We start from the raw sequence: 57,671 nt of genomic DNA, 5'->3' as shown, positions 1-57,671 counted from the left end.
AGTTTTACCGTGCGGTCGCGGTGGGCGGACTCGGGTGACACGACCTCCACGACGAGCGCGACATCCTCGGGGGCGTACCAGGTGCGGTCGGGGTCGTAGGGCAGGTCGGTCAGCAGGAGGTCAGGCTCGGGGCGGTTGCGGGCGTCGAGGCGAATGGTCATCTCCCGCTCGACCTCGAACCCGGCCGGTGCCTGTGCCATGAGCGTTGTGGCCAGGGTGGTGACGAGGCGGCCATGCCAGGACCGCTGGGGCGACATCATGAAGACGAGGGCTCCGTCGATGAGCTCGGTATGGCGCGGCGCCTCGGGGAGGCGGTCGAGATCCTCCGCGAACCAGCCTTCCGCGCGCGGCGGGCGCATCCAGTCGGGCAGTGCGGTCATGGCTTCACGGTAGCGGCCCTCGGCCTTCGGCGTGCGTTGCCGTGGCTGCGCTCCAGGCAGGCCGTCTCCGAGCGGCGCGGGAGAAGGGCGCGAGTGTGTCCGCGTCGGCCCGGGGTGGTCCGGTCAGGCTCGGGCGGGTCCAGGGTGACCCTGACGTCGTGTCATGGGCCGGTCCGGGTTGGTTCGGGGGCGATCCCCGATGGTTCGGCGGCGGGGTGCCGGCAGGGTGGGTGGCGGGGTCGGGGAGGCCGGCCCGGAGGTACCGGAACCGGGGGAACGCAGGTATGAACTCGAAGGTGAACCGCACCCGTTGGTCGACGATCGCCGCCACCGGCGCGCTGCTCGTGGCACTCACCGCGGGGGCGGCCGCGCCGGCCCTGGCGGCCGAGCCCACCGGAGCGGGCGCGGTGGCTGCCGCGACCGCGGACGGGCAGGGGGCACGGGTGAAGCTGCCGCCGCTGGACCGGGCGGCGATCCGGCGGGCGGTGCCCGCGCTGCCGAACGCCGATCTGACCGGCGCGCTGCTGCGGTTGAGCGGCAGCGCCGGGCAGTACAGCACGAGTTGGGGCGAGGGGGACCTGGCGACCGGCCGACCGGTCGACGTCGACGGGCGGTTCCGGATCGGCAGCATCTCCAAGGTGTTCACGGCGACCGTGGTGCTCCAACTGGCCGCCGAGCACCGCCTCGACCTGGACGCCCCCGTGCAGGGCTACCTGCCGGGCGTGCTGCCCGCCGGCCTGGCGCCGGTCACGGTGGGGCAGTTGCTGAACCACACCAGCGGCCTGCCGAACGGCACCGGGGACGGCTGGGGCGACGGCTCCAACGCCTGGTTCGCCGAGCACCGGTTCCAGAGCCTCACCCCGCAGCAGGTGGTCGGCTCGATGGCGGGCCAGTCGATGAGCTTCGAGCCGGGCACCGCGCAGCAGTACAACGGCATGAACACCTTCGTGGCGGGCCTGCTGATCGAGAAGGTCACCGGCCACAGCTACGCGCACGAGGTGCGCAGCCGGATCATCCGCCCGCTGGGCCTGCGGGACACCGACGTCCCCGCCGCGGACGATCCGCTGCTCGCCCGCCCGTCCGCCCGGGCCTACCTGAGCGTGCCGGACGGCAGCGGCGGCACCCGGCGGGTGGACGTCACCGAGCAGAGCCCGTTCCCGTGGGCGGAGGGCGGGCTGATCTCCAGCGCGCCGGACCTGGACCGCTTCGTGACGGCGCTGTTCCGGGGCCGGCTGCTGCCCGCCGCGCAGCAGAAGCTGCTGTTCACCGTCCCGGACGTGCCCAACCGCAGCAGCAGCCACTGCGCGGCCGGTCCCGACGCGGGGCGGGCCTGCATGAGCATGGGGCTGGAGCACACCGTGCTCAACGGCGTCGACCTGTGGGGCAAGACCGGCACCCGCCCCGGCTGGACCAGCGGGGTGTTCGCCACCCGCGACCTGGCCCGCACGATCGTGTACTCGTTCAACCCCACCGATGTCGGCGGCGCGGACATGAAGTACGTGCTGGGGCTCGCCAACGCCGTCCTCCCGCCCGCGGCGCCCTGACACCCGCCGGGTCACCCTGGCACCCGCCGGGTCACCGGGTCGCCAGGCGCCCCGTCAGCCGAGCAGCAGCACGATCCCGCCGTCGCCGTCCGCCCGGACGGTGACGGCGGTCAGGTCGGCGACGTGGGCGGTCGGCCGGTGGGCCGCGGCCCGCGGGCCGACGCCCACCACGCGCATGCCGGCCGCGCGGCCGGCCGCCACCCCGGCCTCGGAGTCCTCGAAGACGATGCAGTCGGCCGGGTCGACGCCGAGTTCGGCGGCGGCCTTGAGGAAGCCCTCGGGGTCGGGCTTGCTGGCGCCGACCGACTCGGCGGTGACCAGCAGTGCGGGCAGCGGCAGCCCGGCCGCGCCCATCCGGACCCGGGCGAGTGCCTCGTCGGCGGAGGTGACCAGGGCGTGCGGGAGACCGGCCAGGGCGGCCAGGAAGGACTCCGCGCCGGGGACCGGGATCACGCCGTCGACGTCGGCGGTCTCCTCGGCGAGCATCTGCCGGTTCTCCGCCAGGTTGGTCTCCATCGGGCGGTCGGGCAGCAGGATGGCCATGCTGAGGTGGCCCTGGCGGCCGTGCACCACCTTCATCGCGGCGTCCCCGTCCAGACCGTGCCGGGCGGCCCAGCGGCGCCAGCAGCGTTCGACCACCGCGTCGGAGTTGACCAGGGTGCCGTCCATGTCGAGCAGCAGCGCCCGGGCGGGCAGCGTCGTGGGGTTGCCCGTGGTGGCGGTCGGGGCCGTGGCCGGCGGGGTGGTGGCGGACATCCGGGTACCTCCTGGGAGCTGGTTTGTTCCCCCAGAATACAAACTCATCGCCCCAACAGGTGCGCGTTGACCGCCCGGGCCGCCTCCGCCAGCTCCGGCAGCTCGACGACCTCGACCCCGGCGGCGGTGAGCAGCGCCGTGCCCTGGCAGGCCGTCACGAACAGGTCCGGCTCGCGCCAGGCCACCACCACCCGCGGGACCCCGGCCGCGATGATCCGCTGCGCGCAGGTCAGCGGCCGGGAGGCGCGCTGCCCGCAGGGCTCCAGCGAGCTGTACACGGTCGCACCGCGCAGGCGCGGGTCGCCGGCCGGCAGCTTGGCGAGCGCGGCCTCCTCGGCGTGGTCGTTCGGGTCGCCCTCCCGGCTCCAGCCCTCGCTGAGCAGCTCGCCGTCGGCGCCGACGATCACCGCGCCGACCGAGAACGCGGTCGTGGACGGCGGGCAGTTGCGGGACAGTTCGACGGCGCGCGTCAGCCACTGCAGCTCGCTGGTCACGGGGTGGACTCCTTCGGGGCGTACCTGAGCAGGACGACGTCCCCCACCGTACGTGCCTCCAGCAGCCGCATCCGCCGCCCGGGTCCGCCCGGGAAGTCGGCGGTGCCGAGGAAGCGCGGCGCGTCCGCCTGGCCGACCAGCAGCGGGGCGAGCGCCAGCTGGAGCTCGTCGGCCAGCCCCTCGGCCAGGAACTGGGTGTGCACGCTGCCGCCGCCCTCGACCATCAGCCGCTCGACGCCGCGCGCGCCGAGGTCGTCCAGCACGGCTCCCAGCCCGACCTGCGGGCCCGCCGCCACCACGTCCGCCAGTCCCGCCAGCGCGGCCCGCAGCCGGGGCGCGGCGGCATCGGTGGTGTACGCGACCTTGGCGCCGCCGGTGTGCCAGAAGTTCAGCCCGGCCGACAGGTCGCCGCTCGCGCTCAGGGTGACTTTCAGCGGGTACGGGGGCCGCCCGGCCGCCTCCCGGGCCGCCCGGCGGTCCGCGGAGTTGACCAGCAGCCGGGGGTTGTCGCGGCGCAGGGTGTTGCCGCCGACCAGGATCGCGTCGCAGCCGGCCCGCAGCCGGTCGACCCGGTCGAAGTCCTCGGCGTTGGAGAGCAGCAGCCGCTCGGGGCCGGCGTCGTCGAGGCGGCCGTCGACCGAGACGGCGGCGCTCAGCAGGACGTACGGGCGTGCGGCGGCGGGCATGGACCGGTCCGATCTGTCGGTGCGGGCTGGCGGTTCACCCCCACGCTACGACTCGCGCCCCGCGCTACGGCCCGCGCCCCGCGCCACCGCTCGCGGTGAGCTGTTCGCCGAACCACCGGCCGTTGTATCTCCGCCGTTCGCCCGCCGCCACCACCCTGGTCCGGTCCTCGCATCCCCCGTCCGTCGAAGGGCCATCAGGTGTCCCGTCCCAGCTCGCTCGGTCTCGCCGCGGCAGCACTCGTGCTCGCCGCCGTACCCGCGCTCGCCGCTCCCGCCACCGCGGCGAGCTACGGCACCCCCACCATCTCCCTGTCGGCGGCCTACCTGTCCGGCGCCGTGGGAGCCACCGGCGACCCGACGGTCACCGTGACGGTCGCGCAGAGCGGCGCGGACGCCTCCGCGCTCACCGTCGCCGCCTCGGCCACCAGCAAGTCCTCGGTGGCGAAGACCACCGACGTGTCGGTGACCGGCACGACCGGCACCCGCACCCTGACGGTCGCCGCGCGCGGGGTCGGCTACACCGACCTGACGGTCAAGGTCACCGGTCTCGGCGGCAAGACGGCCACCAAGACGCTGCACTACGCGGCCTCGGCCGCCGTCCAGCACTCGGCGGACGCCCGCTACCTGACCGGCTCCAGCGACGCCTCGGCGGCGGTGGACGCGGGCGGCGGCTACATCGTGGTCGCCGACGACGAGTCCAACGTGCTGCGGCTGTACGACCGCAACGCCTCCGGCGCGCCGGTGCGCACCTGGGACTTCTCCTCGGCGCTCGGCGTCTCCAAGGAGATCGACATCGAGGCGGCCACCCGGGTCGGCAACACGATCTACTGGCTGGGTTCGCTGGGCAACAACAAGGACGGCGAGATCAAGGCCGACCGGGCCACCCTGTTCACCACCACGGTGACCGGCTCCGGCGCCGCCACCCAGCTGGCGCTCGGCGGCTCGTACAAGGGGCTGCGGGCCGACCTGATCGCCTGGGACAAGGCCAACGGCAACCGGTACGGCTTCGCGGCCGGCTCCGCCGCGGGCGAGATCCCCAAGGAGATCGACGGCTTCAACGTGGAGGGCCTGGAGTTCGCGCCGGGCTCCACCACCACCGCGTACGTGGGTTTCCGGGCGCCGCTGGTGCCGCCGGCGAACGGCGGCAAGGCGCTGCTGGTGCCCGTCACCAACCTCGACAAGCTGGCCGGCGGCTCGGTGCACGCCACCTTCGGCACCCCGGTCACGCTGGACCTCGGCGGCCTGTCGGTCCGTGACATCCGCAAGAACGCGGCCGGCCAGTACCTGATCGTGGCGGGCTCCTGGGCCGCCGACGACAACTCCGACCCGTACGCGCTCTACCGCTGGACCGGGCAGCCCTCGGACGCCCCGGTCAAGGTGCTCGACCTGCCGACCAGCGACGCGGGCGGCTGGGAGGCCGTGGTCGACGTCCCGGACCTGTCGGTGCCCGGCGCGCGCGCCCAGCTGATCACCGACGACGGCTCGGCGGACCTCTACAACGACGGCACCGAGGCCAAGGACCTGACCCACCCGGAGTGGAAGAAGTCCCGCACCACCTGGTTCACCATCGGCTGACGCCCCGCGGCCGACCCCGGCGCGCCCCGGCGCGCCCGCTGCCGCCCCCGCCGGATCAGACCGGCCGGGGCGGCAGCGGCATGGGCAGCGCGGGCAGCCCGTCCAGGCTGGTGCCGACGTACGGCTTGCCCTCGCAGTAGGCGCGGAACTCCTCGTCGCTCTTGCGGCCGAAGTGCTGGGCGTGCAGCTCCCGGTCGCTGCGGTAGTCCAGGTACGGGACGGCGAACCCGCAGGAGTCGCTCACCCGTTCCGCGGTGACCAGGACCACCGCGCGCAGGCCCGCGCCGTCCGCCTCCGGGCGGAAGCGCCCGAGCAGCCCGGCGAACCGCGGGTCGTCCCGGAACACCGGCTCGCCGCGCCCGTGGACCCGCAGCACGGTCGGCGGGCCCTCGAAGGCGCACCACATCAGGGTGATCCGGCCGTTCTCCCGCAGGTGCGCCAGGGTCTCGGCGGTACTGCCGCCGAAGTCCAGGTAGGCCAGGGTGAGTTCGTCCAGCACCACGAGGGTGCCGGACCGCCCCTTGGGGGAGAGGTTGACGTGCCCGTCGGCGGCGAGCGGGGCAGTGGCGGTGAAGAAGACCGGCTGACTCTCGATGAACTTCCGCAGGCGGTCGTCGATGTGTTCGTAGGTCTTTCCCATGGCTGCGATTGTCCGCGCGCCCGGACCGCCCGGTCGAGCGCCGATCCCGCCGTCCCAAGGGGCGGGACGGTGTGTCGCCGCTAGTTTGCCGCGCGTTCGCCGACGGTACGTCCAACCCTGGCGCACTCCGGTAGTCTCGCGCCGCCCGTCGGAGCACCGCACCGGAGCACTCTCCGGGCGGCAGGCGCGACGCGCGCCTTACCTGTTGTTAACCACCTCCGTACCCGGCGGTAGCAAGCCGTGCCTACGGTCGGAGTTCTGCTCCGGGCCCGGCCCGTCCCCCACCGGGCCGGGCCCGGTACCGTCGCGGTGTGGAGACCTTTCGGGTGATGCGCCAGGACGACAACGGCAACCGGTACCTGGTGGCGGGCGGGCTGACCCGGGCGGCCGCCGAGCAGCTCGCCGCCGAGTTCGAGGCCCGCGGCCACAAGCAGCTGTACTGGGTGGAGCGCGAGTCCGCATAGGGTCGTGGGCCATGGAGACGCGGATCGTGGTCGGTGGGGCCCTCATCCACCGGGGCCGGGTACTGGCGGCGCGGCGCAGCGCCCCGCCCGAGGTGGCGGGCTACTGGGAGTTCCCGGGCGGCAAGGCCGAGCCCGGCGAGAGCCAGGAGCAGGCGCTGGAGCGCGAGCTGCTGGAGGAACTGGGCATCCGGGCGCGGGCGCTGCGGCAGCTGCCGGGCCGCTGGCCGATCCGGGCCGGCCTGGAGCTGCGGATCTGGGCGGCCGAACTGGTCGACGGCGAGCCGCGCCCGCTGGAGGACCACTCGGAGCTGCGCTGGCTCGGCCCCGACGAGCTGGAGGACGTCGACTGGCTGGAGCACGACCGCGAGGTCCTGCCGCACGTCGCCGCCCTGCTGGGCGGTCCGGCGCGGTGAGCGCCGCCGGGCGTTGGTCCAGGCAGGTCACGCCGTAAAGACGACCCGTATGCCGGGGTAGGCCCGGCTCCAGTGGGGTATGTCACTGTTCGGCAGCATTCGTCACGATCGGTGAGCCCGGCCCGGTGGGCCCGGACCGGACGCCGCGCGGCGGCTGCCCGCACCCCGGCGTCCCGCCGTGGTGCGCCGCCCGGAAGCCGGAGGCCCCGTAGGTGGTGAGCACGGGAAGCGGCGAGGGAGAGCGGCGGGCCCGGGGACTCCCCGGGCGGGGCTCGCGCCGCGCCTCCCGGCCCGGCCTGCGCGGTGGCCGTCTTTCCGGTGGCCGCCTCCCCGGTGGCGCGGCCGCCCGGGCCCGCCTGCGCGGACCCGCCCGGCCACCCGGCGCCGCCGCGGAGCCCGAGCCGGCCGAGCAGCCCGCGCGCGAACCCGTCGCGCCCGCGGCCGTCTCCGGACGCGGGCGCCCCACCCTGGCCTACCCGGGCACGCCCCCCGCCAACACCGCCGCCCCGCGCGAGGGCGCCCCGGCCCGGCTGCCCGCCGAGCGCGACGGCGGCAGCCTGTTCGACGTGGTGAAGGTCGCCATCGCGATCCTGGACACCGGCGGGCGGGTGGTGCTCTGGAGCCCCGCCGCCGAGGAGATGCTCGGCTGGCCCAGCGAGGTGCTGGTGGGCCGGCTGATCGACGAGCTGATGGGCGACCCGGAGCTGGTCGCCCAGGCCCGCGCCGCCATCGCGGAGACCCTGCGCCTCGGCCGCTGGCACGGCTTCACCGAGCTCGCCGACCGGGACGGCGCCCAGGTCCCGGTGGAGGCCCGGATCTCGCTGCTGGTCGACGGCGACGGCACGCCGTTCCTCCAGGTCGCCCTCGCCGACGCGGCCACCCTGCGGGCCGTCGAGCGCGACCTCGCGGTCCGCGACGCCCTGTTCGAACAGTCCCCGCTCGGCATCGCGATCCTCGACACCGACCTGCGCTACACCGCCGTCAACCAGACCCTGGCCGAGATGAACGGCGTCCTCGCCGAGGACCACGTCGGACGCACCACCGGCGAGACCCTGCCCGAGCGGGCCGCCGACGAGATCACCGCGATCCAGCGCCAGGTGCTGGCCACCGGCGAACCCGTGATCGACGTCACCCTCGCCTCACCGCTGACCGCCCGCTCCGGCTTCCGTTCGATCTCCTACAGCCGGATGACCGACCGCTCCGGCCGGGTGCTCGGCATCTCCGGCACCGTGATGGACGTGACCGAGCGCTACCGGGCGGTCGCCAAGGTCGAGCACGCCCGCCGCCGCCTCTCGCTGCTCAACGAGTTCGGCTCCCGGGTCGGGGACCTGCTCGACGCCTCCCGGATCGCCCAGGAACTGGCCGGCGCGGTGGTGCCCCGGCTGGCCGACTACGCCGGCGTGATCCTGCTCCAGGCGGTCGCCCACGGGGACGACCTGCCCCGGCACGGCCACGACCGCCGCACCTCGCTGCTCCAGCTCGGGGTGGCCTCCGTCCAGGACGGCCCCGAGGTCGAGGCGATGCTGCGCCGCGGCGCCCGGATCACCTTCTCCGAGGACTCCGCGTTCGGACGGGTGCTGCGCAGCGGCGTGCCGGAGCTGCTCTCCGGCAGCGACGAGCTGAGCGACCTCAGCTACCCGGGCGACCCCAAGGTGCAGGCCGCCCACGAGCTCGGGGTGCACTCCCGGCTGGTGGTACCGCTGCGCGCCCGCGGCATCGTGATCGGACTGCTGGTGGTCAGCCGCGCCGGGTACCGCGAGGGCTTCGACCGGGACGACCTGGCCTTCACCGTCGAGCTCGCCGACCGGGCCGGCTCCTCGCTCGACAACGCCCGGCTGTACGCCCGCGAACGCACCGCCGCGCTCACCCTGCAGCGCACCCTGCTGCCCCAGCAGGTGCCCCAGCCCACCGGCGTCGAGGTGGCCTACCGCTACGTCCCCGGCAGCAGCGGCACCGAGGTCGGCGGCGACTGGTTCGACGTCATCCCGCTGCCGGGCGACCGCACCGCGCTGGTGGTCGGCGACGTGATGGGCCACGGCTTGCGGGCCGCCGCCACGATGGGCCGGCTGCGCACCGCGGTGCGCACCCTGGCCGGGCTGGACCTCCCGCCGGACGTCCTGCTGCGGCACGTCCACGAACTCGCCGACGACCTCGCCCAGGGCCCGGACGAGGCGCTCCTGGCGACCTGCGTCTACGCCGTCTTCGACCCCGCCACCGGCCGCCTGGTGGCCACCAAGGCGGGCCACATCCCGCCGGTGCTGATCGTCCCGAAGGACGACGGCACCGAGGCGCCGGCCCGCAGCGGCGGCCCGCTGCCCGGCGGGGTCGGCCAGGTGCTGGACCTGCCCTCCGGCGCGCCGCTGGGGGTGGGCGGGGTCCCGTTCGAGTCGATCGAGGTGGAGATCCCCGAGGGGAGCCTGCTGGCGATGTGCACCGACGGCCTGGTGGAGTCCCGCGACAAGGACCTCGACGTCGGCCTCGGCCGGCTGCTCAGCGTCCTCGAACAGCCGTACGCCTCGATCCAGCAGGCCTGCGAGGCGGTGCTGGACACCATGGAGCAGGGCCGCGAGCCGGACGACGTGGCGCTGCTGCTGGCCCGGCTCGGCCGCGGACAGGCCGGCGTCCCCACCGCCGGCTGGACGCTGCCCGCCGAGCCCACCGCCGTCTCCCGGGCCCGCCGGCTGGTCCGCGGCGCGCTCGCCGAATGGAGCGTCGAGCACCTCACCGACACCGCCGAGCTGCTGGTCAGCGAGCTGGTCACCAACTCCGTCCGGTACGCCAGCGCCCCGATCGGGGTCCGGCTGACCCTCGGCGAGACGCTCCTCGTGGAAATCTCCGACCCGCTGCCCGACCCGCCCCGCGAGCGGCACGCCGCCGAGGCCGACGAGGGCGGCCGCGGCCTCGAACTGGTCCGCCGGCTCGCCCTGCACTGGGGCGCCCGCTCCGAGGGCATGGGCAAGGCGGTCTGGTTCGAACTCCCGCTGGTCGAACACCCGGACGAGCCTTACCACTTTGACCCGGACACCGGGGTTCAACTGCCCGATTCGATGTTGTGATGTCAGGGACGTGTGCGCCCGTGCCCGGATGATGAATACTCGGACTTCGAATATTCGGTCTTCTCGACATCCGGATGGGCACGGGTTGGAGGGGTCGGTCCGTTGAACAGTCTTCCGGCGCGGAACGCCACGAGTGGCAGCGGTCATGCCGCCGTGCCCGGGCAGCCGGGCGCCCCGATCGGGGCACGGCGCCCGGTCCCCGCACCCGCGCCCGCAGGCTGGGGCCACGGCCCGGCCGGATCGATCTACGACTACATCCGGGTCGCCACCTTCGCGATCGGCCCCGACGGCCGGATCAGCCAGTGGAGCGACCGCGCCGCGGAGTTCTTCGGCGTCCCCGCCACCGACGCGGTCGGCGCCGACCCGATCACCACCTTCGTCCCGCGCGAGCTCTGGCAGCGCGGCCGGGCCCGGCTGGAGCGGATCCTCGGCGGCGAGGAGTGGGTCGGCACCGCCCCCTACCGCGACACCGCCGGCGGCGAGGGCCTCGCCGAGCTGTACGTGATGCCCGCCAGCACCGGCTGCGACGCCCCCGGCGCCACCTGCCTGGCCGTCGACCTCGGCCGGCTGCGCACCGTCGAGACCGAGCTCGCCGCCTCCGAGGCCGTCTTCGGGCAGACGCCCACCGGCTTCTTCCTGTTCGACCCGCAGCTCACCCTGCAGCGCGTCAACGACGCCTTCGCCGCCGCCGTCGGCCTCGCCCCGCCCGCCCTCCAGGGCCTCGGCCCGGCCGACCTCTTCCCGGCCGGCGACGCCGAACGCCTCACCGCCGCCCTGCGCAAGGTCCTCGCCAGCGGCGCCCCCATCCTCGACCTGCGCTTCAGCGGCTCCGTCCCGGTCGCCCGCTCCGTCACCGACGGCCGCGAGCACACCCGCCGCGACGAGAACCGCGCCTGGTCGATCTCGCTCTACCGGCTCAACAGCGCCGCCGGCCACCCCATGGGCGTGGCCGGCCAGGTCCAGGACGTCACCAGCCGGCACATCGCCGAACGCGAGGCCGCCGGCGTCCGCCGCAACCTCGCCCTCCTCAACGAGGCCAGCAGCCACATCGGCTCCACCCTCGACCTGGAGACCACCGCCAACGAACTGCTCGACGTGATCGTCCCGCAGTTCTGCGACGTCGCCAACGTCGACCTGTACACCGCCCTGCTCACCGGCGACGCCGGCCCGCTCACCGGCCGCCCCGGCGTCCTCGACGGCTGCGGCGAACTGCGCCGGGTCGCCGTCCGCAGCAGCGTCGGCAACGCCTCCTCGGTCTTCGGCAACCAGGGCGGCACCGTCCAGGTCGCCGAGGCCGGCGGCACCCTCTGCTACCCGCCCCGCTCCCCGCACGCCCGCGCCCTGCGCACCGGCCGCTCCACCGTGCCCCAGCCCGGCCCCGACCCGCTGCTGCGCTCCACGCTGGTCGTCCCGCTGGTCGCCCGCAACCAGGTCCTCGGCCTGGTCCAGCTCTCCCGCGCGATCGGCAGCGAACCCTTCGACGCCCGCGACGTCGCCATCGCCGAGGAACTGGTCGCCCGCGCCGCCGTCTGCGTCGACAACGCCCGCCTCTACCGCCGCGAGCACGAACGCGCCCTGATCCTCCAGCGCAGCCTGCTGCCCCCCGGCAAGCCCGCCGCCAGCGGCCTGGAGATCGCCCGCCGCTACCTGCCCAGCAACAACAACACCGAGGTCGGCGGCGACTGGTTCGACGTCATCCCGCTGCCCGGCAGCCGCACCGCCCTGGTCATCGGCGACGTGATGGGCCGCGGCCTGCGCGCCGCCGTCGCCATGGGCCAGCTGCGCACCGCCGTCCGCACCCTCGCCATGCTCGACCTCGACCCCGCCGAGGTGCTCTCCGCCCTCGACGAGATCGCCCGCGGCCTCGGCGACGACACCCAGCTCGGCGAGGAGATCTCCGAGGTCTACCTCGCCACCTGCGTGTACGCCGTCTACGACGCGGTCAAGCAGCGCTGCGTCTTCGCCAACGCCGGCCACCTGCCGCCCGCTCTGCTCAGCCCCGGCGAGCCGGCCCGGATGCTCGAGGTCCCGCCCGGCCTGCCGCTCGGCGTCGGCGGCGAACCCTTCGAGGAGGTCGAGGTCACCCTCACCGAGGGCGCCATCCTCGGCCTCTACACCGACGGCCTGGTCGAGTCCCGCAAGCACCAGCTCGACGAGGGACTGCGGGCCTTCCGCGAGGCGCTCCAGAACGGCTCCCGCGCGCTCGAGCAGCTCTGCGACGAGGTCCTCGACGAGCTCAACCCGCACCACGGGGAGGACGACATCGCCCTGCTGATGGCCAAGGTCGTCCCGCTCGCCGAGGACTCGGTCGGCGACTGGAAGCTGCCGCCCCACCTCACCTCCGTCGCCAAGGCCCGCGAACTCGCCTGCGGCTGGCTGCTCACCCGCGGCCTCGACGAGCTCGTCGACACCACCGAGCTGCTGGTCAGCGAACTGGTCACCAACGCGCTGCGGCACGGCCGCGGCGACATCAGGCTGCGGCTGCTCAAGGACCGCACCATGGTCTGCGAGGTCTGGGACGACGGCTACGCCCAGCCCCGCCAGCGCCGCGCCCAGGAGACCGACGAGGGCGGCCGCGGCCTCCAGCTGGTCAGCCTCCTCGCCGAACGCTGGGGCAGCCGCCGCACCCCCAAGGGCAAGATCGTCTGGTTCGAACTGGCCCTCTGAGGCCCCCGTCCGGGGGGTTCCGTGGGGGCGCTGGGGCACCGGGGCACCCGACAGGGGCGCGGGGAACTGCGCGAGGGCGGAAGACAGCGACGTGCAGGTGAACGCCGACGGCACCTGGCAGGCACGAGGCCTTCCGTCCCGCGCAGTTCCGCCCCCAGCCTTCGGCCGGGGGTGCCCCCAGCGCCCCTGAGGGGCGCTCCCCGGGTGTGGGGTTCGGCCGGGTGGGTGGTTCGTGGGGGAGTGTCCGTCGTGGCGGCGGGGTGGGCCGCGGGGGGTGGCCTTCAGTGGTGATCCACCTGTGTGTTCGGACGGAGGAACGCATGCGCGCCACCCAGCTCGCCGCGGCAGCCCTCGCGGCCCTGCTCGCCACGACGGCAGCAGGCTGCTCGGACGACCCCGCGCCCGCCCCCGGCGCCGCCGACCTGGGCGGCACCGACCGCTCGACGGTCCGCGACGGCGGCACGCTCCGCTGGGCCGTGGACGCCGTCCCGGCCACCCTCAACGTCCACCAGCCGGAGGCCACCGCCGACTCCGCGCTGCTGGCCGGGGCCCTGCTGCCCAGCCTGTTCCGGCTGGACACCCGGGCCCGTCCCGTCGCCGACCCCGACTACCTGGCCGGCGCCGAGTCCACCCCGCCCGGCCAGAGCCCGCAGACGGTGACCTACCGGCTGAACCCGAACGCCGCCTGGAGCGACGGCACCCCGCTGTCCGCCGCCGACTTCACCGCCCAGTGGAAGGCGCTCTCCGGCGCCGACCCGGCGTACCTCACCGACCACCCGGGCGGCTACGCCCAGATCGACTCGGTCACCCAGGGCGCGGACCCGCACGAGGTCCGGGTGGTGCTGAAGCAGCCGTACGCGGCCTGGCGGGAGCTGTTCAGCCCGCTCTACCCGGCCGCCGTGACCGGCACCGCGCAGGCCTTCAACCAGCCGCTGGCGGACACCTTCCGCACTTCGGCGGGACCGTTCACGGTCACCTCGTACGACAAGGCCGCCGGCAAGGTGGTGCTGGCCCGCAACCCGCACTGGTGGGGCGACCCGGTCAAGGCGGACGAGCTGGACTTCGTCGCCGTCCCGGCCGCCGACCGGCTGGACGCGCTGGACCAGGACAAGCTGGACATCGCCGCGCTGACCTCCTCGGTCGACCGCGCCGTCCCGGCGGACAGCGCCGGCGCCGCCCCGCCGGACGCGGCCGCCGCTGCGGAGGCCTCCGCGCAGGCGCTGAAGCGGGCCGAGGCACTGCCCGGCCTGACCCTGCACCGGGCCGCCGCTCCGGCCTTCACCCAGCTGACGCTGAACTCCACCCGCGGCCCGCTGACCGACCCGGTGGTCCGCCGGGCGGTCGCCCGCGCGGTCGACCGGCAGAAGACCGCCACCGCCGCGCTCGGCCCGCTCGGTGTGAAGGCCGCGGCGCTCGGCAACCACCTGCTGATGAACGACCAGGACGGCTACCGGGACAACAGCGCCGCCCTCGGCACCACCCCGGCCGCCGAACTGCTGGACCAGGCGGGCTGGCCGCTGAACGGCGCCACCCGCAGCAAGGACGGCAAGGAGCTGAGCCTCACCCTGCTGCTCCCGGACGGCCCCGCCACCGCCCGCCGCACGGCGGACGAGCTGGCGTCCGAGCTCACCGCGGCCGGGATCGCGGTCAAGCCGCAGCCGGTCGCCCCCGACACCTTCGTGTCGCAGCACCTGGCCACCGGCGACTTCGACCTGGCGCTGTTCTCCTGGCCGTCCACCGGTTACCCGGGCGACGAGCGGGCGCTGTACGCCAAGCCCAGGCCGGGCGCGGACGGCGTGCCGGTGGTGGGCCTGAACTACGCGCGCACCGGCAGCGAGGAGATCGACCAGCTCTTCGACAAGGCCGCCGGCGAACTGGACCCGGGCGTCCAGCGCGACCTGGTGCAGGAGGCCGACGCCCGGATCTGGCAGCTCGCCCACTCGGTGCCGCTCTACCAGCGGCCCGACCTGGTGGCGGTCCGCAACACGGTGGCGGGCGCCGGCGCGTACGGCTTCGGCGCGCCGCGCTTCCAGGACGTCGGCTTCCTCAAGGGCTGACCGGGGGCCGCCCGGGCGCGGCCGGTCTCACCGCCCGGCCGGTCTCACGGGCCGACCGGGGTGACCTCCATCAGCCCGATCCGGCCGGCCACGATCTCGATCCGGGCCAGCTCCGGCATCGCCCGCCGGGCCCGGTCCAGGGCGGTTCGGGCCTCGTCGGGGCGGCCGAGGGCGGCCAGCGCGGCGGCGGTCGAGCACTCGGCGTTGGCCTGCCAGAAGGCGTCGGTGGCGAGCTTGGCGGCGGTCCGGGCGTGGGCGAGCGCGGCGTCGCGGTCGCCCTCCAGCAGGGCCTGGTCGGCGCGGGTGCCCAGGTAGCGGGTCAGCAGCGGGACCGCGGCGTGCGCCAGGCCGAGCGACTCGGCGAGCCGGGGCAGGTACTCGGGCGGCGGCAGTTCGCCGGTCTCCGCGGCGCCGACCAGCGCGGCGGCCCGCAGGTGGTGGGCGAGGGCGGACATCCTGGGGTGCGTGGCCAGCGCCGCCGCCTGGTAGGCCGCGGCGGCGGCCTCCTGGTACCGGCCCTCGCCGAGCGTGACCTGGGCCCGCAGCTGGGCCGAGGCGAGGCGCGGCGTGCCGTCGGCCGGTGCCCGGTCGAGCGCGGCGCGGGCCTCGCCGAGCCGGCCCAGGCGCAGCGCCCGGCCGCCCGCCAGCTCGTCCGGGCCGGTCGCGAGGGCCTCCAGCGCGCCGGGGCGCAGCGGCATCAGGAACAGGATCCAGCCGGCCGTCAGCGGGATCCTGGCGAGCAGGGTCAGCGACAGTGCGGGCAGCGTCAGCAGGCCGAAGCCGAGCGCCCGGGGGAAGCCGGAGGTGGCGATGATCAGCAGGCCGGCGCTGGTGAGCGGGACCGCGACGGAGACCAGGGTGGCCAGCCACAGCCGTACCCGCAGCCGGGGCCCGGCCACCACGGTGCTGTCGGCCGACAGGAACGGGACGGGGATCCGGCGCACCGTGAGCGCCATCCCGCCGACCCGCACGGTGGTGACCCGGGCGCCGAAGCCGAGGGCGAGAGCGGTCGGGGCCACGCCGCCGGCGCGGCCGAGCAGCAGCTGGAAGGCGAGGACGAACTGCAGGCCGAGCAGGACGCCGAGCCCGGCGCCGAGGCCGTCCAGCAGCGGGTCGGGTCCGCCGGAGCCGCCGTCCTGCCGGGTCAGCAGGGTGACGCCGACCGCCGCGCCGATCACCAGGTAGAAGGGCCAGCGGAAGCCGGACCGGGTGTTTCCGGGTCTCCCGGTACGGGGTGATTTCTTCATCCCGCCAGGTTGGGGCAGCGGATCAAGGGGTGGAAGAGCGGTGATCCAGTTGTGATCTTGACCCCCTCGGGGCCCTCCGTTTCGGCCCCGGTGGGTGGTTCCCCGTACGATAGGAACAAGCCGTGGCATGTCGTGCCCGGCAGGTGGACCGGTAGTAGCAGGCGGTACGGCGGCAGCGATCAACAGGGGTCGTCAGGTCGCAGGGTCGCAGCCGGGGCGCCGTAACCCACGATTTCGGGAGAGTTCGCTCCGCATGCCCACGCGCAATGACATCCGCAACGTTGCCATCGTCGCCCACGTCGACCACGGCAAGACCACGCTGGTCGACGCCATGCTGAAGCAGGCCGGCGCCTTCGCCGCCCACCAGCACCTCGACGACCGGATGATGGACTCGAACGACCTGGAGCGCGAGAAGGGCATCACGATTCTCGCGAAGAACACGGCCGTCAAGTACCACCCCAAGGAGGGTGGCGCCCCGATCACGATCAACATCATCGACACCCCCGGCCACGCCGACTTCGGTGGCGAGGTCGAGCGCGGTCTGTCGATGGTCGACGCCGTCGTGCTGCTGGTCGACGCGTCCGAGGGTCCGCTGCCGCAGACCCGCTTCGTGCTCCGCAAGGCGCTGACCGCCAAGCTCCCGGTCATCCTCTGCATCAACAAGACCGACCGTCCGGACGCCCGGATCGCCGAGGTCATCAACGAGACCTACGACCTCTTCCTGGACCTCGACGCCACCGAGGACCAGATCGAGTTCCCGATCGTCTACGCCTGTGCGCGTGACGGCGTCGCCTCGATGACCAAGCCGGAGGACGGCACCGTCCCGGCCGACAGCGACTCCCTCGAGCCGTTCTTCTCGACCATCCTGGAGCACGTCCCGGCCCCGTCGTACGACGAGGACGCGCCGCTGCAGGCCCACGTCACCAACCTGGACGCGGACAACTTCCTCGGCCGCATCGCGCTCTGCCGCGTCGAGCAGGGCGAGCTGCGCAAGGGCCAGCAGGTCGCGTGGATCAAGCGGGACGGCTCGATCCAGCAGGTCAAGATCACCGAGCTGCTGATGACCGAGGCGCTCACCCGCAAGCCGGCCGAGGTGGCCGGCCCCGGCGACATCTGCGCCGTCGCGGGCATCCCGGACATCATGATCGGCGAGACCCTGGCCGACCTGGAGAACCCGGTCGCGCTGCCGCTGATCACGGTCGACGAGCCGGCCATCTCGATGGTCATCGGCACCAACACCTCGCCGCTGGTCGGCAAGGGCGGCAAGGGCCACAAGGTCACCGCCCGCATGGTCAAGGACCGCCTGGACCGCGAGCTGATCGGTAACGTCTCGCTGCGCGTGCTGCCGACCGACCGCCCGGACGCCTGGGAGGTCCAGGGCCGTGGCGAGCTGGCGCTGGCCATCCTGGTCGAGACCATGCGCCGGGAGCTGTTCGAGCTGACCGTCGGCAAGCCGCAGGTGGTCACCAAGCTCGTCAACGGCAAGGTGCACGAGCCGGTCGAGCGGATGACCATCGACAGCCCCGAGGAGTACCTCGGCGCCATCACCCAGCTGATGGCGACCCGCAAGGGCCGCATGGAGACCATGACCAACCACGGCTCCGGCTGGGTGCGCATGGAGTTCATCGTCCCCTCGCGCGGTCTGATCGGCTTCCGGACCCAGTTCCTCACCGACACTCGCGGCACCGGCATCGCGCACTCCATCTTCGAGGGCCACGAGCCGTGGTTCGGCGAGCTGCGGATGCGCAACAACGGCTCCCTGGTGGCCGACCGCGCGGGCGTCGTGACGCCGTTCGCGATGATGGGCATCCAGGAGCGCGGCACCCTGTTCGTGGAGCCCACCACCGAGGTGTACGAGGGCATGATCGTCGGCGAGAACTCGCGCCAGGACGACATGGACATCAACATCACCAAGGAGAAGAAGCTCACCAACATGCGTGCGGCGTCCTCGGACACCACCGAGAACCTGGTGCCGCCGCGCAAGCTCTCGCTGGAGCAGTCCCTGGAGTTCTGCCGCGAGGACGAGTGCATCGAGGTGACCCCGGAGACCGTGCGTATCCGCAAGGTCGTCCTGGACCAGAAGGAGCGCGGCCGCACGGCCTCGCGCGCCAAGAAGAACTGACGCGGTAGCGGCGCCGGCCGGCCCTCCGCCCTTCGGGGCGGGGTGGCCGGCGGCGCCTTTCTTACGCTCCGTGGTCGACGCGCGTAGGCGCTACCCGGAAGATGACCATTCAGTAGTTCGTTAATCGGACGTGACAGACCGTCGTTCATGACAACTGTCCGTTTCGACCCTGTCTGTGTATGTCCTGAATGTCCGTTTCTCAAAACCAACTCGCCACCCATGTGACCAAATTGAGATCCCTAGTGGTCATGTTCGTATCCGTGTGTGACCGATAGTGGGTTCAGTCGAGCTCGGGTCAAGGGTTACGCGCAGGGGTGCGCGCCGAACCTCGGGCGAGGAAAGCACCGTTCGGCACGTGGCAGTGATGCCGGCCGACCCCCGCGGTGCGCTCTCGTTTGAAACACGGATTCAGGAGGCACACCCATGCGCGGTGCCAGCCAGGCCAAGTGGGTCGTCGCAGCAGTCGCGGTCGCCCTCGCAGCGACCGCTTGCGGCAGCAACGGTTCGTCCAGCTCGAGCGGCGACGCCAACGCGGCCGCTTCGTTCAGCTACCAGAGCACCGAGCCGCAGCACCCGCTGCAGCCGGCCAACGCCATGGAGGTCGGTGGCGGCCGCATCGTCAAGAACCTCTTCCGCGGCCTGGTCGACTACGACCCCACGGACGGCAAGCTGCGCAACCAGGTCGCCGACAAGATCGAGACCACCGACGCCCAGCACTACACCGTCACGCTGAAGTCCGGCTGGACCTTCCACGACGGCACCCCGGTGACCGCGGCCTCCTTCGTGGACGCCTGGAACTGGTCGGCCAACACCAAGAACGACCAGATCAACAGCAACTGGTTCTCGGACATCGCCGGCTACGCCGACGTCCACCCGGAGAAGGGCGACCCGACCTCGGACAAGATGTCCGGCCTGAAGGTCGTGGACGACACCCACTTCACCATCGACCTGACCGCCCCGGTCTCGTACTTCCAGTACAAGCTGGGCTACACGGCCTTCTCGCCGCTGCCCAAGGTCTTCTTCACCGACCCGGCCAAGTACGGCGAGTCCCCGATCGGCAACGGCCCCTACAAGTTCGTCTCGTGGGAGCACAACAAGGCCGTCACCGTCGCCGCCTACGACAAGTACGCGGGCCTGGACAAGCCGAAGAACGGCGGCATCGTCTTCAAGAACTACACCCAGGCCGACGCCGCCTACAAGGACCTGGTCTCGGACAACCTGGACGTGCTGGACCAGGTCGACCCGACCGACCTGGCCTCGTACAAGAACGACCTGGGCGACCGCGCCGTCGACCAGCCGATGGGTGGCATCACCTCCATCGCGTTCGCCATGTACCAGGACAGCTGGAAGGGCGTCGACAAGGCCAAGGTCCGCCAGGGCCTGTCGATGGCGATCGACCGCGACACCATCACCAAGACGGTGCTGCAGGGCTCGCGCGCCTCGGCCGACAGCTGGGTCGCCCCCGGCGTCGCCGGCTACAAGAAGGGCGCCTGCGGCGACGCGTGCGTCTTCAACGCCGCCAAGGCCAAGCAGCTGATCACCGAGGGTGGCGGCGTCCCGAACAACAAGATCACCATCCTGTACAACGCCGATGGCGGCCACAAGGAGTGGGTCGACGCGGTCTGCAACTCGATCCGCCAGTCCACCGGCGTCGAGTGCCTCGGCGACCCGAAGCCGGACTTCAAGTCCGCCCGTGACCTGATCGACGGCCACAAGGTCGACAGCGTCATGCGCTCCGCCTGGCAGCAGGACTACCCGCTGAACGCCAACTTCCTGCGCGACATCTACGGCACCGGCGCCTCGGCGAACGACTCGCTGTACTCGAGCCCCGAGTTCGACAAGCTCGCCAAGGAGGCCGACGCGGCCGCCAGCATCGACAAGACCACCGAGCTGTACCAGCAGGCCGAGGCCGTCCTGGCCAAGGACATGCCGTCCATCCCGCTCTGGTACTACAAGACCAACTCGGGCTGGTCCAACAAGGTGCAGAACGTCAAGTTCGACTCCTTCGGCGACCCGGTCTTCACCCAGGTCGAGGTCAAGAAGTAATCAGCCGGCACTGATCGGCCCGCCGGGGCTGCGAGCGGCGCAGCCCCGGCACTCAGTAGCAGGCGTACGGGCCGGTGGCCGGCGCCCTCCCCACAAGGGAGGGACCGGCACCGGCCGCTTCCACGCCGACCACGCAATGGAGGCATGATGGGGCGCTTTGTCGCGAGGCGACTGCTCCAGATGATCCCGGTGTTCCTGGGAACCACCGCGCTCATCTTCTTTATGGTGCACATCCTCCCTGGTGACCAGGTGCGGGCACTGTGGGGAGACAAGCAGCCGGACCCGGCGCAGCTCGCGTCCCTGAAGCACAAGTACGGCCTGGACCTGCCGCTCTGGCAGCAGTACACGCAGTACATGGGCAACCTGTTCCAGGGCAAGTTCGGCGAGACCATGTCCGGCCGTCAGGTCAGCGACCTGATCGGTGACGCGATGCCGGTCACCGTCCGGCTCGCCCTGATGGCGTTCGCCATCGAGCTGGTGTTCGGCGTGGGTATCGGCCTGCTGGCCGGCCTCAAGCGCGGCAAGTTCGCCGACAAGGGCACCCTGGTCTTCACCCTGCTGCTGATCTCGATCCCGGTCCCGGTGCTCGCGTACGTGTTCCAGAACCTGTTCGCGACCAACCTCGGCTGGGTCAAGCCCACCGTCCACGACTCCAACAACTTCGGCGAACTGCTGCTCCCCGCCGTGGTGCTGGGTTCGCTGTCGCTCGCGTACGTGGCCCGGCTGAGCCGGACCTCCATCGTGGAGAACATCAAGGCCGACTACATCCGCACCGCGGTGGCCAAGGGCCTGCCGCGCCGCCGGGTGGTCGGCGTGCACCTGCTGCGCAACTCGATGATCCCGGTGGTCACCTTCCTGGGCACCGACCTGGGCGCGCTGATGGGCGGTGCGATCGTCACCGAGGGCATCTTCAACGTGAAGGGCGTCGGCAACGAGCTGTTCCGCGCGATCAACCAGAAGGAAGGCGCGGAGGTGGTCGGCTTCGTGGTCGTCCTGGTCCTCGTCTACCTGGCCGCCAGCCTGATTGTCGACCTGCTCTACGCGGTCCTGGACCCGAGGATCCGGTATGCCTGACGTGATTGAGACGAAGTCCGCCGAGGTCCCCGCGCAGCGCGCGGGAGAAGCGGTGGCGCCCAAGCAGGAGAAGGCCCGCAGCCTCGGCCGGGACGCCTGGGAGGACCTCCGCACCCGCCCGATCTTCCTGATCTCGGCCGCGCTGATCCTGCTGCTGATCGTGATCAGCATCGTCCCCGGCCTGTTCACCTCGGTGGACCCCCGCGCCGGCGACCTGCGCAACCACTACCTGACCGCACCGAACTACAGCCACCTGTTCCAGGCCGACTGGTTCGGCTACGACGGCCAGGGCCGTTCGATCTACGCCCGGGTGGTCTACGGCGCCCGCGCCTCGATCACGGTGGGCATCTGCGTGACCGTCGCCGTGACCGTCTCCGGCGGTGTGGTGGGCATGTTCGCCGGGTACTTCGGCGGCTGGCTCGACACCGTGCTGTCCCGGATCACCGACATCTTCTTCGGCATCCCGCTGCTGCTCGGCTGCCTGGTGGTGCTGAACGCCTTCTCGGTGCGCACCGTCTGGAGCGTCGTCTTCGCGCTCACCGCGCTCGGCTGGACCCAGATGGCCCGCGTCATGCGCGGTTCGGTGATCACGGTCAAGCAGGCCGACTACGTCACCGCGGCCAAGGCGCTCGGCGCCGGCACCCGGCGGATCATGCTCAAGCACATCCTGCCGAACGCGATCGCCCCGGTGATCGTGGTCGCCACCATCGCGCTCGGCGGCTACATCGCCACCGAGGCGACGCTGAGCTTCCTCGGCCTCGGCCTGCAGGACCCGACCATCTCCTGGGGCATCGACATCAACTCGGCCCAGAAGGTGATCCGCACCGCCCCGTTCGCACTGTTCTTCCCCGCGGGCATGCTCAGCATCACGGTGCTGGCGTTCATCATGCTCGGCGACGCGGTGCGTGACGCCCTCGACCCCAAGCTGCGCTGAGAGAGGTGGCACGCACCATGAGCATCACGACCGAGAAGACCGCCACGACCCAGGACCGCCTGGTCCCGGGCACCCCCCTGCTCGAAGTCCGCGACCTGCACGTGGAGTTCAAGACCCGGGACGGCATCGCCAAGGCCGTCAACGGCGTCAACTACAGCGTCGCTGCCGGCGAGACGCTCGCCGTCCTCGGCGAGTCGGGCTCCGGCAAGTCCGTCACCGCCCAGACCATCATGGGCATCCTCGACATGCCGCCCGGCCGGATCAGCTCCGGCGAGATCCTGTTCCGCGGCCAGGACATGCTCAAGATGTCCAACGAGGAGCGCCGGAAGATCCGCGGCCAGAAGATCGCGATGATCTTCCAGGACGCGCTCTCCTCGCTGAACCCGGTGCTCAGCGTCGGCTACCAGCTCGGCGAGATGTTCCGGGTCCACCAGGGCGCCTCCCGCAAGGAGGCCAAGGCCAAGGCCATCGAGCTGATGGACCGGGTGCGCATCCCCGCCGCCGCCCAGCGCGTCGGCGACTACCCGCACCAGTTCTCCGGCGGCATGCGCCAGCGCATCATGATCGCGATGGCGCTGGCCCTGGAGCCGGACCTGATCATCGCGGACGAGCCCACCACCGCGCTGGACGTCACCGTCCAGGCGCAGGTGATGGACCTGCTGGCGGAGCTGCAGGCCGAGTACCACATGGGCCTGATCCTGATCACCCACGACCTCGGCGTGGTCGCCGACGTCGCGGACAAGATCGCGGTGATGTACGCCGGCCGGATCGTGGAGACCGCCCCGGTGCACGAGCTGTACGCCAACCCGGCGCACCCGTACACCAAGGGCCTGCTCCGCTCGATCCCGCGCCTGGACCAGAAGGGCCAGGACCTGTACGCGATCAAGGGCCTGCCGCCGAACCTGCTCAAGGTCCCGGCCGGCTGCGCCTTCAACCCGCGCTGCGACGCCGCCACCGACCTCTGCCGCACCGAGATCCCGGCGCTGCATCAGGTGCTCGACAAGGACGGCGCCGACCTCGCCGGCCGCAAGAGCGCCTGCCACCTCTGGAAGGAGACCCTCCATGGCTGAGCCCATCCTGGAGGTCCGCGACCTGGTCAAGCACTACCCGCTGCACCAGGGCATCCTCTTCAAGAAGCAGGTCGGCGCGGTCCGGGCCGTGGACGGCATCTCGTTCTCCCTCCAGAAGGGCGAGACGCTCGGCATCGTCGGCGAGTCCGGCTGCGGCAAGTCGACGCTGGCCAAGGTCCTGATGAACCTGGAGCGGGCCACCTCCGGCCAGGTGCTGTTCAAGGGCGAGGACATCTCCCGCCTGTCGGGTGCCGCGCTCAAGGCCGTCCGCCGCAACATCCAGATGGTGTTCCAGGACCCGTACACCTCGCTCAACCCCCGGATGACGGTCGGCGACATCATCGGCGAGCCGTACGAGATCCACCCGGAGGTGGCGCCGAAGGGCGACCGCCGCAAGGCCGTCCAGGACCTGCTGGACGTCGTGGGCCTCAACCCGGAGTACATCAACCGGTACCCGCACCAGTTCTCCGGCGGCCAGCGCCAGCGCATCGGCATCGCCCGCGGCCTGGCCCTCAAGCCCGAGGTCATCATCTGCGACGAGCCGGTCTCCGCGCTCGACGTCTCGGTCCAGGCCCAGGTGATCAACCTGCTGGAGCAGCTCCAGAAGGACTTCGAGCTCTCCTACATGTTCATCGCGCACGACCTCTCGATCGTCCGGCACATCTCGGACCGGGTCGGCGTGATGTACCTCGGCAAGATGGTCGAGATCGGCACCGACGAGCAGATCTACGACCACGCCACCCACCCGTACACCCAGGCGCTGCTCTCGGCCGTGCCGGTGCCGGACCCGACCGGCCGCGAGACCCGCGACCGGATCGTGCTCTCCGGGGACATCCCCTCGCCGGCCAACCCGCCGTCGGGCTGCCGCTTCCGCACCCGCTGCTGGAAGGCGGAGGAGCGCTGCTCGACCGAGGTCCCGCTGCTGGCGGTGCCGCAGGTGCTGAGCGGCCCGGCCGCGCACGACTCGGCCTGCCACTTCGCCGAGGTCCGCGAGGCCGCCGCGACCACGGCCTGACAGCCTGTCCGAAGGGCCCGGGGTGCACTATCGCACCCCGGGCCCTGCGGCGTCTCCTGACGGCCCATGAGCCGCACCCATCCGGCGGAACTGCGGTCGCGCCGCCGCCGGGCCGCGCTTCTCATGGGGTGTGATGCGTTCCACACCCCTAGGAGGAAGCTCCATGCCCGCAGCCACCCGAGTGCGCCGGGCCGTCATCGCTACGACATCCGTGGCCCTGGTGGCCACCGGCTGTGGCAGCAGCGGCAGCGGCGGCAGCAGCAGCGGTTCCTCGGACACCGGCAAGACCTTCAGCTACCAGAGCAGCGAACCGCAGAACCCGCTGCAGCCCGCCAACGCCAACGAGGTCGGCGGTGGACGCATCCTGCAGAACCTCTTCAAGGGCCTGGCCGACTACGACCCGAGCAACGCCTCGCTGCGGATGCAGGTCGCGGACTCCATCGACACCAGCGACTCGCAGACCTTCAACGTCACCATGAAGTCCGGCTGGACCTTCCACGACGGCACCCCCGTCAAGGCCGCCAACTTCGTGAACGCCTGGAACTGGGCGGCGACCACCGCCAACAACCAGATCAACAGCTCCTGGTTCTCCGACATCGAGGGCTACCAGGACGTCCACCCGGCCAACGGCGCCCCCGCCACCAAGACCACCATGTCCGGGCTGACGGTGGTGGACGACACCCACTTCACCATCAAGCTGAGCAGCAAGGTCTCGTACTTCCCGTACAAGCTCGGCTACATCGCCTTCTCCCCGCTGCCCGACGCCTTCTTCAACGACCCGGCGGGGTACGGCCAGAAGCCGGTCGGCGACGGCCCGTACCAGTTCGTCAGCTGGGACCACAACTCCCAGGTGGTGACCAAGACCTACCCGGGCTACATGGGCGTCGACAAGCCGAAGAACGGCGGCGTCGTCTTCAAGATGTACACCACCGCCGAGGCCGCCTACGCGGACCTGCAGTCCGACAACCTGGACGTGATGGACCAGGTGCCGCCGTCCGCGCTGTCCAGCTACAAGAGCGACCTCGGCGACCGGGCGATCGACGAGCCCCAGGGCTCGATCCAGAACATCGGCTTCACGCTGTACCAGCCCGAGTGGCAGGGCGCCAACACCGCCAAGGTCCGCCAGGGCCTGTCGATGGCGATCGACCGCGACACCATCACCAAGACGGTGCTGCAGGGCTCCCGGGCGCCGGCCTCCTCCTGGGTCGCCCAGGGCGTCGAGGGCTACAAGGCCGGTACCTGCGGAGACTTCTGCAACTTCGACCCGGCCAAGGCCAAGCAGCTGATCGCCGAGGGCGGCGGCGTGCCCGGCGGCCGGCTGACCATCACCTACAACGCCGACGGCGGGCACAAGGAGTGGGTGGACGCGGTCTGCAACTCGATCCGCCAGAACACCGGGGTGGACTGCGCCGGCGACCCCAAGACCGACTTCAAGACCGCCCGGGCGGCCATCACCGGACACCAGATCAGCGGCGCGTTCCGCACCGGCTGGCAGCAGGACTACCCGCTGAACGCCAACTTCCTGTCCGACGTGTACCGCACCGGCGCGGCCGCCAACGACTTCGGCTACTCCAGCCCGCAGTTCGACCAGCTGGCCGCCCAGGCCGACGCGGCGCCCACCATCCAGGACTCGGCGACCGGGTACCAGCAGGCCGAGGCCGTCCTGCCGCAGGACATGCCCGCCATCCCGCTCTGGTACTACCGGACCAACTCGGGCTACTCCAACAACGTCCAGAACGTCACGTTCGACTCCTTCGGCAACCCGGCCTGGACCCAGGTCGAGGTCAAGGGCTGATCCCGCCCGTACCGGCCCCGTCCTCCCCGCACGGAGGGCGGGGCCCCGGCTCTAGGGCCCGTCCCCCGCTCCCGGGCGCGCCCCAGGTCACCTCCCGGAAGGAGGCACGATGGGCAGCTACATTATCCGGCGCGTGCTGCAGATGATCCCGGTGTTCCTCGGCGCGACGTTCCTGATCTTCGTGATGGTCTACGCCCTGCCGGGCGACCCGATCGCGGCGATGTTCGGCGACAAGGCGGCCGACCCCGCCCAGGTGGCCAGCCTTCGGCACCGGTACTACCTCGACCAGCCGCTGTGGAAGCAGTACCTGCACTACATGAACAACCTCTTCCACTTCGACTTCGGCACCAGCTTCACCGGCCGCTCGGTCGCCGACATCATGAAGGACGCCTTCCCGGTCACCATCCGGCTGGCGCTGGTCGCCTTCTTCTTCGAGATCGTGGTGGGCCTGCCGCTCGGCGTCCTCTCCGGTCTCAAGCGCGGCAGCATCTGGGACACCCTGGTGCTGATCGTCACCCTGCTGGTGATCTCGATCCCGGTCTTCGTGCTCGGCTACATCGCCCAGCAGGTGTTCGCCACCAATCTCGGCTGGGTCACCCCGACCGTGCAGGACTCCGAGGACATCACCCAGCTGATCCTGCCCGGCGCCGTGCTGGCCGCCCTCTCGCTCGCGTACGTCGCCCGGCTCACCCGGACCTCGATCGGCGAGAACCTGCGGGCCGACTACATCCGCACCGCCACCGCCAAGGGACTGCCGCGCCGCACCATCGTCACCCGCCACCTGCTGCGCAACTCGCTGATCCCGGTGGTCACCTTCCTCGGCACCGACCTGGGCGCGCTGATGGGCGGCGCGATCGTCACCGAAGGCATCTTCAACATCAAGGGCGTCGGCAACATCCTCTACCGGGCGATCGGCCAGAAGGAGGGCCCGACGGTGGTCGGCATCGTCACCGTGCTGGTCGTGGTCTACCTGGTGGCCAGCCTGCTCGTCGACCTGCTCTACGCCGTTCTGGACCCGAGGATCCGCTATGCCTGACGTGCACGACGAGAACGACCCCAAGCCGCTCCCCCCGCCCGGCAGCGGCCACCTCGACTACGTCGGCAACCAGGGGCTGCTGGTCGAGCAGGACACCCTGATCGAACCCGACCCGGGCAAGCGCGAGGAGGCCCGCAGCCTCTGGGGCGACGCCTGGCGGGACCTGCGGCGCCGGCCGATCTTCCTCCTCTCGGCGCTGCTGATCGTGCTGCTGGTGATCATCGCGATCTTCCCCGGCCTGTTCACCAACGCCAACCCGCGCCAGGCCAACCTGGCCAAGGACTTCCTGCGGCCGCCCGACTGGACGGACTTCTTCGGCGCCGGCTGGTGGGGCTACGACGGCCAGGGCCGCTCCGTCTACGCCCGGGTGCTGTACGGGGCCCGGGCCTCGATCACGGTGGGCATCTGCGTCACCCTGGCGGTCACCGTCCTCGGCGGACTGGCCGGGATGGCCGCCGGCTACTTCGGCGGCTGGGTCGACAGCGTGCTCTCCCGGGTGATCGACATCTTCTTCGGCATCCCGCTGCTGCTCGGCTGCCTGGTGCTGCTGAACGCCTTCACCACCCGCACGGTCTGGACCGTGGTGCTGGCGCTGGCCGTGCTCGGCTGGACCCAGATCGCCCGCGTGATGCGCGGCGCGGTCATCACGGTCAAGCAGGCCGACTACGTGGTGGCCGGGAAGGCGCTCGGCGCCGGCACCGGCCGGCTGATGTTCCGGCACATCCTGCCGAACGCGCTGGCCCCCGTGATCGTGGTCGCCACCATCGCGCTCGGCGGCTACATCACCGCCGAGGCGACCCTGAGCTTCCTCGGCATCGGCCTGCAGGACCCCACCATCTCCTGGGGCGTGGACATCTCCTCGGCCCAGAAGGTGATCCGGCAGGCGCCGTACGTGCTGTTCTTCCCGGCCGCGGCGCTCTCCGTCACCGTGCTGGCCTTCATCATGATGGGCGACGCGGTGCGCGACGCCCTCGACCCGAAGCTGCGCTGAGCGAGGGGACGCCCCGTGACTACCGCTGTCGAGTTCGGCCGCTCCGAGCGGCAGGAGCCGTACCCCGGCCCGCTGCTCGAAGTCCGCGACCTGCACGTCGAGTTCAAGACCCGGGACGGGGTCGCCAAGGCCGTCAACGGCGTCAACTACACCGTCAGCGCCGGGGAGACGCTCGCCGTGCTCGGCGAGTCCGGGTCCGGCAAGTCCGTCACCGCCCAGGCCATCATGGGCATCCTGGACATGCCGCCGGCCCGGATCCCGCAGGGCGAGATCCTCTACCGCGGCCAGGACCTGCTGAAGATGAGCCGCGAGGAGCGCCGCAGGATCCGCGGCCAGCGGATCGCGATGATCTTCCAGGACGCGCTCTCCTCCCTGAACCCGGTGCTCAGCGTCGGCCACCAGCTCGGTGAGATGTTCCGCGCGCACCGCGGCGCCTCACGGGCCGAGGCCAAGGCCAAGTCGATCGAGCTGATGGACCGGGTGCGGATCCCGGCCGCCAAGGACCGGGTGTCGGACTACCCGCACCAGTTCTCCGGCGGTATGCGCCAGCGCATCATGATCGCGATGGCGCTGGCCCTGGAGCCGGACCTGATCATCGCGGACGAGCCCACCACCGCGCTGGACGTCACCGTCCAGGCGCAGGTGATGGACCTGCTGGCGGAGCTGCAGGCCGAGTACCACATGGGCCTGATCCTGATCACCCACGACCTCGGCGTGGTCGCCGACGTCGCGGACAAGATCGCGGTGATGTACGCCGGCCGGATCGTCGAGACCGCCCCCGTGCACGAGCTGTACGCCAGCCCCGCGCACCCCTACACCCGCGGCCTGCTCGACTCGATCCCGCGCCTGGACCAGAAGGGCCAGGAGCTCTACGCGATCAAGGGCCTGCCGCCCAACCTGCTGCGGATCCCGCCGGGCTGCGCCTTCAACCCGCGCTGCCCCCGGGCGCAGGAGATCTGTCGCCAGGAGGTGCCCCGGCTGTTCGAGGTCACGGCGGCCGACGGCACGCCCGCCCCCGGCCGGGGCAGCGCCTGCTTCTTCTGGAAGGAGACCCTCGATGACGCCTAGTGGGGCCAGCCCGATCAGCGCGGCCGCGCCGGAGGAGATCGCGTTCCGGCACCGGGTGCCCAAGGGGGAGCCGATCCTGGAGGTCCGCGACCTGGTCAAGCACTTCCCGCTGACCAAGGGGGCGGTGTTCAAGAAGCAGGTCGGCGCGGTCAAGGCGGTCGACGGGGTCAGCTTCGACCTGATGCAGGGCGAGACGCTCGGCATCGTCGGCGAGTCCGGCTGCGGCAAGTCGACGCTGGCCAAGGTCCTGATGAACCTGGAGCCCGCCACCTCCGGCCAGGTGCGGTACAAGGGGGAGGAGATCTCCCGGCTGACCGGCAGCGGGCTGAAGGCGGTGCGCCGCAACATCCAGATGGTGTTCCAGGACCCGTACACCTCGCTGAACCCGCGGATGACGGTCGGCGACATCATCGGTGAGCCGTACGAGATCCACCCGGAGGTGGCGCCGAAGGGTGACCGCCGCAAGGCCGTGCAGGACCTGCTGGACGTGGTCGGGCTGAACCCGGAGTACATCAACCGGTACCCGCACCAGTTCTCCGGCGGCCAGCGCCAGCGGATCGGCATCGCCCGCGGCCTGGCCCTCAAGCCGGAGGTCATCATCTGCGACGAGCCGGTCTCCGCGCTCGACGTCTCGGTCCAGGCCCAGGTGATCAACCTGCTGGAGAAGCTGCAGGACGAGTTCAACCTCTCCTACATGTTCATCGCCCACGACCTCTCGATCGTCCGGCACATCTCGGACCGGGTCGGCGTGATGTACCTCGGCAAGATCGTGGAGGTCGGGTCCGACGCCGAGATCTACGAGCACGCCACCCACCCCTACACCCAGGCGCTGCTGTCCGCCGTGCCGGTGCCGGACCCGAGGGCCCGCTCGGAGCGCGACCGGATCGTGCTGGTGGGCGACGTGCCCTCGCCGGCCAACCCGCCGTCGGGCTGCCGGTTCCGCACCCGCTGCTGGAAGGCGCAGGAGCGCTGCTCCGTCGAGCTGCCCGAACTCGGTTCGCACGCCTGGCTGCAGGGGCTGGCCGCGCACGACTCGGCCTGCCACTTCGCCGGCGAGCGGGAGAGCGGCGCGGGGGCGGCCGGCGGGCGGGGCGGCGACGGACCGGGTCCGGCCGCGCCCGGAACCGGCAGCGGGACGCCCGGCGCGGACTGACCCCGGCCCGCCCCTGCCACGGCCCGTCCCCGGTCAGCGGGGGCGGGCCGCGCCGCTGTCCGGAGCCCCCCGGGACGGAAGTCAACGGATCGTCAACTCCCTTTTCATAAAACGGACTTGATCGTCCGATATGCGGTGTTCAATCTGTGAAACTCTGTGAACGATATGCGAGAGATTACGGTGGAATACATCGTCTTGGCAGGGCCATGTAACAGAAAAGAGATGTGCCAGCGATTCCGCGCGGGGGGAGGGGTGATCGATAGTTGCTCCACGCGGATCAGCGGGCGCGTCGCCAACTTGGCGACGGCTCCCCAATGTTGGCCTTCAGCCTGCCTGGAACACCGGGCGGCGAAGGAGCTACTTCGTTCCCCGCCCTGACTCGAGAGGCAGTTGAATGAGGCTCACCAAGGCAATGCGATGGACAGTGGTGGCGGCCTCCACCGTCCTGGCTGTGGCCGCCTGCAGCAATGGCGGGAGCACCAGCAGCAACGGGGCCAAGCCGTCCCAGAACAACAACGCTCCCGCCAAGGACGGCGGCACGTTCCGGCTGGGCATTGTCGAGCCGACCGCGATCGACCCCTACAACACGCAGGAGTCCGAGGGCACCCTGGTCACCCAGGCCCTGTTCACCGGCCTGACCAGCGTCGACGCCGACGGCAAGCTGTCCAACGCGCTCGCCGAGAGCCGCACCCCGAACGACGACTGCAGCCAGTGGACGTTCAAGATCAAGAGCGGCACCACCTTCAGCAACGGTGAGGCCGTCGACGCCGAGTCCTTCATCCGCGGCTGGACCCGCGCCGCCGCCAAGGACGCCGCCTCCGACGTCGCGTACCACATGGCCGAGATCGACGGCTTCGACAAGCTCCAGGACGGCTCCGCGACCACCTTCTCCGGCCTGTCCGCCCCGGACCCCAACACCCTGGTCGTCAAGCTCGCCATCAAGGACTGCGAGTTCGACCTGCGGACCTTCCACACCGTGTTCAGCCCGGTGACCAAGGACGCCGGCCCGGCCACCAACAAGACCTACAACGACCAGCCGATCGGCAACGGCCCGTTCAAGCTGGACGGCCCCTGGCAGCACAACAGCAAGATCACCCTGGTCCGCAACGACAGCTACGGGCTGACCAAGGCGCACCTGGACAAGGTCGAGATCTCCATCCTGAACTCGGCCAACGCCGACCAGCTGGAGTACCAGGGCTTCCAGGCCGGCCAGTTCGACTGGGCCCGGATGCCCACCGAGCAGCTCGGCGCGGCCAAGGCCGTCTACGAGCCCAAGGGCGAGTTCCTCAACTGGGACGCCAACGGCATGAACTACATCCTGCCGATCACCTTCAACGGCCCGCTGAAGAGCAAGGAGGCCCGCGAGGCGGTCTCCTACGCGATCGACCGTGACGCGATCGTCGCCGGTGTGTTCAAGGGCTTCCGCAACAAGGCCACCACGCTGGTCCCGCCGGCCTTCAAGGACGCCTACCAGCCCGGCGTCTGCACCAGCTGCGGCAAGCAGGACAAGGACAAGGCCAAGGAGCTCGCGGCCAAGGCCGGCCTGACCCCCGGCACCAAGCTGTACTTCGGCTACAACACCGGTGGCGGCCACGACGCCTGGGTGCAGGCCGTCGCCCAGCAGCTGAAGGAGGTCCTCGGCCTCGACGTCCAGATCGACGGCATCCCGTTCAAGGAGCTGCTGAAGAAGGAGCAGGGCCCGGACGCCACCGGCCTGTACCGGGCGGCCTGGGGCGCCGACTACCCGACCCCCGGCAACTTCCTGAACCCGCTGCTGTCCACCTCGGCGATCAACGAGGACCCGGCCACCCACGAGGTGCAGGGCGACAACCGCGGCCGCTACAGCAACCCGGCGTTCGACGCGCTGCTCCAGAAGGCCACCGCCTCCAAGGACCAGGCCGAGCGCACCAAGCTGTACCAGCAGGCCGAGAAGCTCGCGATCGGTGACGACCTGGCGCTGATCCCGCTGTGGAACCGCACCCAGCAGCGCGTCGCCAACACCGAGAAGTGGGTCAACCTGTCCTACGACTTCAACGAGAACCCGACCCTGTCGAAGGTCTCGCAGAAGTAACCGGCCCTTCGCACCAGGCGCAGCCCGTTCCTCGATCCGTACGGAATCCCACCGCCGTCGGCCCTGCCTCGACCAGGCAGGGCCGGCGGTCCACCGTGCCCGCCCGACCCGGCGGAGCGCAGGGGTGGGCGACGCCGATCTGCCGCAACCACACAGAGAGGCAATTCCATGGGCAGATACGTCCTGCGAAGGCTCGGCCAGATGGTGATCGTGCTGCTCGGCGCGACCCTCATCCTGTTCGCCTGCCTGTTCGTCATCCCGGGTGACCCGGTCGGTTCGCTGGGCGGCAGCGAGCGCGCCCGTGACCCCGCCGTCGTCAAGCAGCTGCGCGAGCAGTACGGGCTCGACAAGCCGCTGATCGTCCAGTACGGCACCTACGTCGGCAAGCTGGTCCAGGGCGACATGGGTGAGGACTACACCCAGCGCCGCCAGGTCACCGAGATCCTGATGCCGAAGCTGATCAACACCTCCAAGCTGGCCGTCGCCGCGATGGCGATCGACGTGCTGCTGGGCGCGGCCGTCGGCATCCTCGCCGCGCTCAAGCGGTACTCGCTGCTGGACACCGTGGTCACGCTGATCACCACCCTGCTGGTCGGCTTCCCGACCTTCGTGATCGGCATGCTGATGCTCAACCTCTTCGCCGTGCAGCTCAAATGGGTGCCGGTGATCGGCGACCCGAGCGATCCGGTGCAGCTGATCCTGCCCGCCTTCACGCTGGCCATCATCGACGCGGCGCTGGTCGCCCGGCTGATGCGCGGCACCATGCTGGAGGTCCTGCGCGCCGACTACGTCAAGACGGCGATCGCCAAGGGCGTCCCCAAGCGGCAGGTGCTGCTCAAGCACGTGATGCGCAACTCGGTGATCCCGGTGGTCACGTACCTCGGCATCTCGTTCGGCGGCCTGATGGGCGGCGCGATCATCACCGAGACCATCTTCAACTGGGACGGCATCGGCATGGCGATGTCCACCGCGATCCAGCAGCAGAACAACCCCGTCGTGGTCGCGGTGGCCACCTGGACGGTCGCGATCTTCGTGGTGCTCAACCTGGTCGTGGACCTGCTGTACGCCATGCTCGACCCCCGCATCCGGCTGAGCTGAGGGCGCCGAAATGACTGACGAAACGACAACTGTCCCGCTGGACAAGGACATCCCCGCCCAGCGCGGATCCGACGGGTCCGGCGAGCCGGCCGTCAAGGTGGTCCGCGAGTGGCAGGAGGTCTGGCACCGCTTCGCCGCCAACAAGCTGGCGCTGGTCGGCCTGGTACTGGTGGCCGGCCTGCTGTTCACGGCGGCCTTCGCGCCCTTGATCTCGCCGTACGACCCGCTCAAGCAGAACCTGATGAACACCCTCCAGCCGCCGACCGGGGAGCACCTGTTCGGCACCGACATCCTGGGCCGCGACCAGCTCTCCCGGGTGATCTACGGCTCCCGGATCGCGGTGTTCGTCGGCCTGGTGTCGATCATCCTGACCCTGCTGATCGGCATCGTGCTGGGCGCGATAGCCGGCTACTTCGGCCGGTTCTACGACACCCTGGTGATGCGCGCGGCGGACGTCTTCTTCGCCTTCCCGCTGCTGATCGGCTCGATCATCATCATCACCGTGACCGGCCGCGGGGTCTGGCCGGTGGTGCTGTCACTGGCCATCTTCGGCTGGGCCACCGTCGCGCGACTGCTGCGCAGCTCGGTGCTGTCCGCCCGGGAGATGGACTACGTGCACGCCGCCCGCGCGCTGGGCGCCGGGCACCTGCGGGTGATCCTGCGGCACATCCTGCCCAACTCGATCGCGCCGGTGATCATCTTCGGCACCTTCAACGTCGGACTCGCGGTGGTCGCCGAGGCCGCGCTGTCCTACCTCGGCGTGGGTGTCAGCCCCGAGGTCCCGGAGTGGGGCAACATGCTCGCCTCCGGCCGGGGCTTCATCGGCGTGTACGACTACATGTGGACCCTGCCCTCGCTCGCGGTGGTGCTCACCTCGCTGGGCTTCATCTTCGTCGGCGACGGGGTCCGCGACGCTCTCGACCCGAAGTTGCGGTGAGCGGCATGACGAGCACGGACGCGACGCGGAGCGGGAGCGGCAAGGGTATGGACGAGGCAGTGCAGGACGGGCCGGCCGTGGAACTGCGGCCGGACGGCGCCGAACCGGCGCTGCTGCAGGTCGACGACCTGCAGGTGGAGTTCGTGACCCGGGACGGGGTCGCCCGGGCGGTGAACGGGGTCAGCTACAGCGTCGCCTCGGGGGAGACCCTGGCGGTGCTGGGCGAGTCCGGGTCGGGCAAGTCGGTGACCGCGCAGGCGATCATGGGCATCCTGGACACCCCGCCCGGCCGGATCAGCGGCGGGCGGGTGCTGTACCGGGGTGAGGACCTGCTCACCATGCCGGAGGAGGAGCGCCGGAGGATCCGCGGCCGGAAGATCGCGATGATCTTCCAGGACGCGCTGTCGGCGCTCAACCCGGTCTTCTCGGTGGGCTGGCAGCTCGGCGAGGTGTTCCGGGTGCACGAGGGCATGTCGAAGAAGGACTCCTTCGCCAAGGCCGTCGAGCTGATGGACCGGGTGCGCATCCCGGCCGCCAAGCAGCGGGTCACCGACTACCCGCACCAGTTCTCCGGCGGTATGCGCCAGCGCATCATGATCGCGATGGCGCTGGCGCTGCAGCCGGACCTGATCATCGCGGACGAGCCGACCACCGCGCTGGACGTGACGGTGCAGGCGCAGGTGATGGACCTGCTGGCGGAGCTGCAGGCCGAGTACCACATGGGTCTGATCCTGATCACCCACGACCTCGGCGTGGTCGCCGACGTCGCGGACAAGATCGCGGTGATGTACGCGGGCCGGATCGTGGAGACCGCCCCGGTGCACGAGCTGTACGCCAACCCGGCGCACCCGTACACCAAGGGCCTGCTCCGCTCGATCCCGCGCCTGGACCAGAAGGGCCAGGACCTGTACGCGATCAAGGGCCTGCCGCCGAGCCTGCTGCACCTGCCCACGGGCTGTTCCTTCAACCCGCGCTGCGAGGCGGCCACGGATCTCTGCCGGTCCGACCGGCCGCTCCTGCAGCCCGTCCTGGACGTGGACGGCGCCGAGCTCGAAGGCCGGCGCAGCGCCTGCCACTTCTGGAAGGAGACCCTCCATGGCTGAGCCGATCCTGGAGGTCCGGGACCTGGTCAAGCACTTCCCGCTGACCCAGGGGATCCTGTTCAAGAAGCAGATCGGCGCGGTGCGGGCGGTCGACGGGGTCACCCTCACCCTGCACAAGGGCGAGACGCTGGGCATCGTCGGCGAGTCCGGCTGCGGCAAGTCGACGCTGGCCAAGGTCCTGATGAACCTGGAGCGGGCCACCGCCGGCGAGGTGCTGTACAAGGGCGAGGACATCAGCCGGCTGAGCGGCCGGGCGCTGCGCGCGGTGCGCCGCAACATCCAGATGGTGTTCCAGGACCCGTACACCTCGCTGAACCCGCGGATGACGGTCGGCGACATCATCGGTGAGCCGTTCGAGATCCACCCGGAGGTGGCGCCGAAGGGCGACCGCCGCAAGGCCGTGCAGGACCTGCTGGACGTGGTCGGGCTGAACCCGGAGTACATCAACCGGTACCCGCATCAGTTCTCCGGCGGCCAGCGCCAGCGCATCGGCATCGCCCGCGGCCTGGCGCTCAAGCCGGAGATCATCATCTGCGACGAGCCGGTCTCCGCGCTCGACGTGTCGGTCCAGGCCCAGGTGATCAACCTGCTGGACCAGCTGCAGAGCGACTTCGACCTGTCGTACATGTTCATCGCGCACGACCTCTCGATCGTCCGGCACATCTCGGACCGGGTCGGCGTGATGTACCTCGGCAAGCTGGTCGAGATCGGCACCGAGGAGCAGATCTACGAGTACGCCACCCACCCGTACACCCAGGCGCTGCTGTCCGCGGTTCCGGTGCCGGACCCGACCGGCCGGGAGACCCGCGACCGGATCGTGCTGGTGGGCGACGTGCCCTCGCCGGCCAACCCGCCGTCGGGCTGCCGGTTCCGCACCCGCTGCTGGAAGGCGGAGGAGCGCTGCTCGACCGAGGTGCCGCTGCTGGCGGTGCCGCAGGTGCTGAGCGGCCCGGCCGCGCACGACGCGGCCTGCCACTTCGCCGAGGTGAGGCAGCCGACCGCGGCGGCCTGAGCGGGCGCGTACGGCGGGTAGGAGCGGGCCCCGGGGAATCTTCCCCGGGGCCCGTCGCCGTGTGCGCTGACGGGGGCGTGAGGGGCCCTGCGGAGGCCTCGCGGGGGCCGGGTGCGCGCCTGCGGTGCCCGTGCGGACCGTGCCTGGGCCGGCGGACCGGGCGGGTGCCGTGCCGGGCCGCGCAGGGCAGCCGGGGACGGCTCCCGGGAGCGGGAAACGGGGCGGGCCCCGGGGAGTGTTCCCCGGGGCCCGCCCCGTCGGTTGCCGGGCGGCCTGCGCCCGATCAGTGCCGAGAGATCATCACTTGGTGAAGCCGATGTTCTCGTAGATGTAGTCCGACAGGCCCGGGGCACCCAGGTTGGCGACCGTCTTCTTCACACCGAAGATGGCGGGGCGCTGGTACAGGGTGATCAGACCGGCGACCTTCCAGGCCTCCGCGTCGGCCTTGTTGATGGCCTCGAACTCGGCGTCGGTGGTCTGGGCCGAAGCCGCGTCCGCCATCGCCTTGTCCAGCTCGGGGCTGCCGACCTGGCTGTAGTTGGCGCCACCGTCGGTCTTGAAGTTCGCGGTCGAGGAGCTGGCCGGGAACGGGGTGCCGATCAGCGAGAACGCCGTCATGTCGAAGTCGAACTTGTAGATGTACTTGTCGAAGAACTCGTTCGACGGAGCGGTGAAGATGGTCACCTTGACGCCGACCTGCTGCAGCATCTGGGTGAGCATGGAGCCCTCGTTGGTCGCCACGGTCACGCCGGCCGGGATGACGAACTTGAGGTTGAGCTCCTTGCCGTCCTTCTTGCGGACGTCGCCCTCGAGCTTCCAGCCCGCCTCGTCCAGCATCTTCTTGGCGGCCTCGGGGTCGAACTTGCTCAGACCGTCCGAGTTGTCCTTGTAGCCGTTCTGGTTCGGCACCAGGAAGTGGTTGTTCATCGCGACGGCCGGCCAGCCGAGGCCGTTCAGGTCCGACTTGGCGATGGTGTCGCGGTCGATGGCCTTGAAGATGGCCTGGCGGACCTTGACGTCGGTCAGCATCGGCGACTTGCCGTTGAGCATGAAGTGGCGGAAGTTCGGGCCGCCGGCCTCACGGACCTCGCCGTCCGCGGTCGCCTGGATCTGCTTGAAGCCGGAGGCGTCCGGGCCGTTGTTGTAGAAGTCGATCTCGCCGTTCTGGAACGCCTGCGGCATGGTGTTGGTTTCCATGGCCTTGAAGACGATCTTGTCCAGCATCGGCTTCTGGCCCCACCAGTTGGGGTCCGGCACGACGGTGGCGGTCTTGGCGGTCTGGTCGATCTTGTCCAGCTTGTACGGGCCGGCCGAGACCGGGATCTTGTCCACGTACGCGGTGTTGAAGGCGTCCGGGGTGGAGACGTACTTGGCCGGGAAGAGCGGCGCGTTGGCGGCGTTGTTGAACAGCGCCTGCCACTCGGAGAACGGCGTCTTGAAGGTCATGACGGCCTGGTAGTCGTCAACACCCTTGACGACGCTCTCGACCTGGTCGAAACCGGTGGTCGAGGTGGCCTTGAACGCCTCGTTCGAGCCGTTCTGGGCCTTCCAGTTGGCCTCGATGTCCTGCCAGGTGATCGGCGTGCCGTCGTTCCACTTGGCCTTCGGGTTGAGGGTCCAGGTGACGACCTGCTTGCCGTCCTTGGTCTCGGCCTTGGCGTCGAGCAGGTAGTCCTTGTTCGGGGTCTGGGTGCCACCGGCGTCCGAACGCCAGAAGGTCGGCATGAGCGCCTTCATGACGTCGGTGGTGGAGACCTCGTTGCCGTCCGCCTCCAGCGGGCTCCACTGGCTGGGGAGCTGGTCGATCGCCCAGTTGAGGGTGCCGCCCTGCTTCAGCTCGCTGCGGTCCTTCTCGTTGATGGCCCGCTGGGTCATCTTCGGGGCGTCGGACTTGGCCGGCGCGGCGGTGTCCCCGCCCGAGCCGCTGCTTCCGCAGGCCGTCAGGGACAGCGAGGCGGCGGCGATGGTGGCGACGAGCGCGACCGGAATCCGGGTGTGCTTCAAGGGAATCCCCCTGTGGTTACGGAACGGGTGATGGAGCCCAGCGGTGCCGCCGGAGCGGGTGGTGCTGGAGGGTTGGCAATGCGGCCTTGCGGGTGGGGCAGAAGCGCCTGATGGGCGGCGCGGCTTTTTTCGTGGGGGTGTCAGATCACTTCGAGGGCCGTCGCGAAGTGGCAGGCGGCCACGTGGTCGGCGGCCAGCCGGCTGTTCGCGGGGTCCTCGTCGTGGCAGCGCTGCTGCTCGCCCTCGGAGAGGGTCAGGAACTTCGGGCAGCGGTTGCGGAACCGGCATCCGCTCGGCACGTTGGCCGGGCTGGGCAGGTCACCGGTGAGCAGGATCCTGGTCCGCTCGCGCTCCCGGCGCGGGTCCGGGAGCGGGACGGCGGACAGCAGGGCCTGGGTATAGGGGTGGGACGGCGCGTCGAAGATCGACGCGGAGTCCCCGAGCTCGACGATCCGGCCGAGGTACATCACGGCGATCCGGTCGGCGATGTGCCGGACCACCGAGAGGTCGTGGGCGACGAACAGGTAGCTCAGGCCGAGCTTCACCTTGAGCTCGTCGAGCAGGTTGAGCACGCCGGCCTGGATCGAGACGTCCAGCGCGGAGACCGGCTCGTCCAGGATGACCAGCTTGGGCTCCAGGGCGAGGGCGCGGGCGATCGAGATGCGCTGGCGCTGGCCGCCGGAGAACTCCTGCGGGTAGCGGTCGGCGTGGTCGGGGTTGAGGCCGACCATCTCCAGCAGCTCGGGCACCCGGGCGGCGATCCGGTCCTTGTCCCAGTTGTGGGTCTTCAGCGGCTCGGCCAGGATGTCGCCGATCGGCATCCGGGCGTCCAGGGCCGCCATGGGGTCCTGGAAGACGATCTGCATGTCGCGGCGGAGCGCCTTGCGGTCGGCCCGGCCGAGGCCGCGGACGTCCTTGCCGAACACCGTGACGGTGCCGGCCTGCCCGCTGGGCAGGTCCAGGATCTCCAGCAGGGTGGTGGTCTTGCCGCAGCCGGACTCGCCGACCAGGCCGAGCGTCTCGCCCTCGCGGATGTCCAGCGTGATGCCGTCCACCGCCTTGACCACGCCGACCTTGCGCTTGATCACGGCGCCCTGGGTGAGCGGGAAGTGCTTGGTCAGGTTGTCCAGCTCCAGCACCTTCTCGCGCTGCTCGCGCGGCACGCTCGCCAGCTCGACCGCGGCCGGGATCTCGGGCACTGGGTAGATGGTGGCCGGGTCCAGCGCGCCGGCCAGCTCGTGGCTGCGGTGGCAGGCGGTCGGGTGGGTGTTGCCCTCCTTGACCGAGAGCACCGGCTCCACCTCGCGGCAGCGGTCGATCGCGATCGGGCAGCGGGCCGCGAACGGGCAGCCCTGCGGCAGCTCGACCATCGACGGCGGGGTGCCCTCGATCGGGGTCAGCGCCCTGCGCTCGGTGTTGTCCAGGCGCGGGATCGAACCCAGCAGACCGATGGTGTAGGGCATCCGCGGGTGGTAGTACACCTCGTCGACGGTGCCGGACTCGACCGGCTTGCCGGCGTACATCACCTGGACGCGGTCGGCGAAGCCGGCGATCACGCCGAGGTCGTGAGTGATCATCACGATCGCCGCGCCGGTGACGTCCTGGGCCTTCTTCAGGACCTCGAGCACCTGCGCCTGGATGGTCACGTCGAGCGCCGTGGTCGGCTCGTCGGCGATGATCACCTTGGGGTCGTTGGCGATCGCCATGGCGATCATCGCGCGCTGGCGCATACCGCCGGAGAACTCGTGCGGGAAGTTGTCCACCCGGCGCCGGGGGTCCGGGATGCCGACCACGTCGAGCAGCTCGATCGCCCGGGTGCGGGCCTGCTCCTTGGTCATCTCCTGGTGGATCTGGAGCGCCTCGACGATCTGGGCGCCGACCGAGTACACCGGGGTGAGCGCGGACAGCGGGTCCTGGAAGACCATGCCGATGTCCTTGCCGCGAATCTTCGACAGCTCGTTGTCCGACAGGCCCAGCAGCTCGCGACCGGCGAGCTTGACCGAGCCGGAGACCTCGGCGGAGTCGGGCAGCAGGCCGAGCACGGCCATCGAGGAGACCGACTTGCCGGAGCCGGACTCGCCGACGATGCCGAGCACCTCGCCCGGGCGGACGGCGTACGAGACGCCGCGCACCGCGCGCACCTCGCCGGCCTCGCTGGGGAAGGAGACCTCAAGGTCCGTCACTTCGAGAACGGGCTGCGACTTGTCCAGCCGGGTGTCGGTCACCGGTCGGAGTCCTTCCTTGCTTCGGGGGGTGCTGTCGGCGGGCTGCGAGGGGATGGCCGCGCCGGTCATGACGTGCCCAGCACGTCGCGGGAGCCGCCGGCCACGGTGGCCTTGCGGTGGGCCTCGTTGCGCTCGGCCAGCGCCTTGCGGCGGCGGCCCTTGGACTTCGCACCGCTGGAGTTCGGGTCGAACGCGTCCCGCAGGCCGTCGCCGATGAACGCCACCGCGACACCGATCAGCACCAGGCAGGTGGCGGGGAAGTAGAACAGCCACTGGAAGGTGGGCGCGTTGGTGGTGTTGTCGGCGATGATCGTGCCGAGCGAGACGTCGGGGGCCTGCACACCGAAGCCGAAGAAGGACAGGCCGCTCTCGCCGATGACCGCCGCGCCGACCTGGATCACCGTGTCGATGATCAGCAGGGAGGCCATGTTCGGCAGGATGTGCCGGAAGATGATCACCGGGCCCGGGACGCCCATGTACTTGGCGGCCTTGACGAACTCACGGTCCTTCAGGGTCAGCGTCATGCTGCGGACCACCCGCGCGGTGATCATCCAGCTGAACGCCGCCAGCAGCACCACGAAGATCAGCCAGCTGGCGTTGCGGAAGATCGGCGACAGCACGGCGATGATCAGGAAGCTCGGCAGCACCAGCAGCAGGTCGACGAACCAGGTCAGGCCCTTGTCGACCCAGCGGCCGTAGTAGCCGGCGAAGGCGCCGACGAAGCCCGCCACCAGGGTGCTGATGCCGCCCACCAGCAGGCCGATCACCAGGGACTTCTGCAGACCGCGCATGGTCAGCGCGAAGAGGTCCTGGCCGCCCTGGTTGGTGCCCCACCAGTGGTCCCCGCCGGGCGGGGCGTTGAAGGCCATGTAGTCGTGGAACTTGTAGTCGTACTTGGTGAACGACGGGCCGACGTACGCGGCCAGGAACAGCAGGGCCAGGATGCCCAGGCCGACCAGGGCCAGCTTGTTGCGGGCGAACCGGCGAGCGGTCAGCTTGCCCCGGCTGGTCCGCTTCCTGGCGGCGGCCGGGGGCTGCGGGGCGCCGGCCGTGGCGGTCGCCAGGGCGGCGACCGCCTCGCCGCCGGCGGCGGAGGTGTTCGACGGGGCGGGCTGGTTGGCGCTCATGATCTCTCCTCTACGGGTGTTCGGGTGCTCGGGCGGGACGGGAGTGCGTCAGCGCACCCGGACCCGGGGATCGAGCGCCGCGTAGAGCAGGTCGGACAGCAGGCCGGCGATCAGCACCAGGCCGGCGGTGAACAGGGCGACCGCGGACGTGGTGTTGACGTCGTTGCGGGTGATCGAGTTGATCAGCAGCTCGCCCATGCCGTGCCAGCCGAAGGTCTTCTCGGTGAAGGTCGCGCCGATGAACAGCAGCACGATGTTGAACACCAGCAGCGGGACCACCGGCAGGATCGCGGTCCGCAGACCGTGCTTGACCAGTGCCGCACGCCGCTTGAGGCCCTTGGCCCGGGCGGTGCGCAGGAAGTCGCTGCCGAGCACGTCGAGCATGGTGCTGCGCTGGTAGCGGCTGTACAGGGCGACCTGAAGGAGGATCAGGGTCAGGCCGGGGAGCAGCATGTGCTCGGCCCGGTTGCCCAGCGCGGCGAAGTCCCACCGGCCGGCGAACTCCGCGTCGGTCTCGCCGGTGAAGTGGATGGTGCCCGCGCCCAGGAACTTCATGGTGAGCAGCTTCAGGAACAGACCGAGCACGAAGACCGGCATCGCCAGGATGAAGAACGACGCCAGGGTCGTGAACCGGTCGAAGAACTTGTACTGCTTGATCGCGCCGATCGTGCCGAGCGCGACACCGCCGACCGAGCCGATCAGGGTGGCCAGCAGCAGCAGCCGGGTGGAGACGCCGATCCGGCGGCCGACCTCGTCGTTGACGGGCGAACCGTCGATCGACTTGCCGAGGTCGCCGTGGACGACGCCGTTGGCCCAGGTCGCGAACCGGCTGACGATGGGGGTGTCAGGGTTCATGTTGACGTCGTCGAGCGTCTTGCTGATGGTGCTCTTCGCCAGTGGCGGGTTGCGGCCCTCGTAGTTCGCCTGCGGGTGCAGGCTGAGCCCCGCGATGAAATAGGAGAGAGAAGCCGCGAGCGTGACCAGAATCAGATAATTGGCCAGCTTGCGAAGCATATAGCGACCCAAGGTGGTTCTCTCCCTCGTGCGGACCCGCGCTCACCGACGGAACAAGGCCCCCGTCTGCGCGATCCGTGAGGATGGCGGCCTCTGCACAGAGTGCCTTGGGGCGTCTCGAATGTCGGACGTTTGGTCAGAAAGTCGGTCGCCGCTGTGGAACGGCTCGCTGCCACATCTTGCTGACCTGGTGAAGACTTGTCGACCGGCGCTGGATCAAAGATTGGTAACGCCGGATCCAATCCTTGAGGTGGGGGCCGGTTTTGACCATGGGTTCTTCGGCATGACCCGCAGGCCACAAGGGGTTTTCCAGGTCTGCACCGCCCCGGAACGTGTGGTTCCACTGGCGTGCAACAGTTGAGCGCTTATGTCCGGTTATATACCGCCACTGGCGAGGATTCGCCAGCAAAGGACCGCTGGTGAGCGGCTTGATTGACGATTGAACCTCTCGTGTTCCCATCGGTCACAACAATGGCTTGAACTCACAGCCATATGTCCGATATCCGGACGTCGGTGCTCGAAAAGCATGGCACCCAAGGCACGAGGGCCGGGACCGATGGCTCGGTCCCGGCCCTCGCGGGGGAAGTGACGTCGGGTCAGACGGTGAACTTGAAGACCCGGTCCTTGCCCGTCTTGTCGAGCGTGGCGGTGATCGCGTCCGCGACGTCCTGCGGGGTGATCGCCACCAGGGCGCCGTTCTTGCGGATCTTGGTGTTGGCGAACGCCGTGCCCATCGCGGCGTTCAGCTTGTCCAGGTCCCACTTGGGCACGATCTTGCCCGTGTCGTCCGGCGCCAGGGTCAGCGCCTTCGACGCGGTGACCTTGCCGAAGTCCCACTTCCTGGCCCCGGCGGAGACCGTGATCTGCCCGGCCAGCACCTGCTTGCCGAGGCTGTCCGCGGCCGCCTGCAGGGCGTCCTGACCGACCTTCGGCTGAGCGGCCGTCAGGTCCAGGCTGATCTCGCCGTCCGGCTGCCCGGCCGCCCGGTTGCGGAAGGCCTGCTCGACCTGGTCCACCGCGCCGGAGGCGTTCAGCGCCTGCCCGGCCTTGCCCGGCACCACCTCGGTCTGCCCGGCCTCGGTGAAGCGGACGAAGCCCTCCTGCAGCCCCTGCCCGGAGGACGAGGCCAGGCCGTCCAGCGCCGCCTTGAGCTTGGCCCGGTCGACCTTGACCTCCGGCGCGACGGCCTTGCTGCCGCCCGCCAGCGACCCGATCACCACGACCGGGTTGTAGCTGTGCTTGGTGAGCGCGTCCACCGTCGCGGTGGAGTCGAAGCTCAGCCCGGCGCTGGCGGGGTCCAGGGTGACGGCCTGGCCGCCGACGTTCAGCTGGATCGGCCGCTGCGCGGTGGCGCCGATCGCCCCGTCCAGGGCGCTCACCGCCTGGTCGCGGGTGTCGCCGCCGATGTCGGTGCCGAGCACGGTGGTGCCCTCGGGGATGTCCGCCTGGTTCATCATCAGGCCGGTGCCGTAGGCCGCGGCGCCGGCGAACAGCAGACCGCCCACCGCGTACACGACGAGCTTGCCGCCCTTGCCGCGGGCCTTGGCGGGCTTCGCCGCGGCGGGCGGCGGCTGCTCGGACGCGGCCTCGGCGGCGCCACCCGCCTCGGGGTCGGGCTGCGGACGGGCCGCGCCCGGCGCCGGCGGGCGCTGGGCGCCGGCCGGCGAGGCCGCCCGGGGCGAGCCGGGGAACGGCTTGGCGGGCTCGAACGGCACATCGGCGAAGCGGCCGCTCGGCTGCTGGCCGTCGGCGGTGCGGGCGCCGCCCGCGGGGTCCTGCGGCAGTCCGGCGTCCGGCCGGCCGGGGTACGGCTGCGCGCCGTTCTGCCGGGCGGGGGGCTGCTGGGCCTGGTTCGGCCGGCCCGGACCGGGGCGCGGGGCGTCCGAGGGCAGCAGGCCCGGACGCTGGGTCGCGAACGGGTCCGACGGCGCGAACGGGTCGGTCGGAGCGAAGGGGTCGGACGGGGCGAACGGGTCGGCCGGGCGGGCCGCGCCGGGGCGTTCGGCGGCCGGCGGGCCCGGTATGCCTGCGGTCTGCGGCTCGTCCCGGAACGGCTCGAAACCACCGATCTGGGTGTCCTCGTGCTCCGCGCCGGGACGGGGCTGCCCGCCCTGGGGCTGCCCGGGCCGGCCCTGCGCGGGCCGACCCTGCCCGGCCGGACCGGGCCCGCCCTGGTCGGGTCCGGGGAACGGCCCCCGCCGGGCGCCGCCGGGGGCGCCGCCACCGCCCGGGCCGAACGGGTCCGCGGGGGCGAACGGGTCGGCGGGCGCGGCCGGTGCCGCGGGCTCCGGGAACGCGGGGGCGGCGAACGGGTCGTTGCCGTAGGGGTCGTTGCCGTGGGGCGCGGCCCCGCCCGGGCCGGCGCCGAAGGGCTCCTGCGGGCCGGGGCCCGGCCGGGCGGCGGCGAACGGCGAGGCCGGGGTACCGGTCGGCCGGGGAGCGGGCGCCTGCGCCGGGGCGGGCGCCGGGCGCGCACCCGGCGCGGCACCGGACTGCGGACGGCCCGCGGCCTGGCCGGGCGCACCCGCGCCGGCCGGCACCGGGGCGGCGGGCTCCTGACGGCCCTTCTGCCGGGGCCTGAACCACTCACCGGTCGACTCGGACTCGTTGGCCGCCGGCGCGGGGGCCGCGGCGGCCGCGGCCGGGGCCTGCGGGCCGTCCTGCCACTCGGGCGGCAGGTTCGCCGGGGGCGCGGACCGGGCGCCCTGGTCCATCACGCCGAGCACCGGCGAGCCGCCCGCGTCGGAGCGGTGCCGGGGCCCGGGCGGGCCCGCGGGCGGCTCGGCGGGGGAGTCCTCGTTCTTCACCGGCGAGCGCACCACGACCGGCGGGATCGGCCGGGAGCCGGGGATGTTGATCCGCACCCGGGTGGTCAGCGTGGTCTCGGTCTTCGGCACGTCGTCGTCGGCCGGGACCTCGGCCGCGCCGGCGTTGCGCCCGGGCGGACTGAACTGGTCGGCACCGAAGCCGCCGGGAACCCCGACGCCGTACGGCGGGGTGCCCGACGGGTAGGCGTCCGGGCCCGGCCGACGGGGCTGCGGGTTGGCGCTGTCAGATTCGCGGCTGCTCAATGCTGCTCTGCTCCGGGTTCGCGCTCGGGCCGGGGCGCCGATTGCGGGTTGTGGGGTGTCCGCCCTGCCGAACGGCGACTGCCGCCGCGCGATGGAGTGGAGTGACCCCTCCGACACCAGCTTCTTCACGTGTTGGCTGCGGCAGCGGCGCTCGGCCACCGCGGGAATGAGCTCGAAGGTACCTTTCCGCCCTGCTCCCGAGGCCACCGGGGCCGCCGTGCGGCACCACCTTACTGGGAAGCGATCCCCGGCGACCTGGATCGGAATGAACCCGATACGCCCGAATGCTCCGGTATGGGACTACGGCCGGGGCGTTCTGACCGGCTGTCGCCGCTCCACCGGGGGCACCCCGAAGCCGTACCCCGACGAGGTCGGCAGGGTCGCGCAGACCACACCGCCGACCGAGCCGAAGAACAGGTAGAGATAGGAGGTCACCGCCGTGGAGATGACCAGATCCCCCTCCGGGCGGGGAGTCATCAGCACCAGCAGCACCGCGAACCAGCCCGCCAGCGGGATGCCCGCGCCCAGCTTCGTCCCGGTCGCCCGCAGGCCCGCGTAGAAGACCGCGAACGTGCCGGCCAACGCCAGCAGCAGCCCGGCGGGCGCCCACAATGCCTGCACAAATGCTCCGCACAGCGACACCAGCGCGCCCAGCACGAAGAACAGCAGGTAGAGCGCGATCCGCCCGCCCCGCGGCGGCTGCCGCTCGGCCAGCCGCTCGGCCCGGCTCCCGAGCAGGGCCCGTACGAAACGCCTGATCACCGCAGCTCCTCCAGGTCGAGACCGGCGAACAGGTCGGTCTCCGGCCGGCCCGGCCCGGACCCGCCGCGGGCCAGCTGGTAGTACTCGGTCGCGATCAGCGGCTGGCCGAGGCCGTTGCTGAGGGCGAAGAACGGTCCGTCGACGGTGATCTGGGTGGCGTGCGCCCGCATCGCGGCCGCCTTCGCGCCCGCGTACGCCGTGCCGTCCAGCACGGTGGTCACCACCGCGTCGTCCACCACACCCGGGACGTCCCCGGGCTCGGCGACCCCCGGGAAGGGCGCCTTGGCGGCGGTCTCCCACAGGCCCTGCTCGATCACCGAGCGCGGCATCCGGCAGTAGTACACCTTGGCGATCCGCCAGGCCGGGCCGAGCTCGGGCCGGAACCCCGGGTCGGCGGCCAGCTCGTGGGCGCGCAGCGCGACCCGGTGCGCCTGGATGTGGTCCGGGTGGCCGTAGCCGCCGTTCTCGTCGTAGGTGACCAGCACCTGCGGGCGGACCTCGCGGACCACCGCGGCCAGCCGGCCGGCGGCCTCGTCGACGTCGGCCCGCCAGAAGCAGCCGGGGACGTCGTTCTCGGCGACCCCCATCATCCCGGAGTCGCGGTAGCGGCCCGGGCCGCCGAGGAAGCGGAAGTCGGCGACGCCGAGCTCGGCCATCGCCGCGGCCAGCTCCCCGATCCGGTACTCGCCGAGGGCGTCGTCCCGGTCGGCGGTGAGGTGGGCCAGCTCGGGCCCGATCACCTCACCGCCCTCGCCGAGGGTGCAGGTCACCAGCGTGACGCGGGCACCCTCGGCGGCGTAGCGCGCCATGGTGGCACCCGAGACGATCGACTCGTCGTCGGGGTGGGCGTGCACCAGCAGCAGGCGCCGGAGCGGCTGGTCGTCGGCAGCGGTCATGCCCGGCAGCCTATCGAGCGGGGCGGGGTCAGAGTTTCAGGTCATTGATCATCCCTGCGACGTTGCTGGTCACCTGCTGGATCGACGGCGCGATCGAGCTGGACGCGAGGTAGAAGCCGAGCAGCGAGCAGATGATCGCGTGCGCGAGCTTCAGACCGGACCGGCGGATCAGCAGCCAGACGATGACGAGCATCAGGACGGCGGCGGAGATGGACAAAGCCATTGCGGCTCACACCCCTTCTCGGGTGCGCCGCCCGCGGGCGGGGCGGCGGTCGGGACCTGCGGGACTTGCCTCCGGCCCGGTGCCGGGAGGAACGGGACGTTCCGGCTCCGGGCCGATGGGACAACTCATACCCGATCGGTGAGCGCCGCATCACGCTCCGTGAGGCGCGCCGGGTGTGGCGGAGCCGCCCGGGCGGGGCGCTGGGCCCGGTGGTACCGGGGCCGGGCGCCCTCCCGCCGAGGTTTCGCCGCGCTGCTCCGAACGAGTGATCACCGGGGCCGTACCGCATAGGGTCTGGTGCCATGACCACCGAGAACCCCGCGGACACCTTCCCCCGGCAGTACGCGCGCACCCTGCGCTACACCGTCGGCGCGCCCCGCTCCTTCACCGTCGCGCCCGACGGTTCCCGGGTCGCCTTCCTCCGGTCCGGCCCCGGCTCCGGCCGGGCCAACCTGCTCTGGACGCTGGACACCGCCACCGGCGAGGAGCGGGTGGCGGCCGACCCGGCCGCGCTGCTCGGCGGCGGCGAGGAGCACCTCTCGGCCGCCGAGAAGGCCCGCCGCGAGCGCAGCCGCGAGGGCTCGGCCGGGATCGTCGGCTACGCCCTGGACGGCGCCGCCGCGCTCGCCGCCTTCGCGCTCTCCGGACGGCTGTTCGCCGCCGACCTGGCGGCCGGCACCACCCGCGAACTGCCCGCCGCGGGCCCGCTGCTCGACCCCCGCCCCGCACCGGACGGCAGCCACGTCGCGTACGCCAACACCGCCGGCGAGCTGCGGGTCACCCGGACCGACGGCAGCGGCGACCGGGCGCTGGCCACCCCCGAGCGGCCCGGGGTGACCTGGGGCCAGGCCGAGTTCATCGCGCAGGAGGAGATGGACCGCGACCGCGGCTTCTGGTGGTCCCCGGGCAGCGACCGGCTGCTGGTCGCCCGGGCCGACGACGCGCCCGTCCAGCGCTGGTGGATCGCCGACCCGGCCAACCCCGCCAGCACCCCCGCCGAGGTCGCGTACCCCGCCGCCGGCACCGCCAACGCCGAGGTCACCCTCTGGCTGCTCGGCCTGGACGGCACCCGCACCGAGGTGGGCTGGGACCGCGAGGCCTTCCCCTACCTCGCCCGGGTGCACTGGTCGGCCGGCGGCCCGCCGCTGCTCCTGGTCCAGGCCCGGGACCAGCGCAGCCAGCAGATCCGCACGGTGGACCCCGCCACCGGCGCCACCGAACTGCTGGTCGCCGAGCAGGACGAGGTCTGGCTCGACCTGTTCCCCGGCGTCCCCGCCTGGACCTCGGACGGCCGGCTGGTGCGGATCGCCGACCAGGACGGCGTGCGGGCCCTGCTGGTCGGCGACAAGCCGGTCACCGACGCCGCGCTGCACCTGCGCTCGGTCGTCTCGGTCACCGGGGAGGCGGTGCTGTTCAGCGCCTCGGCCGGGGCCGCCGACCAGGAGCTGCCGCCCGGCTGGCAGGGCCTGTTCCGGGCCGGCGCCGACGGCGTGCACCCGCTGGTGGCGGGCGCCGACGGCGCGGCCAGCGCCGTGCACGCCGGCGGCGTGACCGTGCTCGCCACCGCCTCCACCGAGCGCCCCGGCACCACCGTCCGGGTGCTGCGCGGCGACACCGAGCTCGCCACCGTCGCCTCGTACGCCGAGACCCCGCTGCTCACCGCGCGGCCGCTGTTCCGCTTCGCCGGCGAGCGGCGGATCCCGGCGGCGGTCTTCCTGCCCACCGGCTACGACGCCGGACGCGACGGGCCGCTGCCGGTCCTGATGGACCCGTACGGCGGCCCGCACGGCCAGCGGGTGGTCCGCGCGCACAACCCGCACCTCACCTCGCAGTGGTTCGCCGACCAGGGCTTCGCCGTGGTGGTCGCCGACGGGCGCGGCACCCCCGGACGCAGCCCGGCCTGGGAGAAGGCGATCGCCTTCGACGTCGCCACGGTCACCCTGGACGACCAGGTGGACGCCCTGCGGGCGCTGGCCGGGGAGTTCCCGCTCGACCTCGGGCGGGTGGCGATCCGCGGCTGGTCCTACGGCGGCTACCTGGCGGCGCTCGCGGTGCTGCGCCGCCCCGACGTCTTCCACGCGGCCGTCTCGGGCGCGCCGGTGACGGACTGGGAGCTGTACGACACCCACTACACCGAGCGCTACCTCGGCCACCCCGGCGAGCGGCCCGAGGTGTACCGGTCCAACTCGCTGATCGAGGACGCGGCGAAGCTGGAGCGCCCGCTGATGATCGTGCACGGCCTGGCCGACGACAACGTGGTCGCCGCGCACACCCTGCGGCTCTCCTCGGCGCTGCTGGCCGCCGGGCGCCAGCACACCGTGCTGCCGCTGTCGGGGGTCACCCACATGACGCCGCAGGAGCAGGTCGCCGAGAACCTGCTGCTGCTCCAGGTGGACTTCCTCCGGCGCGCGCTGGCCGGCTGACCGGCCGCCGCCCTCCCACGGCCGGGACCCGCGCGGGTCCCGGCCGTACCCATGACATCCGTCATGCCGCACGCACGAGCGCGGACACTGCCGGGCCACCCGCCCCGCCGGGGACCCTGGAGTGGTCGCAAGCACGGTGGAGAGGACGCGGGTGGGATGAGGACGAGGACAGGCACGGACGAGGTGGCGGCCTTCCGGGGCGTCAGCAAGAGCTACGGCAAGGTCGACGCGGTCAGCGGGCTCGACCTGGTGCTGCGGCCCGGCGAGACGGTCGCGCTGCTCGGCCCGAACGGGGCGGGCAAGTCCAGCAGCCTCGACCTGCTGCTCGGGCTGCGCGAGCCCGACCGGGGCAGCGTCGAGCTGTTCGGCGGTCCGCCGCGGGCCGCGATCGAGGCCGGCCGGGTCGGCGCGATGCTGCAGAGCGGCGGGCTGATGAACGACGTCAAGGTCGCCGAGCTGGTGGCCTTCGCCTGCGCGATCCACCCGCGCGGCCACCGCCCGGAGCAGGTGCTGGCCGATGCGGGCATCACCGAGCTGGCCGGGCGCCGGGTCGACCGGCTCTCCGGCGGGCAGGAGCAGCGGGTCCGGTTCGCGCTGGCGGTGGCCGGGGCCAACGACCTGATCGTGCTGGACGAGCCCACCACCGGGATGGACGTCTCGGTGCGGCAGGCCTTCTGGGCCACCATGCGGGCCCAGGCCGACGCCGGGCGCACGGTGCTGTTCGCCACCCACTACCTGGAGGAGGCGGACTCCATCGCCGACCGGGTGCTGGTGCTGCACAAGGGGCGGCTGATCGCCGACGGCACCTCCGCCGAGATCAAGGCCAAGGCGGGCGCCCGCCGGATCGCGTTCGAGCTGCACCCCTCGGACGGCCCGGTCGAGGAGCGGCTGCTGCGTTCGCTGCCGGGCACCGTGGGCCTGGACGTGACCGGCCGGCCGGACGGCGTGCGGACGGTGCGGATCCGCTCCACCGACGCGGACGCGGACGTCGCCGCCCTCTACCGGGCGGGGCTGTACCCGCGCGGCCTGGAGGTCACCGGCCTGGGCCTGGAGCAGGCCTTCCTGACCATCACCGGCGAGCACGAAGCCGCCGTCACCGGCGAGCAGGACGCCGCCGGGCGCAGCCAGTCCGCGAAGGAGAACGCGCGATGACCACCCTGATCCGGCTGGAGATCCTGCGCACCCTGCGCAACAAGCGGTACCTGATGTTCACGCTGCTCTACCCGGCGCTGCTGTACGTCTTCTTCATCAGCGCCTACAGCGGCGGCACGGTGGCGGGCGGGGTTCCGGCGAAGTCGTACTTCATGGTCTCGATGGCCACCTTCGGTGCGGTCGGTGCGGTGCTCACCGGCTCCGCCCAGCGGATCTCGCTGGAGCGCAAGAGCGGCTGGGTCCGCCAGCTGCGGCTGACCGCGCTGCCCGGGCGGGCGTACACCCTGGGCAAGATCGCGGCCTGTGCGGTGACCACGCTGCCGGCCATCGCGGTGGTCTTCGCGATCGGCGCGGTCGAGGGCGTCCGGCTGCCGGCCGCCCAGTGGCTGGGGCTGGCGCTGGCGCTGTGGTTGGGCAGCTTCGTCTTCGCGGCGCTGGGCGTGGCGCTCGGGTACGCGGCCGAGCCGGACGCCGTGCAGCCGGCGGTGATGATCGTCTACATGCTGATGGCGCTGTTCGGCGGCACCTGGTTCCCGGTCTCCGACTCGCTGAAGGCCTTCGCCCGGTTCAACCCGGTGTACCTGTACAACCAGCTGGCCGGCTTCACCCGGCCCGGGCAGACGCTGGACACCGCGGCGGTGGCGGGCCTGGCCGGGTTCCTGGTGGTGTTCGTGGCCGCCGCGGCCGTCCTGTACCGCAGGGACACCAAGGCGGCATGATGGCCACCATGCCGAAGCCGCTCCCGTCCCACCGTCCCGTCGAGCACGGGGAGGAGGGGCGGGGCGGCGGTGCGTTCGCGACCATGCCCGGGGCGCCGGTGGACAGCCGGCGCCAGCTGGTGGTCAAGCTCAGCTGGATGTCGCTGTGGATGGTCTACCTGGCCTACCCGGTCCAGGACCTCGTCCGGGGCGGCCACGGCACCGCGGCCGTGGTGGCCGGTTCGGTGGCGCTGGCGGGCTTCGTCGGCTCGTACCTGGCGCTGGTGGCGATCCGCACCACCAAGCCCGACGAGTGGACCGGCAAGTACGTGGTGGTCGCCGCGATGCTGGTGCTCGCGGTGGTGACCTCGTTCACGCTGGGCCAGGCGTGGCTGACCCTGTTCACGTACGCCTCGGTGTGCGTGGCGATCGTGCTGCCGACCCCGCTGGCGCTGCGCGGGGTGGTCGGGGTGACCCTGCTGGCGCTGGTGATCGCGCTGCTGACGCACGCCGACGGCGACACCCTGTTCGCGATCCTGCTGCCCTGCTTCCTCAGCGGACTGGCGATGACCGGCCTGCAGCGGCTGGTGTCCACCATGAAGGAGCTGCGCGAGGCCCGGGCGACCGTGGCCCACCTGGCGGCCTCCGAGGAGCGGCTGCGGCTCGCCCGCGACCTGCACGACCTGCTCGGGCACTCGCTCTCGCTGATCACCATCAAGAGCGAGCTGGCGGGCCGGTTCATGGACCAGGACAAGCAGGAGGAGGCGCGGACCCAGGTCGCCGACATCGAGAAGGTCGCCCGGCAGTCGCTGATCGACGTCCGGGAGGCGGTCAGCGGTTTCCGGCGGCCCACCCTGGCGGTCGAACTGGCCGCCGCCCGGACGGCGCTGGCGACCTCGCAGATCGCCCTGGAGGCGGCCCCGGCGGTGGCCGAGGGCCATCCGGCGCTGGGCGCCGAGGAGGCGGGGGCGCTGGCCTGGGCGCTGCGCGAGTCGGTGACCAACATCGTCCGGCACGGCGCCGGGGCGAGCCGCTGCACCGTGACGCTGGACGAGGTGTGGGAGGGGGACGGCGAGCACTTCGTCGTCCTGGAGATCACCGACGACGGCCGCGGGCCCGGCAAGTCCGGTCCCGGGAACGGGCTTTCGGGGCTCGGCGAGCGGCTGCAGCTGGTCGGCGGCCGGCTGGAGAGCGGCGCCGGGGAGCGGGGCAGGGGATTCCGGCTGCGGGCGCTGGTGCCGTTGCGCGCCGTGGCGGCGGGCACGGCCGATAGTCTGCCGAGATGATCAGAGTTCTGCTGGCGGAGGATCAGGGGATGGTCCGGGAGGCGCTCGCCGCGCTGCTCGGGCTCGAGGGCGACATCGACGTGGTCGCCCAGGTGTCCCGCGGCGACGAGGTGGTGGCCGCGGCCGTCGCGCACGAGGTCGAGGTGGCCGTGCTCGACATCGAGATGCCCGGGATGACCGGCATCGAGGCCGCCGCCGAGCTGCGCCGGCAGCGGCCCGCCACCAGGATCGTGATCGCCACCACCTTCGGCCGGCCCGGCTATCTGCGCCGCGCGATGGAGTCCGGCGCGGACGCCTTCCTGGTCAAGGACGCGCCCGCGGCCGAACTGGCCGAGGCGATCCGCCGGGTGCTGCGCGGCGAGCGGGTGATCGACCCGACGCTGGCCGCGGCCGCGCTGGCCGAGGGCGCCAACCCGCTGACCGGGCGCGAGCGCGACGTCCTGGCGGCGGCCGCCGACGGCTCGGTCAACGCGGACATCGCCAGGCGGCTGCACCTGTCGGAGGGCACCGTGCGCAACTACCTGTCGATGGCGATCCAGAAGACCGCCGCCCGCAACCGGGCCGAGGCGGTCCGGGTCGCCCGCGAGAAGGGCTGGCTCTGACCGTCCCCGCCGGTCCGGACGCCCTTCCCCCGCAGGTCAGTTGAGCCGGTGCCGGGCCGACCTGGCCTCCTGGCGGGCCCGGGCGGCGGCGTCCGGGTCGAAGGCGTCCAGGATCTGCGCGTAGGCGTCCATCTCACCCGCGCCGGCCAGGAAGTCGCCGGTGCGGACCAGGAGTTCGGCGCGCTCCAGGCGCAGCTGGGCCGGGTGCCGGGGGAGCAGCAGGGCGAGCTCGGTGGCCCACAGCTGGGTGCGGGCGTGCTCGGGACGCTCCGCCGCCCAGCTGCGGATGTTCCCGAGCACCCGCAGCACCACGTCCAACGGCTGGGCCGGGGTGAGCAGTTCGGTGCTGAACCGCTGGCCGGTGGCGTGCACCAGCTTGGCCGCGTCCGCCAGGTCGAGCAGCCGCCCGCCGTGGAACGGGTCGGCCAGCACGAAGTCGTCGCCGCCCGCCGGACCGCCCACCGCGACGATGAAGTGCCCCGGCAGGGCGATCCCGTGGACGGTGAGGCCGGCCCGGTCGGCGACCGCCGTCCAGACCAGCGACAGCATGATCGGCAGTCCGCGCCGGCGCCGCAGCACGTCCGGCAGCAGCGAGGACTCCAGCCGCCGGTAGTCCGCCTGCCGCCCGTGGAAGCGCTCGCGCCCGCCGAGGACGGCGGCCAGCAGCGCCGCGGTCTCCTCCGGCCCGCCGGGGCAGCGCTCGGCGACGGCGCGGCGGATCGCCGCGGCGTGCCGGTCGAGCGCCGCGTGGCAGGCCGAGAGCAGCTCGTCCAGGGTCGGCGGCTCCTCGGGTCCGTCGGGGCGGCCGAGGTCGCCCAGGGTGTGCTCGGCGGCGGCCAGCAGGCAGAGCAGCACCGGGTCGGGGTGCTCGGCCCTGGCCGCGGCGCGGAAGCGGGATCTGCTCTGCTCGGTCACAGCAGCCTTCGTCGGTACGGGATGGTCGGGGCGGATCTCGGCGGCGCTACCGCGGGGAGAGGCGGGCGTAGTGGTAAGTGTGACTGGTCGCGAAGCCCAGCCGGTCGTAGAGCGCCAGGGCGCCGTGGTTGTCGGCCTCGACCTGGAGGTAGCCGCCGCGCGCGCCCTCCTCGGCGGCCCGGGCGGCGAGCACGCCGGTCACCGTGGTCGCCAGCCCGCGCCGGCGGGCCCCGGGCGCGACCTCGATCGCGCTGAAGCAGGCCCACTCGCCGTCCACGGCGAGCCGCCCGATGGCGAGCGGCGGCGCGTCCGGCCCGGCGCCCGGGACGGTGGCGAACCAGACCGAGGGCCCGCCGTGGATCACCTGCCGGGCGGCGCGTTCCACCGCGGGGTCGGCCGTCACCCGCCGGTAGAGCGACATCCAGCCGGAATCGGCGGTCCGCGCCAGCCGGACGGCCTGCGGCTCGCGGGCGAGCCGGGCCAGTTCACCGAGCGGCGCGACCCGGACCTCGGTGGCCGCCAGCGCCGCGCCCGTACGGCCGAGTTCGGCCGCCAGCCCGGGCGGCGATCCGGGGTCGACCACCTCGACGTACGCGGGCAGGCCGCGGTCGGCGTACCAGGCGGCCACCCGCTCCAGGGCGTCCGGCAGCGGCAGCCCCGGGTCGCCGAGCGCCTGCACCGAGTTGGCCCGGCGGGTGAACCCGGCCGACGCCCGCAGCGTCCACTCCCCGAGCGCCTCCTGCTCGACGGCGGGCCAGCCGGCCGCCGCGATCCGCTGCAGCTCGACGGGTGTCGCCTCGGGCAGCGGGGTCCGGCGGGCCGGGAACGGCGGCACGGTCTTCCCCGCGACCAGCAGGTCCTCCGGGAAGCCCACCGGGGCGCCGCTGCGCGGAACCACGGTCAGTCCATGATCGTTCCAGGATTCGAGCACCCCGATCACATCGCGGAACACCGGACGGCCGCCGACCGGCTCCGACAGACGGCGGACGGACACCCGTCGGCCCACGTCAGAACGGTCTATCCGGACCTCCGGACGGTCCGTGGCCGGGATTCCACCTGTCATCAGGGGCACCTCCTGTGCATTTGTGGTCTCTGACCCGCGATACTAGGTGCGGGCATCGACGACGCCGCGCTCACCCGCGCGACCGAGTAAACAGTAGGGCGGCAGCCCTTCCGAGGAGGAACGACAGCGTGACCTACGTCATCGCGCAGCCTTGTGTCGACGTCAAGGACAAGGCGTGCATCGAAGAGTGCCCGGTTGACTGCATCTACGAGGGCAAGCGCTCTCTCTACATCCACCCGGATGAGTGTGTCGACTGTGGTGCGTGCGAGCCGGTCTGCCCGGTCGAGGCGATCTTCTACGAGGACGACACTCCGGAGGAGTGGAAGGACTACTACAAGGCCAACGTCGAGTTCTTCGACGACCTCGGCTCGCCGGGCGGGGCCTCGAAGCTCGGTGTGATCGACTCCGACCACCCGTTCATCGCCGCTCTGCCGCCGCAGAACGCCGAGCACTGATCGGTGGCAGCACAGCTGTGAGCATCGAGAACAGCAAGCGCGCGCCGCTCCCGGGCCACCCGGGGGCGGCGCGCCGCGTGTCCGACCTGCTGCCGGTCTTCCCCTGGGACCGGCTGGAGCCGTACAAGCAGACGGCGCTCGCCCACCCCGGCGGCCTGTGCGACTTCTCCGTGGGCACCCCGGTGGACCCGGTCCCCGAGCTGATCCAGAAGGCGCTGGCCGCCAGCACGGACACGCCCGGCTACCCGACCGTGTGGGGCCCGCTGGAGCTGCGCGAGGCGATCGCCGGCTGGCTCGGCCGCCGGCTGGGCGCCGCCGTCGGCCCGCAGGCGGTCCTGCCGACCATCGGCTCCAAGGAGCTGGTGGCCTGGCTGCCCGGGCAGCTCGGCCTCGGCCCCGGCGACCAGGTGGCGTACCCGCGGCTGGCCTACCCGACCTACGAGGTCGGCGCCCGGCTCTGCGGGGCCGAGCCGGTGGCGTACGAGTCGGTCGACGAGCTGGACCCGGCCAGGGTCCGGCTGCTGTGGCTGAACTCGCCGTCCAACCCGACCGGCCGGGTGCTGCCCGCCGCCGAGCTGCGCCGCGCCGTCGCGTGGGCGCGGGAGCACCGGGTGCTGCTGGTCAGCGACGAGTGCTACCTGGAGCTCGGCTGGGAGGCGGAGCCGGTGTCGGTGCTGCACCCCGAGGTGTGCGGCGGCGACCACGAGGGCCTGCTGGCGGTCCACTCGCTGTCCAAGCGGTCCAACCTGGCCGGCTACCGGGCCTCCTTCGTGGCCGGCGACCCGGTGGTGGTCAAGGAGCTGCTGGAGATCCGCAAGCACGGCGGCATGATCGTGCCGGCCCCGGTGCAGGCGGCCACTATCGCCGCGCTGGCGGACGACGCGCACGTGGCCGAGCAGCGGGCCCGGTACGCGGCCCGGCGCTCCGCGCTGCGGGCCGCGCTGGAGGCGTACGGCTTCCGGATCGAGCACTCCGAGGCGAGCCTGTACCTGTGGGCGACCCAGGACCGGCCGTGCTGGGAGAGCGTCGCCGAGCTGGCGGCGCTCGGCATCCTGGTGGCGCCCGGCGACTTCTACGGCCCGGCCGGGGACCGCTTCGTGCGGGTGGCGTTCACCGCCACCGACGAGCGGGTGGCCGCGGCGGTGGAGCGGCTGACCGCCTGAGGCGGCACCGGCGACCGGACAGCGCGAAGGGGCGGGCCGCACACCGGGTGGGGCCCAGCCCCTCGCGCCCTCCTGCGGGGGGGGGCGA

Annotated in this window: 44 protein-coding genes and 1 pseudogene (1 of these 45 only partly in view); 30 read left to right on the top strand and 15 right to left on the bottom strand. The window is 72.0% G+C overall.

The window, feature by feature from the left end:
* Window positions 1–380: the 5' portion of a Uma2 family endonuclease gene (locus AC2TEW_RS25225; protein WP_484625628.1), read on the bottom strand. It extends 202 nt beyond the left edge of the window; only the first 380 of its 582 coding nucleotides appear in the window; the start codon lies at window positions 378–380; its stop codon lies off the left edge, out of view.
* A 296-nt stretch (window positions 381–676) separates the two neighbouring features.
* Here AC2TEW_RS25225 and AC2TEW_RS25220 point away from each other — a divergent pair, with 296 nt between their 5' ends.
* On the top strand, window positions 677–1,924 hold the full coding sequence (locus AC2TEW_RS25220; protein ID WP_484625627.1) for a serine hydrolase domain-containing protein: 1,248 nt from the start codon (window positions 677–679) through the stop codon (window positions 1,922–1,924).
* Between the two features lie 54 nt (window positions 1,925–1,978).
* On the opposite strand, the gene AC2TEW_RS25215 is transcribed toward AC2TEW_RS25220, so the two are convergent.
* Window positions 1,979–2,680, bottom strand: a complete 702-nt coding sequence (locus AC2TEW_RS25215; RefSeq protein ID WP_484625626.1) for an HAD-IA family hydrolase — start codon at window positions 2,678–2,680, stop codon at window positions 1,979–1,981.
* A gap of 44 nt (window positions 2,681–2,724) precedes the next feature.
* A pseudogene (locus AC2TEW_RS25210) lies at window positions 2,725–3,860 on the bottom strand (dihydrofolate reductase family protein).
* A gap of 240 nt (window positions 3,861–4,100) precedes the next feature.
* Here AC2TEW_RS25210 and AC2TEW_RS25205 point away from each other — a divergent pair.
* Window positions 4,101–5,435, top strand: coding sequence for a hypothetical protein (locus AC2TEW_RS25205; protein ID WP_484625691.1), 1,335 nt, complete (start codon window positions 4,101–4,103; stop codon window positions 5,433–5,435).
* 55 nt (window positions 5,436–5,490) lie between these two features.
* Here AC2TEW_RS25205 and AC2TEW_RS25200 read toward each other — a convergent pair whose 3' ends face one another.
* A complete protein-coding gene (locus AC2TEW_RS25200) occupies window positions 5,491–6,075 on the bottom strand; it encodes a pyridoxamine 5'-phosphate oxidase family protein (RefSeq protein ID WP_484625625.1) in 585 nt (194 codons plus the stop codon).
* Window positions 6,076–6,386: 311 nt separating this feature from the next.
* Here AC2TEW_RS25200 and AC2TEW_RS25195 point away from each other — a divergent pair, with 311 nt between their 5' ends.
* From AC2TEW_RS25195 to AC2TEW_RS25175, 5 genes are all read left to right on the top strand, one after another.
* Window positions 6,387–6,539: a hypothetical protein gene (locus AC2TEW_RS25195; RefSeq protein ID WP_158515489.1), complete on the top strand. Its 153-nt coding sequence runs from the start codon at window positions 6,387–6,389 to the stop codon at window positions 6,537–6,539.
* Window positions 6,540–6,550: 11 nt separating this feature from the next.
* Window positions 6,551–6,952, top strand: a complete 402-nt coding sequence (locus tag AC2TEW_RS25190; protein WP_484625624.1) for an NUDIX domain-containing protein — start codon at window positions 6,551–6,553, stop codon at window positions 6,950–6,952.
* A gap of 215 nt (window positions 6,953–7,167) precedes the next feature.
* Window positions 7,168–10,008, top strand: a complete 2,841-nt coding sequence (locus AC2TEW_RS25185; RefSeq protein ID WP_484625623.1) for a SpoIIE family protein phosphatase — start codon at window positions 7,168–7,170, stop codon at window positions 10,006–10,008.
* Between the two features lie 153 nt (window positions 10,009–10,161).
* Entirely contained in the window at window positions 10,162–12,675 is a 2,514-nt protein-coding gene (locus AC2TEW_RS25180; RefSeq protein ID WP_484625622.1) for a SpoIIE family protein phosphatase, read from the top strand.
* Window positions 12,676–12,995: 320 nt separating this feature from the next.
* Window positions 12,996–14,732 (top strand): ABC transporter family substrate-binding protein, encoded by a 1,737-nt coding sequence (locus tag AC2TEW_RS25175; RefSeq protein WP_484625621.1) that lies wholly within the window; start codon window positions 12,996–12,998, stop codon window positions 14,730–14,732.
* A 44-nt stretch (window positions 14,733–14,776) separates the two neighbouring features.
* On the opposite strand, the gene AC2TEW_RS25170 is transcribed toward AC2TEW_RS25175, so the two are convergent.
* A complete protein-coding gene (locus tag AC2TEW_RS25170; RefSeq protein ID WP_484625620.1) occupies window positions 14,777–15,979 on the bottom strand; it encodes a hypothetical protein in 1,203 nt (400 codons plus the stop codon).
* Window positions 15,980–16,232: 253 nt separating this feature from the next.
* On the opposite strand from AC2TEW_RS25170, the gene typA reads away from it, so the two are divergent.
* From typA to AC2TEW_RS25090, 16 genes are all read left to right on the top strand, one after another.
* Entirely contained in the window at window positions 16,233–18,101 is a 1,869-nt protein-coding gene (gene typA, locus AC2TEW_RS25165) for a translational GTPase TypA (RefSeq protein WP_484625619.1), read from the top strand.
* A 423-nt stretch (window positions 18,102–18,524) separates the two neighbouring features.
* Entirely contained in the window at window positions 18,525–20,147 is a 1,623-nt protein-coding gene (locus tag AC2TEW_RS25160; RefSeq protein ID WP_484625618.1) for a peptide ABC transporter substrate-binding protein, read from the top strand.
* A gap of 147 nt (window positions 20,148–20,294) precedes the next feature.
* Window positions 20,295–21,221, top strand: coding sequence for an ABC transporter permease (locus AC2TEW_RS25155; RefSeq protein ID WP_484625690.1), 927 nt, complete (start codon window positions 20,295–20,297; stop codon window positions 21,219–21,221).
* Window positions 21,214–22,155, top strand: a complete 942-nt coding sequence (locus AC2TEW_RS25150; RefSeq protein WP_484625617.1) for an ABC transporter permease — start codon at window positions 21,214–21,216, stop codon at window positions 22,153–22,155. Before AC2TEW_RS25155 ends, AC2TEW_RS25150 begins: the two co-directional genes overlap by 8 nt.
* Window positions 22,156–22,172: 17 nt before the next feature.
* Window positions 22,173–23,225, top strand: coding sequence for an ABC transporter ATP-binding protein (locus AC2TEW_RS25145; protein WP_484625616.1), 1,053 nt, complete (start codon window positions 22,173–22,175; stop codon window positions 23,223–23,225).
* Complete coding sequence (locus tag AC2TEW_RS25140; RefSeq protein WP_484625615.1) at window positions 23,218–24,240, top strand: ABC transporter ATP-binding protein; 1,023 nt, start codon at window positions 23,218–23,220, stop codon at window positions 24,238–24,240. The genes AC2TEW_RS25145 and AC2TEW_RS25140 overlap by 8 nt, the downstream gene beginning before the upstream one ends.
* A gap of 163 nt (window positions 24,241–24,403) precedes the next feature.
* Entirely contained in the window at window positions 24,404–26,035 is a 1,632-nt protein-coding gene (locus AC2TEW_RS25135) for a peptide ABC transporter substrate-binding protein (protein WP_484625614.1), read from the top strand.
* A gap of 109 nt (window positions 26,036–26,144) precedes the next feature.
* Window positions 26,145–27,071: an ABC transporter permease gene (locus tag AC2TEW_RS25130; RefSeq protein WP_484625613.1), complete on the top strand. Its 927-nt coding sequence runs from the start codon at window positions 26,145–26,147 to the stop codon at window positions 27,069–27,071.
* Complete coding sequence (locus tag AC2TEW_RS25125) at window positions 27,064–28,062, top strand: ABC transporter permease (protein WP_484625612.1); 999 nt, start codon at window positions 27,064–27,066, stop codon at window positions 28,060–28,062. Before AC2TEW_RS25130 ends, AC2TEW_RS25125 begins: the two co-directional genes overlap by 8 nt.
* Before the next feature lie 15 nt (window positions 28,063–28,077).
* The gene (locus AC2TEW_RS25120; protein ID WP_484625611.1) at window positions 28,078–29,130 is read left to right on the top strand and encodes an ABC transporter ATP-binding protein; all 1,053 of its coding nucleotides are present in this window, start codon (window positions 28,078–28,080) and stop codon (window positions 29,128–29,130) included.
* Window positions 29,120–30,283, top strand: coding sequence for an ABC transporter ATP-binding protein (locus AC2TEW_RS25115; RefSeq protein ID WP_484625610.1), 1,164 nt, complete (start codon window positions 29,120–29,122; stop codon window positions 30,281–30,283). The genes AC2TEW_RS25120 and AC2TEW_RS25115 overlap by 11 nt, the downstream gene beginning before the upstream one ends.
* A 412-nt stretch (window positions 30,284–30,695) precedes the next feature.
* Window positions 30,696–32,354, top strand: coding sequence for a peptide ABC transporter substrate-binding protein (locus AC2TEW_RS25110; protein ID WP_484625609.1), 1,659 nt, complete (start codon window positions 30,696–30,698; stop codon window positions 32,352–32,354).
* A gap of 168 nt (window positions 32,355–32,522) precedes the next feature.
* On the top strand, window positions 32,523–33,452 hold the full coding sequence (locus AC2TEW_RS25105) for an ABC transporter permease (RefSeq protein ID WP_033826231.1): 930 nt from the start codon (window positions 32,523–32,525) through the stop codon (window positions 33,450–33,452).
* A 10-nt stretch (window positions 33,453–33,462) separates the two neighbouring features.
* Window positions 33,463–34,389: an ABC transporter permease gene (locus tag AC2TEW_RS25100; protein ID WP_484625608.1), complete on the top strand. Its 927-nt coding sequence runs from the start codon at window positions 33,463–33,465 to the stop codon at window positions 34,387–34,389.
* 47 nt (window positions 34,390–34,436) lie between these two features.
* The gene (locus AC2TEW_RS25095; RefSeq protein ID WP_484625607.1) at window positions 34,437–35,492 is read left to right on the top strand and encodes an ABC transporter ATP-binding protein; all 1,056 of its coding nucleotides are present in this window, start codon (window positions 34,437–34,439) and stop codon (window positions 35,490–35,492) included.
* The gene (locus AC2TEW_RS25090) at window positions 35,485–36,504 is read left to right on the top strand and encodes an ABC transporter ATP-binding protein (protein ID WP_484625606.1); all 1,020 of its coding nucleotides are present in this window, start codon (window positions 35,485–35,487) and stop codon (window positions 36,502–36,504) included. Before AC2TEW_RS25095 ends, AC2TEW_RS25090 begins: the two co-directional genes overlap by 8 nt.
* Window positions 36,505–36,804: 300 nt before the next feature.
* Here the strand turns inward: AC2TEW_RS25090 and AC2TEW_RS25085 are convergent, their stop codons facing one another.
* The 8 genes from AC2TEW_RS25085 to AC2TEW_RS25050 form a co-directional block, all read right to left on the bottom strand.
* On the bottom strand, window positions 36,805–38,508 hold the full coding sequence (locus AC2TEW_RS25085; RefSeq protein WP_484625605.1) for an ABC transporter family substrate-binding protein: 1,704 nt from the start codon (window positions 38,506–38,508) through the stop codon (window positions 36,805–36,807).
* A gap of 140 nt (window positions 38,509–38,648) precedes the next feature.
* Window positions 38,649–40,733: an ABC transporter ATP-binding protein gene (locus AC2TEW_RS25080; RefSeq protein ID WP_484625604.1), complete on the bottom strand. Its 2,085-nt coding sequence runs from the start codon at window positions 40,731–40,733 to the stop codon at window positions 38,649–38,651.
* A 65-nt stretch (window positions 40,734–40,798) separates the two neighbouring features.
* On the bottom strand, window positions 40,799–41,860 hold the full coding sequence (locus tag AC2TEW_RS25075; protein ID WP_484625603.1) for an ABC transporter permease: 1,062 nt from the start codon (window positions 41,858–41,860) through the stop codon (window positions 40,799–40,801).
* Window positions 41,861–41,908: 48 nt separating this feature from the next.
* Window positions 41,909–42,874: an ABC transporter permease gene (locus tag AC2TEW_RS25070; protein WP_033826228.1), complete on the bottom strand. Its 966-nt coding sequence runs from the start codon at window positions 42,872–42,874 to the stop codon at window positions 41,909–41,911.
* A 596-nt stretch (window positions 42,875–43,470) separates the two neighbouring features.
* Window positions 43,471–45,945 carry a hypothetical protein gene (locus AC2TEW_RS25065; protein ID WP_484625602.1) on the bottom strand — a complete coding sequence of 825 codons (2,475 nt, stop codon included), beginning with the start codon at window positions 45,943–45,945 and terminating at the stop codon, window positions 43,471–43,473.
* Window positions 45,946–46,245: 300 nt separating this feature from the next.
* Window positions 46,246–46,707 (bottom strand): DUF6113 family protein, encoded by a 462-nt coding sequence (locus tag AC2TEW_RS25060; protein ID WP_484625601.1) that lies wholly within the window; start codon window positions 46,705–46,707, stop codon window positions 46,246–46,248.
* Complete coding sequence (gene mshB / locus AC2TEW_RS25055) at window positions 46,704–47,603, bottom strand: N-acetyl-1-D-myo-inositol-2-amino-2-deoxy-alpha-D-glucopyranoside deacetylase (RefSeq protein WP_484625600.1); 900 nt, start codon at window positions 47,601–47,603, stop codon at window positions 46,704–46,706. The genes AC2TEW_RS25060 and mshB overlap by 4 nt, the downstream gene beginning before the upstream one ends.
* Before the next feature lie 28 nt (window positions 47,604–47,631).
* Window positions 47,632–47,826, bottom strand: a complete 195-nt coding sequence (locus AC2TEW_RS25050; protein WP_033820767.1) for a hypothetical protein — start codon at window positions 47,824–47,826, stop codon at window positions 47,632–47,634.
* 302 nt (window positions 47,827–48,128) lie between these two features.
* On the opposite strand from AC2TEW_RS25050, the gene AC2TEW_RS25045 reads away from it, so the two are divergent.
* The 5 genes from AC2TEW_RS25045 to AC2TEW_RS25025 all read left to right on the top strand — a co-directional run bounded on the left by AC2TEW_RS25045 (window position 48,129) and on the right by AC2TEW_RS25025 (window position 53,987).
* Entirely contained in the window at window positions 48,129–50,249 is a 2,121-nt protein-coding gene (locus AC2TEW_RS25045; protein WP_484625599.1) for a S9 family peptidase, read from the top strand.
* Between the two features lie 156 nt (window positions 50,250–50,405).
* On the top strand, window positions 50,406–51,401 hold the full coding sequence (locus tag AC2TEW_RS25040) for an ABC transporter ATP-binding protein (RefSeq protein ID WP_484625598.1): 996 nt from the start codon (window positions 50,406–50,408) through the stop codon (window positions 51,399–51,401).
* Window positions 51,398–52,120 (top strand): ABC transporter permease, encoded by a 723-nt coding sequence (locus tag AC2TEW_RS25035; RefSeq protein ID WP_484625597.1) that lies wholly within the window; start codon window positions 51,398–51,400, stop codon window positions 52,118–52,120. Before AC2TEW_RS25040 ends, AC2TEW_RS25035 begins: the two co-directional genes overlap by 4 nt.
* A gap of 8 nt (window positions 52,121–52,128) precedes the next feature.
* A complete protein-coding gene (locus AC2TEW_RS25030) occupies window positions 52,129–53,385 on the top strand; it encodes a sensor histidine kinase (protein WP_484625596.1) in 1,257 nt (418 codons plus the stop codon).
* Complete coding sequence (locus AC2TEW_RS25025; RefSeq protein WP_484625595.1) at window positions 53,382–53,987, top strand: response regulator; 606 nt, start codon at window positions 53,382–53,384, stop codon at window positions 53,985–53,987. Before AC2TEW_RS25030 ends, AC2TEW_RS25025 begins: the two co-directional genes overlap by 4 nt.
* Before the next feature lie 36 nt (window positions 53,988–54,023).
* On the opposite strand, the gene AC2TEW_RS25020 is transcribed toward AC2TEW_RS25025, so the two are convergent.
* A complete protein-coding gene (locus tag AC2TEW_RS25020) occupies window positions 54,024–54,902 on the bottom strand; it encodes a transglutaminase family protein (RefSeq protein WP_484625594.1) in 879 nt (292 codons plus the stop codon).
* Between the two features lie 46 nt (window positions 54,903–54,948).
* The gene (locus AC2TEW_RS25015) at window positions 54,949–55,965 is read right to left on the bottom strand and encodes a GNAT family N-acetyltransferase (RefSeq protein WP_484625593.1); all 1,017 of its coding nucleotides are present in this window, start codon (window positions 55,963–55,965) and stop codon (window positions 54,949–54,951) included.
* Between the two features lie 128 nt (window positions 55,966–56,093).
* Here AC2TEW_RS25015 and fdxA point away from each other — a divergent pair, with 128 nt between their 5' ends.
* Both fdxA and dapC read left to right on the top strand, forming a co-directional pair.
* Window positions 56,094–56,420: a ferredoxin gene (gene fdxA, locus AC2TEW_RS25010; RefSeq protein WP_033820761.1), complete on the top strand. Its 327-nt coding sequence runs from the start codon at window positions 56,094–56,096 to the stop codon at window positions 56,418–56,420.
* A 23-nt stretch (window positions 56,421–56,443) separates the two neighbouring features.
* Window positions 56,444–57,583 (top strand): succinyldiaminopimelate transaminase, encoded by a 1,140-nt coding sequence (dapC, locus tag AC2TEW_RS25005; protein ID WP_484625689.1) that lies wholly within the window; start codon window positions 56,444–56,446, stop codon window positions 57,581–57,583.
* Window positions 57,584–57,671 lie beyond the last annotated feature (88 nt).

The sequence above is a fragment of the Kitasatospora sp. NEAU-CNBT7 genome, from assembly GCF_057220535.1.
The sequence above is the reverse complement of the archived record's forward strand: the minus strand, read 5'-3'. Positions and strand labels throughout refer to the sequence as shown.

Bases quoted from the DNA above. Each gene is read 5' to 3' on its own strand.
- AC2TEW_RS25040 (WP_484625598.1), top strand. From the start codon at position 50,406: ATGAGGACGAGGACAGGCACGGACGAGGTGGCGGCCTTCCGGGGCGTC.
- AC2TEW_RS25150 (WP_484625617.1), top strand. From the start codon at position 21,214: ATGCCTGACGTGATTGAGACGAAGTCCGCCGAGGTCCCCGCGCAGCGC.
- AC2TEW_RS25090 (WP_484625606.1), top strand. From the start codon at position 35,485: ATGGCTGAGCCGATCCTGGAGGTCCGGGACCTGGTCAAGCACTTCCCG.
- AC2TEW_RS25015 (WP_484625593.1), bottom strand. From the start codon at position 55,965: ATGACAGGTGGAATCCCGGCCACGGACCGTCCGGAGGTCCGGATAGAC.
- mshB (WP_484625600.1), bottom strand. From the start codon at position 47,603: ATGACCGCTGCCGACGACCAGCCGCTCCGGCGCCTGCTGCTGGTGCAC.
- AC2TEW_RS25160 (WP_484625618.1), top strand. From the start codon at position 18,525: ATGCGCGGTGCCAGCCAGGCCAAGTGGGTCGTCGCAGCAGTCGCGGTC.
- AC2TEW_RS25030 (WP_484625596.1), top strand. From the start codon at position 52,129: ATGCCGAAGCCGCTCCCGTCCCACCGTCCCGTCGAGCACGGGGAGGAG.
- AC2TEW_RS25115 (WP_484625610.1), top strand. From the start codon at position 29,120: ATGACGCCTAGTGGGGCCAGCCCGATCAGCGCGGCCGCGCCGGAGGAG.
- AC2TEW_RS25075 (WP_484625603.1), bottom strand. From the start codon at position 41,860: ATGAGCGCCAACCAGCCCGCCCCGTCGAACACCTCCGCCGCCGGCGGC.
- AC2TEW_RS25145 (WP_484625616.1), top strand. From the start codon at position 22,173: ATGAGCATCACGACCGAGAAGACCGCCACGACCCAGGACCGCCTGGTC.
- AC2TEW_RS25070 (WP_033826228.1), bottom strand. From the start codon at position 42,874: ATGCTTCGCAAGCTGGCCAATTATCTGATTCTGGTCACGCTCGCGGCT.
- AC2TEW_RS25095 (WP_484625607.1), top strand. From the start codon at position 34,437: ATGGACGAGGCAGTGCAGGACGGGCCGGCCGTGGAACTGCGGCCGGAC.
- AC2TEW_RS25110 (WP_484625609.1), top strand. From the start codon at position 30,696: ATGCGATGGACAGTGGTGGCGGCCTCCACCGTCCTGGCTGTGGCCGCC.
- AC2TEW_RS25050 (WP_033820767.1), bottom strand. From the start codon at position 47,826: ATGGCTTTGTCCATCTCCGCCGCCGTCCTGATGCTCGTCATCGTCTGG.
- AC2TEW_RS25155 (WP_484625690.1), top strand. From the start codon at position 20,295: ATGGGGCGCTTTGTCGCGAGGCGACTGCTCCAGATGATCCCGGTGTTC.
- AC2TEW_RS25190 (WP_484625624.1), top strand. From the start codon at position 6,551: ATGGAGACGCGGATCGTGGTCGGTGGGGCCCTCATCCACCGGGGCCGG.
- AC2TEW_RS25025 (WP_484625595.1), top strand. From the start codon at position 53,382: ATGATCAGAGTTCTGCTGGCGGAGGATCAGGGGATGGTCCGGGAGGCG.
- AC2TEW_RS25035 (WP_484625597.1), top strand. From the start codon at position 51,398: ATGACCACCCTGATCCGGCTGGAGATCCTGCGCACCCTGCGCAACAAG.
- AC2TEW_RS25140 (WP_484625615.1), top strand. From the start codon at position 23,218: ATGGCTGAGCCCATCCTGGAGGTCCGCGACCTGGTCAAGCACTACCCG.
- AC2TEW_RS25170 (WP_484625620.1), bottom strand. From the start codon at position 15,979: ATGAAGAAATCACCCCGTACCGGGAGACCCGGAAACACCCGGTCCGGC.
- AC2TEW_RS25045 (WP_484625599.1), top strand. From the start codon at position 48,129: ATGACCACCGAGAACCCCGCGGACACCTTCCCCCGGCAGTACGCGCGC.
- AC2TEW_RS25100 (WP_484625608.1), top strand. From the start codon at position 33,463: ATGACTGACGAAACGACAACTGTCCCGCTGGACAAGGACATCCCCGCC.
- AC2TEW_RS25200 (WP_484625625.1), bottom strand. From the start codon at position 6,075: ATGGGAAAGACCTACGAACACATCGACGACCGCCTGCGGAAGTTCATC.
- typA (WP_484625619.1), top strand. From the start codon at position 16,233: ATGCCCACGCGCAATGACATCCGCAACGTTGCCATCGTCGCCCACGTC.
- AC2TEW_RS25215 (WP_484625626.1), bottom strand. From the start codon at position 2,680: ATGTCCGCCACCACCCCGCCGGCCACGGCCCCGACCGCCACCACGGGC.
- AC2TEW_RS25135 (WP_484625614.1), top strand. From the start codon at position 24,404: ATGCCCGCAGCCACCCGAGTGCGCCGGGCCGTCATCGCTACGACATCC.
- AC2TEW_RS25125 (WP_484625612.1), top strand. From the start codon at position 27,064: ATGCCTGACGTGCACGACGAGAACGACCCCAAGCCGCTCCCCCCGCCC.
- AC2TEW_RS25175 (WP_484625621.1), top strand. From the start codon at position 12,996: ATGCGCGCCACCCAGCTCGCCGCGGCAGCCCTCGCGGCCCTGCTCGCC.
- AC2TEW_RS25130 (WP_484625613.1), top strand. From the start codon at position 26,145: ATGGGCAGCTACATTATCCGGCGCGTGCTGCAGATGATCCCGGTGTTC.
- AC2TEW_RS25105 (WP_033826231.1), top strand. From the start codon at position 32,523: ATGGGCAGATACGTCCTGCGAAGGCTCGGCCAGATGGTGATCGTGCTG.